This is a genomic window from Pseudomonas sp. HLS-6 TE3448 (assembly GCF_053629555.1).
The window spans coordinates 3,600,223-3,657,893 of record NZ_JBRJIO010000001.1; the positions used below are offsets into that span (position 1 = coordinate 3,600,223).

Below are 57,671 nucleotides of genomic sequence, written 5' to 3' on the forward strand. Positions count from 1 at the left end.
GTATCACCGAACTGGACCCCATGACCTCGCACCTGTTGTTCGAGCGTTTTCTTTCCCGTGAGCGTAACGAGCCTCCGGACATTGATGTCGATTTCGAGCACGAGCGCCGCGAAGAGGTGCTGCAGTACGTGTTTCGTCGTTATGGGCGTCATCGCGCAGCGCTCACGGCCGTGGCCAGCACCTACCATGCCGCCGGTGCTGTGCGGGATATTGCCCGGGTGCTGGGGTTGCCGCCCGATCAGATCAACGCATTGGCTGATTGCTGTGGCCGTTGGAGTGACCGTGTGCCGTCGGCCGAGCACCTGCGTGAAGCGGGTTTCGACCCTGAAAGCCCGTTGTTGCACCGGGTACTGGCACTGACGGGAACCTTGATCGGCTTTCCCCGGCACTTGTCCCAGCACCCGGGCGGTTTTGTCATTTCCGAGCAGCCATTGGACAGCCTGGTGCCGGTGGAGAACGCGGCCATGGAAGACCGTACGGTGATCCAGTGGGACAAGGACGACCTCGACCTGGTCGGGTTGCTCAAGGTCGATATCCTGGCCTTGGGCATGCTCAGCGCCTTGCGTCGGTGTTTTGACCTGCTTGAGCGCCATCGTGGGCGTCGGTTGAGCATCGCCACGGTGCCTCCCGAGGATGCAGCGACGTATGCCATGATCGGTCGGGCCGATACCATCGGCGTGTTCCAGATCGAGTCGCGGGCGCAGATGGCCATGTTGCCGAGGCTCAAGCCGAAGACGTTCTATGATCTGGTCATTGAAGTGGCGATTGTTCGCCCCGGGCCGATTCAAGGCGATATGGTCCACCCCTACCTGCGTCGCCGCAACAACGAAGAACCTGTCGATTTCCCTTCGCCTGCGCTGGCGAAGGTGTTTGAACGCACCCTTGGCGTGCCGCTGTTCCAGGAGCAGGTCATGGAGCTGGCCATCGTTGCGGCAGGCTACAGCCCGGGCGAGGCCGATCAACTGCGTCGCTCGATGGCGGCCTGGAAACGTCATGGCGGGCTGGAGCCACACCGTGAGCGCTTGACCCGCGGCATGCTCGACAATGGTTATACCGAGGCCTTTGCTGCGCGGATCTTTGAACAGATCAAGGGTTTTGGCAGTTACGGATTTCCCGAGTCCCATGCGGCCAGCTTCGCCTTGCTGACCTACGCCAGTTGCTGGCTCAAGTGCCATGAGCCCGCAATCTATGCCTGCGCGTTGATCAACAGTTGGCCGATGGGCTTCTACAGCCCGGACCAGATTCTTCAGGATGCGCGGCGACATGGCATCGAGATTCGCCCGGTGGATGTGTGCCACAGCAACTGGGATTGCAGCCTGGAGCCGGGCACCGATGATGCCTTGGCGATTCGTCTGGGGCTGCGTCAGGTGCGAGGCTTTCGTGAGGAAGATGGCCGGCGTATTGAGCAGGCGCGCGCCGTGAAGGCATGGGCCGATGTCAGCGACCTGAGCCAGCGGGCCGGTCTGGATGCGCGCGCGCGTGAGTTGTTGGCCGATGCCGGAGCCTTGCAGGGGTTGGTCGGGCACCGTTACCAGGCGCGCTGGGAAGTGGCGGCGGTGCAGGCCCAGTTGCCATTGTTCGCCGGGCTGGCGGCGCCTTCAGACGAGGCGGTGGCCTTGCCCGCGCCAACCTTGGGTGAGGACCTGTTCGCCGACTACACCAGCACCGGCACGACCTTGGGGCCGCATCCATTGGCCTTGCTGCGGCGTCGCCTCGAAGGCCTGGGTTGTCGCAGTTCGCAGCGGCTGGTCGAGTTGGCTCATGCTGACAGGGTCAGCGTCGCTGGTATTGTCATCGGACGACAACGACCGCAGACCGCCAGTGGGGTGACTTTCGTCACCCTGGAGGACGAGTTCGGCATGATCAATGTGGTGGTCTGGCGTGCGCTGGCCGAGCGTCAGCGCCGAATATTGGTGGGGGCACGGCTGTTACGGGTGGTGGGTCGGCTGGAGTGCGAGGGTGGGGTGCGCCATGTGATTGCCCGACGCCTTGAAGACCTCAGCCCGCTGTTGAGCGGGCTGGACGTGCGCAGCCGGGACTTCCATTGATGTGTCAGCGCGTCGCCCAGCGCCGCTTGCGGGTCGATGCCTGCGCAGGGAACGGTAGAGGGTCTATTATTCTTTAAAACCAATTAATCAATGAAAAAAACAAAATTAACAAATGAGTCAGGAGGGGTGAAGATGGGCCAGACGCTCCTCCGACACCTGAGGTCGGTTCTACAACTACAAAAGGCGGATCAGCATGGCCGGACTGGACAAGCGCGTAGCAACCTATGAAGAGGCCCTCGAAGGCCTGACCGACAACATGACGGTACTGGCCGGCGGTTTCGGCCTGTGCGGCATCCCGGAAAACCTTATCGCTGAAATCAAGCGCCGTGGCGTCAAGGGCCTGACCGTTGTCTCCAACAACTGCGGTGTCGATGGCTTTGGCCTGGGTGTGCTGCTGGAGCAGCACCAGATCCGCAAGATGGTCGCTTCCTACGTTGGTGAAAACGCCGAATTCGAACGCCAGTTGCTCAGCGGCGAACTGGAAGTGGAACTGACCCCGCAAGGCACCCTGGCGGAAAAAATGCGCGCTGGCGGTGCGGGTATCCCGGCGTTCTATACCGCCACCGGTTACGGCACCCCGGTTGCCGAAGGCAAGGAAGTGCGCGAGTTCAATGGGCGCAAGTACATCATGGAAGAAGCCATTACCGGCGACTTCGCCATCGTCAAGGGCTGGAAGGCCGATCACTACGGCAACGTGATTTACCGCAACACCGCACAGAACTTCAACCCGCTGGCCGCTACGGCCGGGAAGATCACCGTGGTCGAAGTCGAAGAAATCGTCGAGCCAGGTGTCCTGCTGCCCAGCGAGATCCATACCCCAGGTATCTATGTCGACCGGGTAATCGTCGGCACCTTCGAGAAGCGCATCGAGAAGCGCACCGTCAAAGCCTGACCCGCCCCCGCACAGAACAACAAAGAGATCCTGACCATGGCACTTACCCGCGAACAAATGGCCCAGCGCGTCGCCCGCGAACTCAAGGACGGCTACTACGTGAACCTGGGCATCGGTATTCCGACCCTGGTGGCCAACTATGTCCCGGCCGATATGGACGTGATGCTGCAATCGGAAAACGGCCTGCTCGGCATGGGTGAATTCCCGACCGAAGCACAACTGGATGCCGACATGATCAACGCCGGCAAGCAGACCGTAACGGCGCGCCGCGGCGCTTCGATTTTCAACTCTGCCGAGTCCTTCGCCATGATCCGTGGCGGCCACGTCGACCTGACCGTACTGGGCGCTTTCGAGGTGGACGTGGAGGGCAACATCGCCTCCTGGATGATCCCGGGCAAACTGGTCAAGGGCATGGGCGGGGCGATGGACCTGGTGGCCGGTGCCGACAACATCATTGTCACCATGACCCACGCCTCCAAGGATGGCGAGTCCAAATTGCTGTCGCGCTGCAGCCTGCCGCTGACCGGTGCGGGCTGCATCCGCAAGGTACTCACCGACCTGGCTTACCTGGAGATCGAGAACGGTGCGTTCATCCTGCGCGAGACCGCTCCGGGCGTCAGCGTCGAGGAAATCATCGAGAAAACGGCCGGCAAGCTGATCGTCGCGGACGATGTGAAGGAAATGACCTTCTAAGCAGTCGTTTTTATCTTGACCGTACCGGGCCTGTCGCCCGCAAGACGGGTTCCTGCAAAGAGCGGAGCCTGCCTTGCGGGCGGGCATTGTCAGATCAGTTGATCCAGCAACGCCTGCAACTGCATACGGCCAGTTTCATTCAGCCCGAACACCGGGCGACGCGGCTCGCCCACGGGCAGGCCGGTTAGCGCCAGGCCGGCCTTGATGGTTGCCGGCAAGCCACCCTTGAGAATGAAGTCGAGCAATGGCAACTGTTGGTAGAACAGTGCTTTTGCGCGCTCCAGATCGTTGGCTTGTACTGCCTGATAAAGGGCCAGGTTAAGTGCCGGAATCAGGTTGGCGGCGGCAGTACACCAGCCTGTCGCGCCTGCCACGAATGCTTCCAGCGCCAGTGGGTTGCAGCCGTTGTAGAACGGCACCTGGCCTTCGCCGAGCACCTGCAGTTTGTGCATGCGCTGGATATCGCCAGTGCTCTCTTTGACCATGGTCACGTTCTCCACCGTCTTGACGATGCGCAGAATCAGCTCCACCGACATGTCGGTGCCGCTGGTGGCCGGGTTGTTGTAGAGCATGATCGGCACACCAATGCTGTCGCCAATGGCCTGGTAGTGCTGGAGAATCTCCGCTTCACTGAGTTTCCAGTACGCGGTCGGCAACACCATGACCGCATCGGCGCCCAGGCGTTCGGCCAGTCGCGCACGGCGTATGGCGCCGGCAGTGGTCAGGTCGGAAACACTGACGACCGTGGGGACGCGGCCGGCGATGTGCGCCAGGCTGAACTCCGCCACCTGATCCCATTCGTGATCACTGAGGTAGGCGCCTTCGCCAGTGCTACCCAAGGGCGCGATAGCGTGAGCGCCGCCTTCGACCAGACGATCGATAGAACGGCCCAGCGCGGGCAGATCAAGGCCTTCGCCGTCTGCGGTGAAGGGCGTGATGGTATAGCCGATGATGCCGTGAATTGCGGTGGACATGGACGAGGCTCCGATAAGAATGTGATCAGTTCAGGCAGTCGGCGTGCTGGCGCAGGCTTTGCCGGGCATAGTAGTTGAAGGCGGCAACGTGGCGCTTGGGGCGGGCGATCCAGTCATGGGCTTCACGACCCAGGGCCGGCTCGATCGGTTTGATCTGCCCTGCGGCCATGGCCAGTAACTGCAGCTTGGCGGCACGTTCGATCAGCTGTGCTATCACGCAGGCCTCTTCAACACTGGCCCCTGTCGCCAATTGGCCGTGATGCGAGAGCAACAGCGCCCGCTTGTCACCCAGTGCGGCGCTGATGATTTCGCCTTCTTCGTTGCCCACCGGTACCCCGGGCCAGGCCTCCAGGAACGCGCAGTCTTCGTACAGCGGGCAGAGGTCCATATGGGAGACCTGCAGGGGAACTTCCAGCATCGACAAGGCCGCGACATGGGTCGGGTGGGTGTGAATGATGCAATTGACGTCCGGGCGAGCACGGTACACCCAGCTATGGAAGCGGTTGGCCGGGTTGGGCATACCATCGCCTTCGAGCACTTCAAGGTCCTCATTGACCAGCAACAGGTTGCTGGCCGTGATCTCATCGAAACCCAGGCCCAACTGTTGGGTGTAATAGGTCCCGGGCTGCGGGCCACGTGCAGTGATTTGCCCGGCCAGACCGGAGTCGTGGCCATGTTCAAAGAGAATCCGGCAGGTGAGGGCCAGCTTTTCTCGGGTAGTCCACGTATTATCGGCAAGCGAGCCTTGCATGTGCGCAAGGGCCTGCTTGATCAATTGATCCTTGGGCAGTGTTAATGTCTTGGCCATGGAGATGTCCTGTGCAGTAGTCATGGGTGTCAGGGAGGTATGTCGCCGGGTTGCTGGGAGGTGGCGCGGCGACACGCATATGACACAAAGGATGCTATATGACACAATGTGTCATTGGCAAGGCAAAATCGCACACGCCTGTGGGGATCTACGGCTTCGCATGTCTATCCGATTGAAATTATTGAGAAAAAAATTGGGGATAACGCTGGAGGCGCTGGCTGAAAAAGCCGGTATGACCAAGAGCTACTTGTCCAAGGTCGAGCGTGGCCTGAACACCCCTTCGATTGCCGCTGCCTTGAAACTGGCCAGTGCGTTGAACGTCAAGGTTGAGGAGTTGTTTGTCGCCGACACGCCAACGCAAGAGCGTTATAGCCTGGTGCGCAGCCACCAGCGCCAGTTGCTGCCAGGTGCCCGCGAGGTCTCCGGCTATGCCGTGCTTGCCAGCCAGATCAGCCATCGCAGCCTGTTGCCGTTCATGCTCAGCCCGCCAAGCGAGTTCAGCGATTCAACGTTCAAGGAGCATGAGGGCGAAGAATTCCTGTTTGTCCATGAAGGCCAGGTAGAAGTTGACTTCATGAACGAGCGGGTCATTCTAGAGCGCGGTGATGCGCTGTATTTCAACGCACAGACACCGCATCGATTGCGCTCGCTGGGGCCACAACCCGCGCAGTTGCTGGTGGTGGTGCATGAGATGAACGGTTAGACGAGCCTTCAGGACCTGAGCCAGCCATGAGCATTCATTCACAATTCTGGCGTGACCCGGCCTTGCCCTTCATTGAGGCCCGCAGCGTGGAAGACGGACGCAAGGTCTGTTATGCGCGACATTCCCACGCCGGCTTTTCCATCGGTGCCGTCACGGCGGGGCGCAGCACCTACCTGAACGGTGATCACTGGCACGAGATCAGCGCAGGCACGGTGGTCATGATGAACCCGGGTACGGTGCATGCCTGCAACCCGATTGCCGATCAGCCCTGGTCCTACCTCATGCTGTATGTCGATACCCCCTGGCTTGAGCGATTGGGATTTCAGCCATTGGCGGCGACCCATACCACGTCGGTACAGGTGTACAGCGAACTCTTGAGGCTGTATGCGTGGCTGGTTGATCCAGCACGCAGCCCCCAGGAGAAGGCCGCGGCAGCAGAGGCATTCTTTGTTCAGCTGCTGGATCAATTGGGGCCCGTTTGGGTCGAGCCAGCGCAGGGCAACCAGCGTCTGGAACGTGCCGCCGACTATATTCGCCAGCACTGCACCGAGCCGCTGAAACTGGAGGACATCTGTCAGGCCGCCGGGCTATCGGCGTCTTACCTGATTCGGGCCTTCAAGCAGCACTACGGCCTGACGCCTCACGGCTACTTGCTTGACCATCGCATCCAGTATGCCCGGGCGCAGTTGCGTCGGGGGCGGCTGATTGCCGAGGTGGCCGCCGACGCCGGATTTGCCGATCAGGCCCACCTGCAGCGGGCTTTCAAGCAGCACCTGGCCGCCACGCCCGGGCACTACCGTTCAGCCGAGTAACAGGTAGATCGCGCTGGCCACTAACAATAGCGCCAGGCTGCGATTGAACAGGCGCATGCGTCGAGGGTTGTTCAGGTAGTGGCTGATGACACTACCGGCCCAGGCCCAACTGGCGACAGACAGATAACAGATCACGAAATACAACCCGGTGAACTGCCACAGCAGGCCCACCTCGCCTTCGCCGACGTACGCGCCAATACCGGCAACGCTCGCCAGCCAGGCCTTGGGGTTCAGCCATTGCAGTGTTGCCCCGTAGAGCATGGAGGGCGGCTCTTCACGGTTCCCTGCGCCAAGCTCGCCATTGTCGCTGCTCAGCTTCCAGGCCATGTAGAACAGAAACAGCACACCCCCCGCCTGCAGCAGGCGGGCCAGGCCGGGCCAGTGGCGCAACAGCTCGTGAAGGCCAAGCCCGACCAGCACCAACAGTAGGCAAAAGCCTAGCGTCGCCCCCGTGACATGCGCCAGGCTGGCGCGCAAACCATGCCGGGCTCCGGCACCTAGGGCGACGATATTGACCGGGCCGGGAGAAATCGAAGCGGCCAGCGCAAAGGCGGCCATGGATAAAATCAGGCTCATAGTGACCTTCTGGGTTAAGGGGAACGGTCACATAGCCTAAGCAGCAGGGGAGGCAGGGTATTGAAGAAAATCACCCTAGAGAGGCGTCATGGAGGAGGGCGTTACAGCTTTTGTAATAGTTTCCCGCTATATCAAGAGCACCTGACGCTTGTAGGATCGATGTCCCTTATTGATATCAAGGTTGATATGACTTCGTTCTCGGAGCCCCCCAGTAGCTGGCCGTCCTGGCCTTTCTCTCGTCCCTGTGACGCCTTGCTTGCGAGTACCTCCCCATGGAATGGCTAGCCGATCCCACGGCCTGGCTGGGCCTTGCCACGCTGATTGTCCTGGAACTGGTACTGGGCATCGACAACCTGGTATTCATCGCCATCCTTGCCGACAAACTGCCGCCGCATCAGCGTGATCGCGCGCGGGTGATTGGTTTGAGCCTGGCGCTGATCATGCGCTTGGGCCTGCTGGCCAGTATTTCCTGGATGGTGACCCTGACCGCGCCGCTGTTCGAGATTCTCGACAAGTCGTTCTCCGGGCGAGACCTGATCATGCTGTTTGGTGGTGTGTTCCTGTTGTTCAAGGCCACCATGGAGCTGCATGAGCGCCTTGAGGGGCATGTTGCCCAGACAGGCGGAACGGTTCGTCACGCGGCTTTCTGGCCCATCGTGGCGCAGATTGTGGTGCTCGACGCCGTGTTCTCGCTGGATGCCGTGATTACTGCGGTGGGTATGGTCGAGCACTTGTCGATCATGATGATCGCGGTGGTGTTCTCCATCGGCATCATGATTGTCGCCAGCAAGCCGCTGACTCGCTTCGTCAATGCCCACCCGACCGTGATCATGCTCTGCCTGGGCTTTTTGATGATGATCGGCTTCAGCCTGACGGCCGAAGGCCTGGGTTTCCACATACCCAAAGGTTACCTGTATGCCGCGATTGGTTTCTCGATTCTGATCGAAGTGTTCAACCAACTGGCCCGTGTGCGCCGCAAGCGCAGCCTGCAGCAGCACCGACCACTGCGTGAGCGCACCGCCCATGCCGTGCTGCGTCTGCTCGGCGGGCGCCGGCTTGAGGCAGACGAAGTCGGCGAGGAGATCGCCGATCTGGTCGAGGGTGGAACCGAACAGGTGCTATTCGATCGCCGCGAGCGTGTGATGATCAGTGGCGTGCTGAACCTCGCCGAGCGCCCGATCAAGACCGTGATGACGGCTCGGGCCGAGGTCGATGTCATTGACCTGGCACAATCGGCAGAGGCGATTCGCACGGCACTGATGCATTCGTCCTATTCGCGTTTGCCTTTGATCCGTGATGGGAACGTCGAAGAGCCGTTGGGTTTTGTGCACAAGAAAGAACTGCTCAAAGAGCTGCTGGCCGGCAATGAGCCAGACCTGGAGCGCCTGGCGCGCACACCGTTGCATGTGCTGGAAAGCTTCAGCGTGCTCAATGCCCTTGAGCAAATGCGCAACCAGTCGACTCACATCGCCTTTGTGGTGAACGAGTTCGGCGATTTCACTGGTGTGCTGACCATGACCGACATTCTTGAGTCGATTGCCGGCGAGTTGCCGGATGCCACTGAGGTCGAGGGGCCGGACATCGTCGAAGGCCCAGAGGGGTACCTGGTCAACGGCGCCTTGAACCTGAGCCAGATTCAGGCCCGTACCGGCTTTGTAGCCAAGGCCACCGAGGATTACCAGACCCTTGCGGGCCTGGTCATGAGCCTGCTTGACCGGTTGCCGATGGTCGGCGACAAGCTGAACTGGAACGGCTGGCAGCTCACGGTGGTGGCGGTGGCCGAGCGCAGGGTGCGGCAGGTGCGCCTTACGCCAGGCGGCGACGCTGACGCAGCAGGTGCTTGATGCCCTCAAGCACCAGCACCACCACAGCCAGCCAGATCGGGATATAGGTCAGCCATTGGTCGGCGTCGATGCTTTCACCCAGCATCAGCGCTACCGCGACGAGCAATACCGGCTCGACATAGCTAAGCAGGCCGAACAGGCTGAACGCTAACAGCCGGCTGGCCAGTACGTAGCAAATCAGGGCCAGCGCGCTGATCACGCCGAGCAGCGGGATCAGCGCGTAAAGCCCCGGATGCTCAACCAGATCGGCCGCCGACAGTGGTCCCTGTACAATGAAATAGAGTGCCGCTGGCAGCAGCAGGCACATGTCGGTCCACAGCCCGCCCAGGTGATCGGTGCGCAGTTTGCGCCGCAGTACGAAATACACAGGGTAGCCGCCGGCCACCAGCAGGGTCTCCCAGGCGAAGCTGCCATGTTGGTAGAGCGCGTGGGCAACACCGGCCATGGCGCAAAGCACGGCCAGTTTTTGCAGGCGTGACAGACGTTCGCCATAGACCATGCGCCCGGTCAGCACCATGCTCAGCGGCAGCAGGAAGTAGCCCAGGGAGACTTCCAGGCTACGACCGTGTAGCGGTGCCCAGAGAAACAGCCAGAGCTGCACGCCCATCAGTGCCGACGTGGCGCACAAACCCAGCAGTAACATCGGCTTCTGACGGATTCTGGCGAGTAACCCGATGACCAGTGACCAGTCCCTGGAAATCAGCATGAACAGGGTAACGCAGGGCATTGTCAGCAGTACGCGCCAGCCGAAGATCTCCTCACCGTCCAGCGGGCTGAGCAGCGAGGTGTAGAAATACATCACGGCAAACAGGAACGAAGCCATGACGGATGAAACGATACCTTTGGACAAGGGTGCCTCTAACTAACGCAAGTGACAGAACGGTTGACCTGCAATGATCTCAGGGGCAGGAGGGCTGGGCAACCGCAGGCTCCTTTTTCTGGTGGGCCAAGGCGTCGATGAAACCGTTCAGCGGCAAGGGCTTGCCGAACAGGTAGCCTTGCTGGAAGTCCACTTGGCGTTGGGCCAGGTAATCCCGTTGCGCCTGTGTTTCTACGCCTTCGGCAACGACGCCCATGTCCAGCTTGTTGGAGAGCTCGATGATGCTGTCGAGAATGTGCAGTGACAAGGCATCCACACCGATCATGCCGACAAAACTCTTGTCGATCTTCAGGTAATCCACTTTGAACTGGCGCAGGTAGGTCAGGCTCGACTGACCCGTGCCGAAGTCATCCAGGGCAATCATCACCCCCAATTCGTGCAGCTTGGCGAACAGGTTGAACGTGCAGTCGGTGGGGGTTATCAGCGTACGCTCGGTCAGCTCCAGGGTCAGCCGAATGCGCCCAGTTGGAAAGGCCGCCAGCAGCTTCTGGCAGTCATCGTAGAGCGCCAGGTCCTGGCAGTGGGCTGCGCTGATATTGATACCGATATGAAAACCTTCCTCGAAGTTGTCCGCATGGGGTGCCAGTTGTTCAGCGACCTGCTGCATCAGGCGACGGGTCATTGGGATGATCTGGCCACTGTGCTCGGCGTAGGGAATGAACAGGTCAGGACGTACCAGGCCGTCACGCGGGTGCATCCAGCGCATCAGCACTTCGACGCCGGCCCAACGATAGTCACCCTGGCGTACGACGGGTTGAAAGTACGGCACGAATTCATCTGCCTCGAGTGCCCGTTGCAGTTCAGCCCGAGGCGAATTGGCGCGCTTCAGTTGCCAGTTGCAGGCTACTCCGGCAATGATGCCGAGGAAGACCAGCAGGCCGAACAAGGGGCCGTACTGGCGTTGCATCAGGCGCCATACCTCGCCCTCCGGGTAACCGCTATGGACCGTGAAGCTGAAATGCGAGGACTTCAGGGCTGTCGGGACCACGGCAAAGTCTGGCACGGGGTCGTTGCGCACCCGGCCGTCAGTTCCCATCCAGTGCGTGCCCACCTTTACACGCAGGTCGGAATCCGGGTCGATCAGGCGCAACAGGTGTATCAAGTGATCGCCATCGACGGTTGTGATTGCTCCCTTGCTGCCTTCACTGAGGCGGTAGACCAGCAGCGGGTGCCCCGGGGAGACGGAGTTGCCATCCATCAGCCAGAGGCTGCCGTCGGTATAGTCGCCAGGGTTGACTGCTTCGCGGTAGCTGCCGAACAGTGAGCTGCAGTAAAGGGCATCGTCGTAGAACAGGTTGGTCGAACGAACGAAGGTGCCTCGCGTGACCTGTTCACGCAAGGGCAGCTTGACCTGCTCGCAAGGTTGGCCCGCCAGCGGCAGCAGGTTGCGTGCGGCCTGGGCGATGTTGTCCAGCACCCGGTCGAACTGTTCGATGGCGTGCTCTGCGTTGAGCTGTGCTCTGGCGTGCAGCTCTCGCTGTGCCTGCCAGTTCAGCAGAAGCACGCCGCAAATTACCGGAATGAAACCCACCAGCCAGGGCAGCAGGACGCGTCCAGTGGAGCGGCTGCGGCGTTTTCGCGAAAGGGGCATGGTTGACTACCTGTCATGGCAAAGGGTCCTTCGTTGGCAAGCATAGCGCTTGCCCCGCCCGCCTGTGATAGCGGGTGTGGCAGTAGTCTATTATGGCTACAGTGTACTCACCATCCTGATAGGGCACCGGCGTTGTCCGAGAGTGTGCCCTGCAACCCCCATGGCCGTGCAAGCAGTGGCGTGAACTAAAGTGCGGACAAATGTTTTTACGCCATGTAGAATCAGGTTACGCATACAATAATAAGGTTCTCCGCCTCCGGGGAATCAAACCCGCCGAGAATGGGTCCATATGAAGTGTCATGGGTTCAAACTGATCTTTGGTGACTACCTCGCACGCAGTGTGAGGGGCATCTCCTGCGCGCCACCCCGTCTGCTCGACATCGATAGCAATTGAACCTGTTTTTACCGTATTGATGAGGACACGAGCATGGCTGATATCTTTGACAACCCGATGGGCCTGATGGGCTTCGAATTCATCGAGTTTGCTGCACCGACCCCCGGGGTTCTGGAGCCGATCTTTCAGATCATGGGCTTCACCAAAGTGGCGACCCACCGCTCCAAGGACGTCCATCTGTACCGCCAGGGCGGTATCAACCTGATCCTCAACAACGAACCCAAGAGCATTGCCTCGTACTTTGCTGCCGAGCACGGTCCGTCGGTGTGCGGTATGGCGTTTCGCGTGCGTAATGCCCACGAGTCGTATGCCCGTGCACTGGAACTGGGTGCGCAGCCGGTGGAAATCGAAACCGGGCCAATGGAGCTGCGCTTGCCAGCGATCAAGGGGATTGGCGGCGCGCCACTCTACCTGATCGACCGCTTCGAGGAAGGTAGTTCGATCTACGACATCGACTTCAACTTCATTGAGGGTGTCGACCGTCACCCGGAGGGTGCGGGCCTCAAGATCATCGATCACCTGACGCACAACGTCTATCGCGGTCGTATGGCCTATTGGGCGGCGTTCTACGAGAAGCTGTTCAACTTCCGCGAGATCCGCTACTTCGATATCAAGGGCGAGTACACCGGCCTGACCTCCAAGGCCATGACCGCACCGGATGGCATGATCCGCATTCCGTTGAACGAAGAATCGTCCAAAGGTGCCGGGCAGATCGAAGAGTTCCTGATGCAGTTCAACGGTGAAGGCATTCAGCATGTGGCCTTCCTCACCGATGATCTGCTCAAGAGCTGGGATGCGCTGAAGAAACTGGGCATGCGCTTCATGACCGCCCCGCCGGAGACCTACTACGAAATGCTGGAAGGCCGCTTGCCTGGCCATGGCGAGCCGGTAGAAGAGCTGAAGGCGCGGGGCATTCTGCTCGACGGCTCCTCGCAGCCTGACGACAAACGCCTGCTGTTGCAGATTTTCTCGGAGACGCTGATGGGGCCGGTGTTCTTCGAATTCATTCAGCGCAAGGGTGACGACGGTTTCGGTGAAGGTAACTTCAAGGCACTGTTCGAGTCGATTGAACGTGATCAGGTACGCCGTGGTGTATTGGCTACCGACTGATTACCGATAGCGTGATACACAAGAGGCCAGCGTTCGTACGCTGGCCTCTTTGTTTTTCAGGTGATGACGCCTGCTCGTGCTGCCCTAAAGCTTGCGGTTGCGTCGGGAAAACAGGCTCCAGTACACAAAGGCGGAGGTAATGATGCCGACCAGTAGTAGCGAGGGCGCACTGGCAAGCATGTTGCTGCGCACTTCCTGCCAGGTGCTACCGTCCGCAAAGCCGCTGTGTACGATAAAGCCGTGTTTGTGGGACACGACGTGAAGGTACTGTTCGTTGATGTTGGTGTGGCTTAAATCTTCGACAATGTCCGTCGCTGACAAGTATTCCGTACCGAATTGAACGACCACGGTCGCGGGCTCCTTGATGGCACTGATCATTTGCTGCAAAAGCAAGCCGTTGGTCAGCGCCAGTACTCCGAACGGGTATTCCTGAAGGCGGTAGTACAGAACAGGGGAGTCGGGTGTTACCTGGTTACCGGCGGCCAGCAACAGTTTCTGGTTATGGAAAGTGCCTGGGTCGACGATGATTTCGCTCTCTCCATGTTGAGTGCTGCAGTAGGCGCGGTTTTCTCTCAGCAGCACCAATGAGCGCAGATTCGGCTCGGAGACGACTTCCACGCGCAGTTTTGGCATTGCTTTATCACAGGCCAGCTCTGCAAGACTGAGCACTTTACTGCTGGTAGTGTGCAGCGTTTCGATAACGGTCTCGATTCGATCAAGCGCTTCATGAGCGGCTTTTTCAGCCGCCTCCAAATGCTTTCGGTCTACTTGCAGGGCAATGATCAGCAGGCCGCTGGCCACAGGGGTCAAACCGATCAACATGATCGTCAGGAATTCGAGCAGGACACGGCCTGCGCGTTTTTTATGGATAGCCACGGTTCACCTCTGGACGCTGAGTGAAAGCCAGGGCTCGTATGCCCCGCAGAGGGGCGTTGCGAGCTTTTCGACTGTGTCGTCAGCATAAAGGGTGTTGTGGGGCGCTCCTGTAGTCCCTGAAAACGATCCGCCGTGGTATCGGTCAACAGCGAAGGTCAGGCGTATCGGTCAGGCACGCGGCAGTGTTGCCAGTACCCGCTGCGCTACTGCCGCAGCAGATGCCGGATTTTGCCCGGTAATCAGCCTGCCGTCCTTTGAGTCAACGGCGACAAAGGACGCCCAGGGCTCTTCAGCTTTCTGATAAAGCCCGCCGCGTGCGATCAACTCGGTTTCCGTTAAAAACGGAACGGTTTTGTCCAACTCTGCCAGTTGTTCTTCAATATTGGAGAAACCCGTGACCTCACGGTCCTTGACCAACAAGGTGTGATCGCTGAGCTTGATGTTCAGCAAGCCAACGGCGCCATGGCACACGGCCGAAACAATACCGCCGTTGTCAAAAATCGTTCCAGCAATGCCTTGCAATGCCGTGTTTTCCGGGAAGTCCCATATCACGCCATGACCACCGGTGTAATAGATGGCATTGTAGTCCTGCACCTTGACCTGCTTTGGGTTCAGGGTCGTGCCCAGCCTGTTCATGAAGGCCTTGTCTTCATACCAGGCCCAATCGATATCGGCAGCCATGCTCAGGCTATGTGGGTCGATGGGGACATAGCCACCCGCAGGGCTGACATAGTCAACTACCAGGCCCGCCTGTTGAACCGTATCGACAAAATGCACCGCTTCGCCCAGCCACAACCCTGTGGCGCGTTTGAGTGAGGGGTATTTGGCAGTATTGGTCAACACCACCAGGATTTTCTTGCTCATTACGGTCCTCCTTAGACGATCGGTGTTTTGGCGTACACCGGCAGCTCAATCTCGGACTTTTGAGCATAGCTGTCGGCTTGAAAGGTGCCATGACGACTGTTGTGTTGATGGCCTTGTGCTAGTGTTCATTTATCCAAATGCCATTGAGTCAGCCTTATGAGCACTAACCACTCGTCATTCATGCAGGCGGCTATCGATGAGGCCCGCGCCGGTCTCGCCGAGGGCGGCATTCCGATTGGCTCGGTGATCGTCTATCAGGGCCGTATTATCGGGCGCGGCCACAATCGTCGTGTGCAGTCGGGCAGTGCAATCCTGCATGGCGAAATGGACGCCTTCGAGAATGCCGGTCGCCAGCCTGCCAGCGTTTATGGGCAAGCCACCCTTTACACCACATTGTCACCCTGCTCGATGTGTAGTGGGGCGATTCTGCTCTACGGTATCAAGGAGGTGATCATCGGTGAGAACAGTACGTTCATGGGGGAGGAGGCCCTGCTCAAGTCGCGGGGCGTGCATTTGCAAGTGTTGCAGGATCCCGACTGCATCAAGCTGATGAACGATTTTATCGCCGATAATCCGAAGTTGTGGAACGAAGATATCGGTCTATAAGTTTCAGTTGCAGCATTTCAGGACATGGAGTCGACAATGCGCATGAAGCACCTTGCTTCGCCGCTCATGCCACCGAGCGAAATGGGTGAAAAAGTCAGGCAGTTCCCTTGGGAAGACACGCCGCTGGGGCCTATCCTGAGCTGGCCCGCGACCTTGCGCATTGCGGTGGACATGCTGCTGGTGTCAAAGGTGCCGACGTGCCTGGTATGGGGCGCGCAACTTTCCACGATCTACAACGACGCCTTCAACGAGATGCTGGGCAAGCGCCAGGTATTGGGCTGCAGTTTTGATGACGTGCTGGGTGAGAGTTGGGAGAAGGTCGGCCCGATCCTGTTCAAGGCGCTTTCGGGTGAAGCGACGCTGATCGAAAACCTTCCGTTGATCATCAACCGTAATGGGGCGTCAGAACCCAGTTACTTCACCTTCAGTTGCACGCCTGTACGGGATGAGAGTGGCGCCATTGTCGGGGTGCTCGACAAGGTGATCGAAACCACGGCCCATGTTCAGTCCGAGCAGCAATGGCGCATGCTGGCGTTTGCCCATGAACAGCAAGTGCGGGCGCGCACCGCCGACCTTGAGCATCTCTGGCAGTTGTCAGGTGGCATGGCGCAGGATGTGAAAAACCTGCTGGGTGGTATTTGCTCCAGCCTGGCATTACTCGAACAACGTTTGGCGCAGGGGCACCTGGAGCGTCTGGACACCTGTATTGAAAGCGCCAGGGTGGCGGCAAACCAGGCCGTTGCACTGGCAGATCGGTTACTTGCCTTTTCTTGTTTCCAGGCGCTTGCCCCTCAACCTGTCAATGTCACTCAACTGATTGATGGCATGGCAGCGGTGTTAAGCCAATCCCTCGGCTCGCAGATCACCCTGCAGATGCACCTGGAGCTGTTGCCCTGGACGGTGCTGGTGGATGTCGAGCAACTGCAGCGCGCGTTGCAGAGCCTCTGCTTGAATGCCTGTGATGCCTTGCCGAACGGCGGCAGGGTGATCGTCAGCACCGGCAATGTGCGCTATGACGCGTGCGAGCAGGGCCATGACGGCCTGCTGCCTGGCGATTACACCTACGTGCAGGTAGAGGATAACGGTTGTGGCATGGGGCCTGAGGCTGTGGTGCGAGCCTTCGAGCCATTTTTTACGGGCAAGCCTGCAGGGCAGGGGCATGGACTGGGGTTGACGATGATCTACGGTTTTGTCCGGCAGTCGGGGGGACGAGCCTTGATCGAGTCCGAACCAGGCAAGGGCACTCGGGTAAGACTGCTGTTGCCTCGGCACTTGACTCAGGATTGAGCGTTGCGCAATCGCCGCAGCGCTCAGAGGCCTTGTTGTACCAATGGATCGTCTGGGTTCTGCTGTTCCAGTTGGGCCAACAGAATCTGTACATTCTGCAACTGGCCTGTTTCCTTCCAGTAGTTGATCAGCAAGACCCTGGCCTTGCGGTTGGCCGGCTGTCGGGCAAGGATGGTTTCCAGCTGTTTCTGTGCTGCATCGGTCTGGTCGAGGTCGTGCAGGCTGGTGGCCAGGGTATAGCGGTAATCGTTGTTGGCCGGTTCAAGCTCAAGGGCTCGGGCAAACGCCAGCAGTGCATATTCGTCCTGATGATGACGCAGCAGCCAGAGGCCCAGCTCATGTTGCAGGAAGGCAGACTCGGGGTGGCGTTGCAGGGCCTTGGCCAGCACCTCGCGAGAAGCGTCAGTATGGCCTTGGCGCTCAAGCAGGCGCACCTGGGTTGCCAGTGCCTGCAAGTCATCGGGCGCCAGGCTCAATGCGCGTTGCAGTGCGATGCCTGCCTGGTCGAAGCGTTGTTCGTGGATGTACAGCCGTGCCAGATGCACTTGAGCGGAGGGGTCGTCGACACTTTGCAGTACGTGTTGATACTGTTCCAGTACATCCTGCAACGGGCCAAAGTACAGGCCGATTTCATCAGGGCTGAGCCCCAGCAGGGCGTCGGCAGCGGCAAAACGTACGCTTTGATCCTTTTCATCGAGCAACGGCCCCAGCAACAGGCTGCGCTGCGCTGCCGGAACCAAGGCGGCAATGCTGGTGATTGCGGCGCGGCGTACCTGCGGGTCTTCATGCTGCAGGTCTTTGCTGGCCAGCTTCAACGCCAAGGGAGAAGGGTAGTTTGGCAATTCGGCATGCAAGCTGGCTCGGCGGATGGGCGACAAGTCGTTGCGGGCCAGTTGCTGGTAGAGCACGCGTGCGGCGCCTGGAAGGCCGTCATGGGCCTGGGCCAAGGCGTTAGCGTAGCTGTTTGTGAGCGCTGGGGAAGGCTCAGGGCTGTCGTCGCGCCAAAAGTAATTGCCCAGCCCGAGAACAATGAGCAGGGCCAGACTGATCAGCGTGTAAGTTTGACGCTTGGGCATGCTGAATCCGCGTGTACGGCTGGAGCCAAAAGGGCAGCTTGTGGCAGTGCGCTGTTGGAGTCAAATCGGTTGTCGGCGTGACGCCTGGGTGGCGGCCAATTCAAAGCCGGATAAAAAAGCCCCGCAAGCCAGGAGCTGCGGGGCAAAGGGTTGGTTTGCAACCAACCAAAGGAGCCGTTGCGTCAGTGCGCCGAGGCGACGGTTTCGGCTTGCCAGCCTCCACCCAGTGCCTTGTAGATGGCGACGACACCGCTATAGAGTTCAACTTCCGCTTGGGCCTGGGCATCTTCGGCGCTGAGCCGTTCACGCTCGGCATCCAGTAGCACCAGGTAGTCCACCGTGCCTTCGCGGTAGCGAATGGATGCCAGCTCGGCCGCCTTGCGACTGGCCTCACTTTGGCGTAGCAGGGCAAGCAGGCGCTGCTGGCGCTTGCTGTAGTCGCTGAAGGCATTTTCCGACTCTTCCAGGGCGAGCAACACCTGCTGCTCGTAGCTGGCCAAGGCGCCTTCGGCTTCAGCATTGGCCCCGCGCAAGCGGGCTTTGACGCTGCCCAGGTCGAAGGCTGCCCAGGTAATGCTCGGGCCCAAGGCCCATGCCTGTGCCGCCGAGGAGCCCAGTTGGGAGCCGCGTGCGGCCGTGAAACCGAGAAAACCGCTCAGGCTGACCCGTGGGAACAGGTCTGCGGTTGCCACCCCGACATTCGCGGTCGCCGCCGCCAACTGGCGTTCGGCACTGCGTACGTCCGGGCGGCGCTTGAGCAGCTCGGCAGGATCACCGATCGGCAGCGCCTTGGCGATGGCGGGCAGTTGCGCCGGGGACAGGTCGACGCTCAAGGTGTCCGGACGCTGACCCAGCAGGGTGGCGATACGGTTACGTGCCCGTACCTGTTCTGCCTGCAATTGCGGCACCGTAGCTTCTACTGCGGCCAGACGCGCATCGGCACGCACCACATCCAGCTCATTGCCGACGCCGGCCTCGTTCAGGGTCTGCGTAATGGCCCTGGAGTCCTGCTGGGTTTTCAGGTTGGCCACGGCGATCTTTTCACGCAGCTGGGCGCCGCGCAGTTGGCCGTAGGCATCGACCAGCTCGGCGATCAGGCTGACCTGTAGCTGCTGCAAGTCGGCTTCGGCAGCGTCCTGTTGCGCCTCACTGGCTTCCAGTTGCCGCTGGATGCGGCCAAACAGATCGAGCTCCCAGGCCATATCCAGGCCCAGGTCATAGCGCTCGCTGTTGACCCGATGGTCGCTCTGGCCTGGAATCTGGCCTTTACCCAGATCACTGCTGGCGCGGCTGGTCACGGTTGGCAGGGCATCGTTGCTGACGTCATCGCGGATCGCCCGCGCGGACTTCAGACGGGCGAACGCCACGCGCAGCTCACGGTTATCGGCCAGCGACTGAGCCACCAACTGGTTCAGCACCGGGTCATCGAACTGGCGCCACCAGGCTGCCTCAAAACGGTTGCGGTCGAAGGCTTTGGGCGCCCCCGGCTGGTCCGCTGCACTAAGGTGTGCCGCTGCGGTATCGGGTGCGCGGTAGTCTGGCCCGACCGCACAGGCGGCAAGGGCCAGCACCAGCAGGCTGGGCATCAACAGTTTAACGTGGCTCATGCGTGCTGCTCCCGCTGTGCAACCCGGGCCGCCTTGCGGGCCTGGCTGCGTTCGACATAACGACGGATCAAGACAAAGAACACCGGGGTCAGCAACAGGCCGAAGAACGTTACCCCGATCATCCCGGAGAACACCGCGACACCCATGGCATGACGCATTTCAGCACCGGCACCGGAAGAGAACACCAGTGGCACGACACCCATGATGAAGGCGATCGAGGTCATCAGGATGGGCCGCAGACGCAGGCGGCAGGCTTCCAGTACCGCTGCCAGCGGGTCTAGGCCTTCTGCCTGTTTGTCCTTGGCGAACTCGACGATCAGAATCGCGTTCTTGCAGGCCAGGCCCACCAACACGATCAGGCCGATCTGGGTGAAGATGTTGTTGTCGCCACCGGACAGGATCACCCCGGTAATGGCCGACAGCAGCGTCATGGGCACGATCAGGATCACGGCCAGTGGCAAGCTCCAGCTTTCGTACTGGGCTGCCAGCACCAGAAAGGCCAGCAGCACACAGAGCGGGAACACGAACAGCGCGGTGTTGCCGGCAAGGATCTGCTGGTAGGTCAGTTCGGTCCATTCGAAGGTCATGCCGTTGGGCAGTTCTTCCTTGAGCAGCTTCTCCATGGCTTTCTCGGCTTGCCCGGAGCTGTAGCCTGGTGCTGCGGCACCGTTGATTTCGGCCGTGATAAAGCCGTTGTAGTGCATCACCCGGTCGGGGCCGGCGGTGTCGCTGACCTTGATGAAGGTTGCCAGCGGGATCATCTCGCCTTGGTTGTTGCGCACCTTCAACTGGCCGATCTGCTCGGCATCAAGGCGGAACTGCTGTTCAGCCTGGACGTTAACCTGATAGGTGCGGCCAAAACGGTTGAAGTCGTTGGTGTACAGCGAACCCAGGTAAATCTGCAGGGTGTCGAAGATGTCGTTGATCGCCACGCCATGGGTCTTGGCTTTTTCGCGGTCGATAGCGGCATCGACCTGTGGCACGTTGACCTGGTAGCTGGTGAACAGCCCCGCCAGCTCCGGCACGCCACGGCTCTTGGCGATAATGTTCTGGGTTTCCTTGTACAGCGCTTCATACCCCAGGTTGCCACGGTCCTCGATCTGCAGGCGGAAGCCGCCGATGGTACCCAGGCCCTGTACTGGCGGTGGGGGGAAGATCGCGATGTAGGCGTCCTGGATGTCCGCGAACTGGGCATTCAATGCGGCAGCGATGGCGCCGGCCGACTGGCTGGGGTCCTTGCGCTCATCGAAGGGCTTGAGCGGAGTGAACACGATGCCGCTGTTCGGGCTGTTGGTGAAGCCGTTGATCGACAGGCCCGGGAAGGCGACCGAATCGGCAACGCCAGGCTGCTTGAGGGCAATCTCGCTCATCTTCTTGATCACCGCTTCCGTACGGTCAAGGCTGGCCGCATCGGGCAACTGGGCGAAGGCCACCAGGTACTGCTTGTCCTGAGCCGGGACGAAACCAGTCGGCGTCGAGGTAAAGCCCAGCCAGGTCATGACCATCAGCCCGCCGTAGACGAACAGGGCAATGCCGCTGCTGCGGATAACCCGTCCCACGGTGCCCACGTAGCTGTGGCTGGCGCGTTCGAAGAAACGGTTGAACGGGGCGAACAACCAGCCGCCCAACAGGCGCTCAAGGGCCTTGGAGAAACGGTCCTTGGGTGCATGGTGGTCTTTGAGCAGCACCGCTGCCAAGGCTGGCGACAGGGTCAGCGAGTTGAAGGCCGAGATCACGGTGGAAATGGCGATGGTCAGGGCAAACTGCTTGTAGAACTGCCCGGTGAGGCCGGAAATGAACGCCGCCGGTACGAACACCGCGCACAGCACCAGTGCCGTGGCGATGATGGGGCCGGTCACTTCGCCCATGGCGCGCTTGGTGGCTTCCAGCGGGGTGAGGCCAAGGCCAATGTTGCGTTCGACGTTCTCCACCACGACGATGGCGTCGTCCACCACGATCCCGATGGCCAGCACCAGGCCGAACAGCGACAGCGCGTTGAGCGAGAAGCCGAACAGGTGCATGACCGCAAAGGTACCGATCAGCGAAACCGGCACTGCCACCAGCGGAATGATCGAGGCGCGCCAGGTCTGCAGGAACAGGATGACTACCAGTACCACCAGGATCAGCGCTTCAAACAAGGTATGGACGACCGCTTCGATGGAGCCACGGACGAACACGGTCGGGTCATAGACGATGCTGTAGTCCATGCCTTCAGGGAAGTTCTGCTTCAGCTCGTTCATCTTGGCCCGCACTTCATCGGAGATCTCGATGGCGTTCGAACCTGGACGCTGGAAGATCGGGATGGCGACGGCGGGTTGGTTGTTCAACAGCGAGCGTAGCGCGTACTGGCTTGAACCGAGCTCGACCCGGGCGATGTCTTTCAGGCGAGTGATTTCGCCGTCGGCACCGGAACGGATGATGATGTTCTCGAACTCTTCTTCGCTGACCAGACGGCCTTGGGTGTTGACCGATAGCTGGAAGCTGGTGGTGCCCGGTGCGGGTGGCGCACCCAGTTGCCCTGCGGCAACCTGGCGGTTTTGTTCACGGATTGCGGCCACCACATCGCTGGCGGTCAGGTTGCGCGATGCGGTCTTGTTCGGGTCGAGCCAGACCCGTAGCGAATAGTCGCCCATACCGAACAACTGTACGTCGCCGACACCGCCCAGGCGCGCCAGCTCGTCCTTGATGTTGAGGATCGCGTAGTTGGACAGGTAGAGCATGTCGTAGCGGTTATCCGGCGAGGTCAAGTGCACGACCATAGTCAGGTCGGGCGAGGCCTTGTCGACGGTGATGCCGATTCGCGTCACTTCTTCGGGCAGTTTCGGCTGGGTTCGGGTCACGCGGTTCTGCACCTGCACTTGCGCGTTGTCCAGGTCGGTGCCCAGGGCGAAAGTGATGGTCAGCGTCAGCTTGCCGTCGGCAGTGGACTGCGAGGACATGTACAGCATGTTCTCCACGCCGGTGATGGCCTGCTCCAACGGTGCGGCGACGGTTTCACCAATGACCTTGGGGTTGGCGCCCGGGAAGTTGGCGCGCACTACCACCGTCGGTGGTACCACTTCCGGGTACTCGCTGATCGGCAGTTGGAACAGCGAAATGCTGCCAGCGATCAAGATCAGCAGTGACAGCACTGCGGCGAAGATCGGCCGAGTGATAAAAAACTTGGAAAAATTCATCGGTGGTGTCCCTTAACCGCGTGGTGCCTGGTTACTGGCGAGCTTGACCGTGGTGTTGCCCATCGGTTTGCCCTGGGTGCTGGCTTCAAGTGCCTGACGTTGCCGGGCGAGGGCGGCCAAGGTCGCTTCGCTGGCCATCGGTGTGTCCTGCGGGGTGACTGGCGAGCCAGGGCGAACCCGCTGCAGGCCCTTGACCACGATGCGCTCGTCCTTGTTCAGGCCGCTACGAACGATGCGCAGGCCTTCCAGCTTCGGTCCCAGTTCGACCGCGCGATAATCGGCCTTGTTGTCCTTGTCCATCACCAGTACGAACTTCTTGCCCAGGTCGGTACCGACGGCTTCGTCGTTGATCAATACCGCAGAGTAAGTGGCACTGCCGACCAGCTTCAGGCGTGCATACAGCCCAGGGGTGAATTGCCCGTCGCGGTTGTCGAACACGGCTCGGCCACGGATGGTGCCGGTCTTGGGGTTGACCTGGTTGTCGACGAAGTTCATCTGCCCCAGGTGTGGGTTGCCCTGTTCGTTGGACAGGCCGAGGTACACCGGGGTGCTCTGGCCACGCTGACCATCGCGGGCCAATTGGCTGTACTTGAGGTAGACCCGCTCGTCGGCATCGAAGTAGGCATACACCTTGTCGGTGGAGACCACACTGGTCAGCGGCGTGACATCGGCGCTGACAATGTTGCCTGCGGTGTACTGGGCGCGGCTGACGCGACCGCTGATGGGCGCGGTGACGCGGGTGAAGCTCAGGTTCAGCCGGGCCAGGTCCAGTTGTGCCTGAATCGCCGCGACGCCGGCGCGCGCTTCGGCAGCGGCGCTGGTGCGCGACTCGGCCAGCTCGGCGGAAATCGCATTGCTGCTGCGCAGGCGCTCGCCACGTTCGGCTTCGTTGGCGCTGCGGGTGGCGGTGGCACGGGCTTGCTGCAGTTGTGCCTCAAGGCGGCGGACTTCGGCCTGGAACGGGCGCGGGTCGATCTGGAACAGCAGGTCGCCTTTCTTCACCTGAGCGCCTTCGGTAAAGGCCACCTGATCGATCTGCCCGGAGACACGAGGCCGAACCTCTACGGTTTCCGGCGCTTCCAGCCGGCCGGTGAACTCGTCCCATTCATTGACAGGCTGCTCCAGCACCTTGGCCACACTGACCGTGGGCGCGCTGGGTGTCTGTACGGCTTCAGGGGTACGGCCGCAGGCACTCATGACCAGAAGTGCCAGGGCGGCGAGGGGATAACGCAAGGGTTTGAGTGACTGCTCCATGGAGAGAATCCGCCAATTATTGAAAGTGGGCGAATTCTGCGTGCTAGAGCGGTCGACAACGAATCGAACGAGGCGAAGGTAACTATCACTGGGAATGATGGATGGTGTTGGATCTCTATCATCAGTATCAGCGATAGGCATCGCCTGGCCCGTCCAGGGCCATTGGGCATCAGGCCTGCTGGCGAGTCGCTGCCAGAACGATCTCGCGGATGCACACGCCTTGGGGCTGGCCATAGGCGTAGTCGATGGCATTGGCGACGTCGTCGGCCGAGAGCACCACGCCACCCATGTCCTGTTTCCAGGCGTGGTAACCGGTCTTTATGGTTTCGTCGGTGGTGTGGCTGAGCAGTTCTGTTTCTACCGCGCCTGGCTCAATGGTGATGACCCGGACGTTGTGGGGGGCCAGCTCTTCACGCAGGTTTTCCGAAAGACCTGTGACGGCGAACTTGGTGCCGACGTAGGCCACGTGGTTGGAGAAGGTTTTGCGCCCGGCGACAGAGCTGACGTTGATGATGGTGCCGTGTTTACGCTCTACCATGCCGCGGGCTACCGCGAGGATGCCGTTGAGCAGGCCGCGTACGTTGATGTCCAGCATCTGGTCCCATTCCGATGGGTCCTGTCGGGTGATATCGCCCAGCAGCATGACTCCGGCATTGTTGATGATGGCATCCACCGGGCCGAACTGATGCTCGGCCTGGGCGACCGCGTCGAGCAACGCGGCGCGGTGGGTTACATCCACTGATACCGCCAGTGTGTCAGGCAGGTTCAGTGCCAGCATGGGCTCCAGGCGACGAGCCAGCAGTAACAGCGGGTGTCCGCGACGGGAGAGCAGTCGGGCGGTGGCTTGGCCAATACCGGAACTGGCGCCAGTGATGACAATGAGAGGCTTGCGGGTAGTCGTCATGAAAGGTGCTCCTGGAATCGGAATATTTGATGGCTCGAGGTGAGCAAAACTATAGGGTTCTCTTGAAAGCCTGAAAAATGGATTATTCTTCTTCCTGCCATCGGTTTTTGTTATGGGTTAGCAATGGACTACCGCCAGCTTCGCGCTTTTATCGCCGTTTTTGAGGCGCGCAACATCACGGTTGCTGCGCAGCGTATCCACCTCAGCCAGCCGGCACTTTCCGCGAGCATCAAGCTGTTGGAAGAAGCCTTGGGTACCCCATTGTTTGTGCGCCAGGCGCGTGGGGTGGAGGTCACCGAAGATGCTCGCGCGCTTTACCCGCAGGCCAGACGCATGGTGGCGGATGTCGACAGTCTGGCCCGACAATTTCGAGAAAAGCGTCACCGTGTGCTGCTGCAGGTCGGCGTGGAGCAGGACATTGCCCAGTGTTACGTTCAGGCGCTGATTCGCGGTGCGAGTCAAGTCGTTCCCGGCGTGTTACTGGGGCTGTTGGAGGGCTGTGAAGGGGATGCGCGGCTGGCGAGCGAGGAACTGCGCTGTGAAGACGAATTGTTCTTGCCGTTGTGGAGCGAGCCTTATGTACTGGCGCTGCCTATGGACTACAGCCTGGCAGAGGGTGAGTCGACCGTCGACCCTGCACCGGAGCAGGCAGCCTGGATCACATGCCCAGGCCATGCCAGTCACCAGCGCTTGCTGCCCTTGTATGGTGCGGGCGCCATCACGCCTGAAGCCCAGGCCGGCTCCTTCAGGCTGGCACTGGCCTTGGTCGCTGCCGGTCAGGGCATCGCGGTGGTACCCAAGTCCTTGGCCGACGAGCAGCCTGAAGTTCTCGTACGGTCATTGCCCATGCTTGATCTCAAGCGCCGCATTGGCCTGTGCTATTCGGCCCAGGCGCTGGACAACCCGGCGTTGGTGCAACTGCGTGATGCCATGCGTTGACCCCCGGCGTGAATCTGTAATTCGACCGTGCTGTCGACCTTGAGCTTGCAAAATCAAGGAGGAGGCAATCTTCGGCAGCGGCCAGCGGTGATGACGACGTACTGCTTGCCCGTCTTTGGCGATACGTAGGTCATCGGGCCACTTTGGCTGCCCATCGGCATGCCTACCGATTTCGGCTGGGTCAGCGAGTAAGGCTCGTTCGGGATGTTGGCCGCCTTGACCGGAACTTCTTCAACCTTGGTTAGCGGCTGGCCAGTGTTGCGGTCCAGCACATAGATCTGGCTGGCTTTGGTGCCGATCACAACGGCGGGGACTTTGCCGCCGTCAGCCTTGGTGAAATCGATCAGGCTTGGTTGCATCGGCAGGTCGAATGCCCAGCGCATATCAGGGGCGCCGAGGACAGCTGGTAATAGGCTTTAGGCACATTGCCCAGACCGACCTTCAGTTCAACCTGGCCATTTTTGCGAAGCCTTGGCAGTACTCGCCGGTGTCGGGGTCCAGTGCAATGAGGTTGTTGTGCGGGGTGCAGATGAATACCCTGTCGCCAACCTGCAACGGCGTCATTTGGTCTTCGGCGCCATTGCCATCACTGATGGCCATGGCGCCAATGTGGTAGGTCCAGGCTGGCGCCAGCTTCGAAACGTTGTCACGGTTGATCTGGTCCAGCACTACGAAGCGACCACCCCAGACCTTGCCCTCCAGCAATTTAGATAATATGTTAATAAAAATAAATCCTGGAGGCGCCATGTTCCTGTCATCAAGCGAGCAGATCGGATTCGAACGCTGGTGCCAGTCCCTACGCAGCATCTGCGGCAATTTCAGCACGCTGCCTTCTAGCCTTACCCGGCATTTCATCGGCGAAATCCACAGCCAGGCGATTGGGGCGCTGGATACGGCGCATATCCGTACTAATGCCCGTTTGATCAGTCGTGAGCGTATCGGTATCGACAGTGATGACAGTCACTGCTTCCTCATCTATCAGCGCAGCGGCCGCCAGCGGATCCGTCAGGCCGGGGTGGAGGTGGAGTTGGGGCCGGAGGACATTGCACTGGTGGACTCGGCGAGGCTGTTCGAAATCGAGCCGCTGGGGTTGGTGGAGAACGTCTCGGTGCATCTGCCCCGGGACATCGTCACCTGCAAGTTCAAGGGCGATAACCTGTTCGGCAAACTGTCACGCAATAACGTTTCCAGTCGCATGGTGCGTTCGCTGGTGCAGTCGATCGGCATGCTTGGCGACGGTGCCGCCAATGGTGACGATGGACAGGCGATCCAGAGTGCGCTGGTCAGCCTGGTGCTGCCGGCGATGTCCGGCCAGGCGCAAGGGCAGGAGCATCCGCTGGAAAGCAGTAATCTGTATTTGACTGCGCTGCGCCTGGTGGATGAGTCTTTACATGATGTCGATCTGGGCCCGGCCTATCTCGCCGATCAGTTGCACACGTCTGTGCGCAGCCTTTATCGCCTGTTTGAAGAGCACGGTGAAAGCGTGTCGCGCTACATACTCCGAACCCGCCTGAGTAAAGTGGCCCATGACCTGTGCAGCCCGCCATTGCGCAGTCAGTCAATCACCCAGATTGCCTTCAAGTGGGGCTTTGTCGATGTTGCCCATTTCAGCCGGGCGTTCAAGCGTCAGTTCGAAGTCTCGCCCCGTGATTACCGGGCGCATGCGTTCCAGAAGTAAGCCCAGTCGGTACTGGCAGAAAATGCCAACTGAATTGGCGGCCACAGTCAAGCGCAGCCCTCCCGCAAAACTTCTAATACCTCTACGTAGCGCAAGCCCTGCTATTGCGTGACCCGCGGGGGCGGTCTGCCCTGTGGATTCATAAAAACAATAAATGTGTCGTTGGAGTCAGAAACACATGAAAACCCTCTTTCTGCTGGCGGGTCTCCCATTGCTGCTTTCCTCCCTGCATGCCTCGGCTGTGGAAAGCACGCACCCTGCCCAGGTCGATACGAAACGCCTTGTGAACGCCAATCTCGAACCCGGCAACTGGATGAGCCACGGTCGTACCTATGATGAACAGCGCTACAGTCCGCTTAGTGGTGTCAATGACAAGAACGTCAGCCAGCTGGGCGTTGCCTGGACCACTCGTCTGGATATCGACAGCGGTACTGAAGCGACGCCCTTGGTGGTTGACGGGGTGATGTATACCACCGGTGCCTTCAGCATCGTCTATGCGATGAATGCGGCCACCGGTGAGCTTCTGTGGAAGTACGATCCGAAAGTGCCGCCAGCCAACCTCAGCCAGGGCTGCTGCGGCCCGGTCAACCGCGGTGTCGCGGTGTGGAACGGTAAAGTCTACGTCGGCAGCTTCGACGGCCGTCTGATCGCTCTCGACGCGGCTACGGGTCAGGAAGTCTGGTCGGTGGACACCATTCTCGATCGCTCCAAGAGCTACTCCATCACCGGTGCGCCGCGCATCGTCAAAGGCAAGGTGTTGATTGGCAACGGCGGCGCCGAGTTTGGCGTGCGTGGTTATGTCACCGCCTACGACGCCGAGACTGGCAAGGAAGCCTGGCGCTTCTACACCGTACCGGGCGATCCGAAGCTGCCGCCGGAAAACCCGGCGATGGCCATGGCCCTCAAAACCTGGACCGGCGACAGTTGGGTAAAGTGGGGCGGCGGCGGCACGGCTTGGGACTCCATGGCCTATGACCCGGAGCTGGACCTTCTGTACATTGGCACCGGCAACGGCTCGCCGTGGAACTACCAGTTCCGCAGCGAGGGCAAGGGCGACAACCTGTTCGTCTCGTCGATCCTGGCCCTGCGCCCGGACACCGGCGAGTACGTCTGGCACTATCAGGTCACGCCGCAGGACCGTTGGGACTACACCGCAACCCAGCACATGATTCTCGCCGACATCAAGGTTGATGGCCAGGTGCGTAAGGTGTTGATGCAGGCGCCGAAGAACGGCTTCTTCTATGTGCTAGACCGCACCAACGGCAAGCTGATCTCGGCGAAGAACTACGTGCCGGTGAACTGGGCCAGTGAGATTGACCTGAAGACGGGTCGTCCGGTGCTGACCGGCGCCGCGGACTACTCCAAGGAGCCGAAAGTCGTACAACCGAGCTTCCTCGGTGGACACAACTGGCACCCAATGTCCTATAACCCCAACACCGGTTATGTGTACATTCCTGCCCAGCACACCCTGGCCGAGCTGAAGGCGGCCAAGGAGCCGGTGTTCTTCCCGAACAAGTCGGTAGTGAACTTCGGTCTGGACGTGCCCGACCTGCCGGAAGACCCGAAGATCCTCAACCAGATCCGCGACGCCTGGACCGGCGAGTTGATCGCGTGGGACCCGGTCAAGCAGGCGCCGGCCTGGAAGCAGGCGTACATCAGTGCAGGCAACGGCGGCACCCTGAGCACCGGCGGCAACCTGGTGTTCCAAGGCACCGCCGATGGAAGGGTTGTGGCTTACAGCGCCGACAAGGGCGAGAAACTCTGGGAGCACCGCGCCAACTCCGGCGTGATGGCTGGCCCCATTACCTACACCGTTGGCAACGACCAGTACGTGGCGTTCTCCGTGGGCTGGGGCGGTATTTTGCCGTTGCTGACTGGGCCGCTGACTAACAAGGGCAAGGTGCAGCCAGAGTCGCGGATCATCGCCTTCAAGCTGGGCGCCAAGGGTGAACTGCCGCCGCCGCGTCAGGCACCTGTGTTCCCCAACGTCGACCTGAAACTGACCGCCACGCCGGAGCAATTGGTCCAGGCCCGCGCTATGTTCAACGGCCTGTGCGCCGGCTGCCATGGCCTCAACGCCATCAGCGGTGGTGTGGTCCCGGACCTGCGCTACCTGACCAAGGACAAACATGCGGCTTTCCCGGCGTTCGTCAGCGGCGCGCTGATCTATCGCGGCATGCCGAACTTCTCCGACATCCTCAAGCGCGAGGACATGGAGCTGATCCGTCAGTACCTGATCAAGCGCACCCATGACCTCGAGGCCGACCTGAAGGCCACTGCCGCGCACTAAGTCTCACCGCCGACCCAACCAAAGCCTTGGTGGCCCCTGAAAAGGGGCTGCCCGGGGCGCTTCACGCCAACAAAAACAACAACGAGAGTTCACCATGAAGATCATCAGTCCCTCGACCCTGGCGACCGGCCTGGCTGTGTTTGGTATTTCCCTGTCCGCGCTGGCCGACGTAAAGCCCGATCCGGGTGACTATACGGCGCTGCCCAAGGGCACCGACGTGGTCGTGCTTTACCAGCAGAACCCGCGCGGCGACAAGGTCTACTCCGGCGGCAAGAAGGTCGCCGACGACCTCGACCTGGACATGACCGTCGGCGTTCTGCGTCTGATCCACTTCACCGACTTTTTCGGCACCGGGTATACCTGGGACCCACAGATCGTTATCCCCTTCGGCCAGCAGGATATCGGCGCCAGCCATAGCAAGACGTCAGGGCTGGGCGACATCACCTTCGGCGGCACCTTGTGGACCATCGGCGATCTGGAACACAACGAGCACCTTGGCTGGTCGGTGTTCTTCACGGCGCCTACCGGCAGTGACAAGAACGAAGGTTTTGCCCTCAGCAACAACCGCTGGGCCGTGGACTTCCAGGTGGGCTACATCAAGGGCCTGACTGACAAAATCAGTTGGGATGTGATCGCCGAAGCTGAGTTCTATGACGATCAGCGCTCTACCGACGCGAAAAAGGACACGCTGCTGCAGCTGCACAATCACCTGCGCTACAACTTCACGCCTGACACCTATGCCGCCATCAGCTACAGGCACAACTGGGGCGCACGGGAAACCCTCGACGGCGAGACCCTGGCCACCAGCCACAACAACGGCACTGTCGGTTTCACCATGGCGACCATGGTCAACAAGCAATTGCAGTTGATGGGGCAGGTGATGCACGACACCTCGGTGCGTGAGGGGGTGAAAATCGATAATTCGCTGCAGTTTCGGTTGGCGTATTTCTATTGATCCGACTCGCTGGGGTAACGGGCCGCACGGCGGCCCCAACTTCCTGCCTTCGAGTGACCAACCTTCGTACCCTGCGCTTCTAAGTCCTGCTTAATAGCCGTGTGCCTGTGAGCTTGCGCATGGTCTGCCTTAAACAGCGCCCAACCCAAGAGAGGGCGCCCCGGTACGTTGGAAAATGTCCAGCGCTGCCAAGTGGAACAACCCATGAAAAATAACCAGCGGCACCGTGCCGCACATCGCCGTAATGCATTCGGCGCACTTTTACTGACCACCACCGGCGCTCTGGCGGACTCATCCGTCGAAGTCGAACCGGTAGTCGTCACGGCTACCCGCACTGGTGACCCGTGGGCGCAGACCGCGCTGTCGGCCAGCGTCGTAGATGCCGCTGACAGCCCTGGCGAGCAGGCGTTGAGCCTCGGCAATATGCTTTCCAGCGTGCCCGGTGTCGTCGTGCAGAGCCGCTACAACGCTGCCCAGGGCCTGCGGCCGACGATCCGCGGTTTCGGCTCGCGCTCCAGTTTCGGCGTGCGCGGCATCCGCGTGCTGGTGGACGGCGTGCCCCTGACCATGCCCGACGGCCAGACTGAACTCGACGGCGTCGATATCGGCCTGGTGGAGCGTATGGAAGTCATCCGTGGCCCGGCCGCGGTGCTCTATGGCAACGGCGCCGGTGGCGTACTGGCGATCAACACCCGCGAGCCGGGCGACCATCCGAGCGTATCCGGCAACTTCGGTTTTGGCAGCTCCGGCTATCGTTGGCGGAGCGTCGAAGCCAGCGGCACCGAAGGCAACTTCGGCACCTTGGTGGCGGTCAGCTCGACCCAGATGGATGGCTATCGTGATCACGCTACCAGCGAAGCCAACAATCTCACAGGCAAACTGCGCTGGTGGGGTGAGACCGGCCGTTTGGCGCTGACCTTGCACGCCCTCGACAATCGATCAGAAGACCCCGGTGGGTTGACGCTCGATCAGGTTCGTACTGATCGTCATCAGGCGCGTCCGCAAAGCCTGAGCTTCGACGCTGACGAGCGCATCACCCAGCAGCGTCTGTCGCTGGTTTGGGACGGCCAGTCGGTGGGCGAGGATACGTATCAGGTACGCAGCTACGTTGGTCAGCGCGACTTCACCAACCACCTACCGTTGGCGGCCAACGGGCAGACGAGCTACGAGCGACTGTTCGATGGTGTCGGCGCGCACTACAGCCATGTCGCAGACTGGTTCGGCCTGAGCCATACGCTGACGTTCGGTGCGGACCTGGAGTCCCTGCGCGACGACCGTGATCGCAACAACAACCTCATCGGAGGCGAAAAAGGTGCCTTGACCCAACGTCAGCGTGAAGAGGCCCAGAGCCTTGGACTGTTCATTGAAAACCAGACCGCGCTGGGTGAAAACTGGATGCTCAGCCTTGGCTTGCGCCATGACGAAGTGCGTCTGAGCATCGCCGACCACTTCTTCAGTGATGGCCGCGATGACTCCGGTGATCGGGTCTTGCGCGACCTTAACTACAGCGCAGGCCTCAGCTATCGCCTGGACGAGCACCACACCCTTTACACGCGCGTTGCGACCTCCTTCGAAACCCCGACGGTCAGCGAACTGGCGAACCCCACGGGAGGCGGTTTCAACAGTAGCCTGGAGCCGGCTCACGCCCTCAACCAGGAAATCGGCCTGAAGGGCGAAACCGCGCACTGGCGTTACGAAGCGGTGGCCTACCGCATCGACACACGCGATGAGCTGGTGCCTTATGTCGATGGCCGTACCTTCTACCGCAATGCCGGCTCCACTCGCCGCGACGGCCTGGAGCTGAGCGCGCGCTGGCAGCCCGACGAGCACTGGCAACTGACCACCGCCTACAGCCTCAATGACTATAGCTACCGCAGTTTCGAGAATTACGATGGCAAGCGCCTGCCGGGCATCCCCGTGACGAGCCTGTTTGGTGAGCTGAGCTATAGCCGGGACAACTGGTATGCACGCATCAACACCTCGGCCTACGACCGCCAGTACGCGGACAGCGCCAACACCGCACGGGTGGGTGGCTATGCGGTGGTTAACCTGCGAGCCGGCATGTCGCTCAAGGGCAGGGCGAAAAATCTGGAGCCTTATGTGGGGCTGGATAACCTCACGGACCGGCGTTACTACGACAACTTGCGGATCAATGACAATGCTGGTCGTTACTACGAACCTGCTCCAGGGCGGACGTTCTATGCGGGGCTGAAGGTGCAGTTCTGAATGGTGGGGGCAGTGCTCAGCTTGCGGTACACGAACGCGTACCGCTGATTTAGAAACTGATCTCAAGGACTGTCCGGGTCCTTAACCGAGTCCGGTTCTTCGAATGCGGAGCGCACGGCTTCCACAACACGTTCTGCCCGGTGAGCGTCGTCCAGTTGCGGATACGCTTTTTTCAGCTTGCCAGAAACCTGCCAGCCGTTCTCCTTGAGAGAACGAATGATCCGGCTCGCATCCTGATCCGGCATTTCCAGCACCTCTTTCAGCCGTTCCTGAGCACGCTGGAAAATAACCAGCACACGGGCCTCGTCTGCCATTTCGGTACGGACCGTATGCGCAACGACCTTAGCCGTGTAAAGAACGTGTTCGGTCAAATCTGGATAGCGCCATGCGAATTGCGCGTCGTTGTAGTCATCGAAGACAAGGTTGCTTTGTGTGCCATCTTTGTAGACGACGAGTTCGCCAAATCGATAGGATGCTGCGTATCGTTGCATGAGTGGCCGCGAAAACACCTCCAGCGTACGGTCGTAGCGTGCCCGGAAATCGATCGAGCTCGTGATGGTGGCCGACACTGGCAGGATCACGCCATCTGGCACCACTTTATCGCGGATCAGTGTGTCATTGATCAGGAAGCGATGGATCCGGCCATTGCCGTCCCGCATGGGGTGGATGTATACAAAAGCGAAAGCGATAGCCGCTGCTCGAGCCAGCGGCTCGGCGCCCCGCGTTGCCAGTTCGAATGCTTTCAGGCCTTCGAGCAGTTGCGGCAGCACCTCAAATTGCGGCGCAATGTAGTGCACGATGTCCTCGCGCATGGTCGCTTGCCCGACGAAGACCGGCGAGTGCCGAAGGCCAAGTCCGAGGGCGTCATGCCCCAAAATACCGGCTTGCAACCTGTGCAGGCTGTCGTTGCTCAGCGGATCCTCGATATGGCCACAGTACTTGGCGATCACGTGGGCAAACCGCTGGATCCTGTCGGCCTTGTCTGCCTCTTTCTCGATCAGAAAACTCGCACGCGACTCCTTGAATGTCAGCCAACTGGCTGTGCGCATGAGGATGTCTGCGCCAAAGGTCTGGTTCAGCTCGCGCAGTGCCGCATCCAGGTCAAATTGCAGTGCTTCCTGTACGGATTCGGTACGGCGGACCAAGGGGCAGAACTCCGGCACGCCGGGCAGATTATCGTTGATGCGCCAGCGCCGTATCCGCAGTGGCTCAACGCGGGTCAGGTACTGCAGTGGCGAAATGGCATCGACATAGCCGCCATTGTTGATATCTGGTACATCCAGCCGTTGTCCGGTCAGCCACTCGTACAGGAATCCGGTGCGGCGGGCATATTGGCCAAAGGGCGCTTGTCGGCACCAGGCTTCGATGGGCTCTGGGCCAACAGCCGCAAACAACCGGGCGAAAAACTCGAGGTGAATTTCTTCATACTTGAGCCCAAACTCGAAATGCCCCGCGAAGTCGTCCGTCGGCTGGTAGCTGGCCGGATACTTGCCCTCGATATGTCCGTTGCTCTCGCGACTCATCCGTCTTGTACCGATCACCGATTCGACGCGTAGGGGTTGTGCAAGTGCGATACCGTAGCGATCGGCGAGTGCCTTGAAACCTACTTGCATTGTCGAATCCCCTAATGAGAGCTGAAAAATGATAGCCAGAAGGAAATGGTGCGTGAAAACAGTAATTTGGTGGGCGCGAAAACGCTAACGATCACTTAGATTTGATAACGAATCTACTAGTTTTGCTGAAAACGATAACACGCTAGAGGCCCATTACAACCAGGCGTAAAGTCGGCGCTACGGATCTTTGATCCATGGCGGCAAGCCGGCCTCCTCGACGCTGGACGAGTCCTGGCAGGACACTGCCCACTGATGCTCGATCAGGGTGATAGCCGGCAGACATCGAATTTTCTTGCTCAGACCTCGAGCGGTGCGCGTTGCGCCAGCCGACCGGCGTGGGTCGGCGCCGGGGCCGCGCCGGGATGGCGTGCCTTGGCGGTTTCACGGCGCAGAATTGGGAGGACCTCGCTACCGAACAGCTCGAGCATTTCCAGCACTTCAGGCAGTGGGATACCGGCATGGTCGAAGAGGAACAGCTGGCGCTGGTAATCGCCGAACTGCTCGCGGAAGGTCAGGGTCTTGTCGATGATTTCCTGAGGGCTGCCGACTGACAAAGGGGTATCGCGCATGAACTCTTCCAGCGAAGGGCCATGGCCGTACACCGGCGCGTTGTCGAAGAACGGGCGGAAACGCTCGCGGGCGACTTGCGACTGGCGGTTGACGTAGATGTGCCCGCCAAGCCCGACGATGGCCTCCTGAGGAGTGCCATGGCCGTAGTAGGCGTAGCGAGAGCGATAGAAGGTGACCAGGCGCTGGAAGTGACCCTTGGGCCAGAGGATATGGCTGGCAAAGAAACCGTCCCCGTAGCGCGCCGCCTGTTCGGCGATCTCTGGGGTGCGGATCGAGCCATGCCAGACGAACGGTGGCAGGCCGTCCAGTGGACGCGGAATCGAGGTAAAACCACGCAGTGGCGTGCGGAAGCGCCCCTCCCAGTCGATGTTCTCCTCCCGCCAGAGCTGGTGCAACAGGTCGTAGTTGTCCAGTGCCAGGGGCAGCCCCTGCATGATGTCCTTGCCGAACCAAGGGTAGACCGGCGCGGTGTTGCCGCGCCCGAGCATCAGGTCCATGCGCCCACCCGACAGATGCTGCAGCACGGCATATTCCTCGGCCAGGCGTACCGGGTCGTTGGTGGTGATCAGCGTGGTCGAGGTGGAAAGAATCAGGCGGGAGGTCTGTGCGGCAATGAATGCCAGCAGCGTCGTGGGCGACGAGGTCACGAACGGTGGGTTGTGGTGTTCGCCGGTTGCGAACACGTCCAGGCCGATTTCCTCGGCTTTGAGGGCGATGCGCACCATGGCCTGCAGTCGCTCGGCTTCGCTCGGGGTACGTCCAGTGGTCGGGTCGCGGGTCACGTCGCCGACGCTGTAGATTCCGAATTGCATCCTTGCCTCCAGTAGTCGAGATTTTTTTCGATTGTACGCATGTACGCGAACTGTTCAACTCCTTTTCCCCGGCGTATTATCGTCCTGTCGCCGGCGCTTTGGCCGCGACGTCCATGGATAAGCAGACAAGGAGACCCTTCATGCCAGAAGTCATCGTCTATGCAACCGCCGGCCGTTCCGAGCAGCAGAAGAAGAAATTGCTGCGTTCGGTCACCGAGGCCGTTGCCAGCAGCTTCGAAATTGCCCGCGAGCACGTGGTGGTGCAGATCGTCGAGGCACAGCCTGGCGACAAGGCCAAGGGCGGGATCCCTTTCGACGAGCGTTGATGCCCACCTGGGGGACGGTGTGCGGCACCGTGTCTTTCTATGCATTGCCTTACAGATATCTGGGCAGTGCCCTGTGCGAGCTGATGTTTAACGGTGTTTTCAACCCGTTTTCTGTGAATGGCGTTTACATGCGGCCTTTTACAGAAAGACTGTACGAAGGGCTTGCAACAGTACGACTGTATGCGTACATTGGCCTCGTTCGATGTCGACACGGACCCCAGGATTTATCCCACCCAGCAAGGAGCTGAACATGAAGACATTGATGCAGTGGCGTGACCTGCCTGCCGAGGCGGAGGAATGGATGGCGCGTATCGAGGCGGTACGGCCGCTGATCCTGCGGCATAGCGACTACGCCGAAGAACACGGTGAAACCCATCCCGAAGTCATGGCCGAGCTGTTCAAGCTGGGCTTTTCCCGTCTGTGCGTGAGCAAGGCCTTTGGTGGCCAGCAACTGGATATCCGCGTCATTTCGCAGATCGTACAGCGCCTGGCCGCGCTGGATGCCTCGGTCTCGTGGCAGGTCATGGTGCAGGTCGCCATGGGGCGCCTGGCCGACTACCTGCCTGAGCAGGCCGCGCAGGAAATCTACAGTTCCTGCCACGGCTTCGTGGTGGGCGCGATCCATTCGGGCGGCGAAGCCATCGCGGTCGAGGATGGCTACCGTGTGAGCGGCAAGTGGGGCTTTGCCAGCGGCTCGGCGCACGCTGACTGGCTGGTGTGCACTGCGACGCTCAAGCAGGAAGTCGCCGACGGTTCGCAACCCCAGGTGCGCATGTTCTTCGTGCCGCGCAACGAGTGCCGCATCATCAAGACCTGGGATGTGCTGGGCATGCGCGGCACTGGCAGCAACCACTTTGAGTGCAGCAATGTTTGGGTTCCAGCCCATTACTGCGTCGACACCGAGGCGCTGAAGAAAGCGCCGGCACCGCGTGATTCCCTGGCTTACAAGGTGGGCTACTACGACTTCGGCACCATCGCCGCGATGGGAACTGTGCTGGGCGTTGCCAAGGGCGCGCTGGAGTATTTTCGCGACGAGCGCACCGTGCCGGCCGACGAAGGCGTGGCCGCCCTGACCTGCGAGAAGACCGGCATCGTGCTGGCGCAACTGCACACCGCCCAGCTGTTGCTTGAGGATGCCATCAGCCACGCCCAACAGGCCGATGGCGATGGCCTGAACGTGCGGGTCGGGTTGGCTGGGTCGATGCTCAACGAGCATGCCGTCAACGCGGTCAACCAGCTCCATGGCCTGACCGGCTCCAAGGGGGTCTACAAGGCGTGTGCGCTGGAGCGCAGCCTGCGCGACATCCATGTCGGTTCCAAGCATTTTGTCCTGTCGCCGTTGAACCTGTTCGGCCTGGGCAAGCTGTATCTGGGCAAGGCGCAGACCAGCAAGATCTATTGATCGGGCGGCATCGGTCGTCCATCCGTGACAGTCAGTTCGTGCGGCTCCCGGTCAACCCGGTCGGGCCAGGGCTGATGCAGGTTGGAGTTTTTTAAATGTTGAATTTCCAGGCGGTCGCCGTCAGAGGCGACAGGGGGTAAGTCATGCGGGCGAAACACTATCTAGGGAAGGTAACGGCGTCGGTGGTCACGCTTGTTGTGCTGGGCGGCTTGACGCTGCGTTACATGGCTCACGGAGAGGAACCGGCGCCCGCCCCTGCACTGGTACCCGCGGCACTGGCTCTGGTCCGGCAAGTGCCGTACACCTATTACCAGGTCGCCATCGGCCAGATCGAGGCTCGCCAGCAGGTGCTGCTGTCGGCCGAGGTCAGTGGGCAGGTGGTGGCGCTGGCCTTCGACTCGGGCGACCGGGTCAAGGCGGGCAATGTGGTGGTCAGGCTCAACACTTCGCCGGAGGAGGGTGAGCTCACCCGCCTGCGTGGCGAGTTCGAGGCCGCCAAGACCCATTACGCACGGCTGCAGGCGCTGGCGCGCAATGGTGCCGAGAGCCAGCGGGCGCTGGACAGCGCACGGGCGCAGTTCGATGCGGCCAAGGGCAACCTGGAGAACATCCAGGCGCAGATCGCGCAGAAGACCATCCGGGCACCATTCTCCGGCGAGCTGGGCATCCGCCAGGTTCACCTGGGCGACTACGTCCAGGCTGGCCGACCGTTGGCCACGCTCACCGACCTCAACGGGCTGCGGGTCAACTTCACCGTGTCCGAGCGTGACAGTGCCAGCATCGTCAAGGGGCAGGCCGTGGAAGTGGCGGTCGATGCCTGGGGCGGCATGACGTTCGAAGGCGTGGTCAGCGCCATCGATCCGCAGGTCAACAATTCCCATGTGATTCGTGTCCAGGCGCTGCTCAAGGACCATCAGGACAAGCTGCGCCCGGGCATGTACGCCAAGGTGAAGGTGCAACTGCCGGGCAAAGACGAGCTGGTCGTGCCGGAGACCGCGATCACCTACAACGCCTATGGCGAGAGCGTCTTCGTCACCTACGAGGAAAATGGCCAGAAGAAGGTGCGGCGCAAGAACATCAGCATCGGCGAGCGTCGCGATGGCTTGGCGGTGGTGCTCAAGGGGTTGCAGGCCGGTGAAGAGGTGGTGACGTCCGGGCAGATCAAACTGCAGGACGGCGTTGCCATTGAGCCCGTGACCGACACGGTGCGACTGAACGTCCAGCGCTGAGGAGCGATCATGCATTTCACTGATATTTTCCTGCGCCGCCCGGTGCTGGCGCTGGTGGTCAGCACGTTGATCCTGCTGTTCGGGATCATGGCTTTCAGCAAGCTTCCGGTGCGTCAGTACCCGATGCTGGAAACCTCTACCATCACTATCACTACCCAGTACCCCGGCGCCTCGTCGGAACTGATGCAAGGCTTCGTGACGCAACCGATCAGCCAGGCCGTGGCCTCGGTCGAAGGCATCGACTACCTGTCGTCCACCTCTACCCAGGGAAAGAGCCTGGTGACCGTGCGCATGCAGCTCAACAGCAACTCGATCAATGCTCTGACTGAGGTGATGGCCAAGGTCAACCAGATCCGTTACAAGCTGCCCGAAGAAGCTTATGACCCGGTGATCGAGCGCACCTCGGGCGGCTTCACCAGTGTCGCCTACGTGGCGTTTTCCAGCGAGCAGCTGTCGATGCCCGAAGTGGCCGACTACATCTCGCGAGTGGTCGAGCCGATGTTCTCGGGGATCGATGGTGTCGCCAAGATCAACGTGCTGGGCGGGCAGACCCTGTCCATGCGCCTGTGGCTTGACCCGGACTTGCTGGCCGGCTACGGCATCACGGGCCAGGACGTGGCGGATGCGATCAAGGAAAACAACTTCCAGGCCGCGCCCGGCCAGGTCAAGGGCCTGTATGTGGTCAGCAACCTGCGGGTCAACACCGACCTGAGCAGCGTCGACGACTTCAAGGACATGGTCCTGCGCAACGACAACGGCAACATCATCCGGGTGCGCGACGTCGGTACCGTGGAGCTGAACGCCGCGTCGTTCGACACCAGCGGTGCGATGAGCGCGGTCCCGGCGATGTTCCTGGGCCTCGACGCGGCTCCCACCGGCAACCCACTGACCATCGTCAACGCGGTCAAGGCACTGATCCCCGAAATCGAGAAGACCCTGCCGCCAGGCGTCAAGGTGCAGATCCCGTTCGAGGTGGCGCATTTCATCCAGTCGTCCATCGACGAGGTGACCCATACCCTGGTCGAGGCACTGTTGATCGTGGTCCTGGTCATCTACCTGTGCCTGGGCACCTTCCGCACCGTGCTGATTCCCCTGGTGACCATTCCGCTGTCGATGCTGGGTGCAGCGGTGCTGATGCAGATGTTCGGTTTCAGCCTGAATCTGCTGACCTTGCTGGCGATGGTGTTGGCGATCGGCTTGGTGGTGGATGACGCCATCGTGGTGGTGGAGAACGTTCACCGTCACATCGAAGAAGGCAAGACACCGTTCGAGGCGGCCTTGCTCGGCGCCCGTGAGGTGGCCGGCCCGGTGGTGGCGATGACCTTCACCTTGGCGGCGGTGTATGCGCCTATCGGTCTGATGGGGGGGCTGACCGGGACGCTGTTCAAGGAGTTCGCGCTGACCCTGGCCGGCTCGGTGGTGGTATCAGGCATCGTCGCCCTCACGCTGTCGCCGATCATGAGCACCCGCCTGCTCGATGCCAAGTCGAGCGAAGGCTACATGGCGCGCAGGGCCGAGGCTTTCTTCAGTTGGCTGGCCGAGCGTTATGGCAAGTTGCTGGGCATGTCGTTGTCCATGCGCTGGATCAGCCTGGCCATCGCCCTGGTGATCTTCTTCAGCCTGCCAGTGCTGTACAAGTCGGCGCAGAGCGAACTGGCCCCGCTGGAAGATCAGAACATCCTGCTGACCGCGATCAAGGCGCCGCAGCATGCCAACATCAATTATGTCGAGGCGTTTTCCCAGAAGCTCCACGAGGTGTTCCAGGAATTCCCCGAAGGCTACAGTGACTGGGTGGCCAACGGTACCGACGGCTTGTCCAATAGTGTCGGCGGCATCAACCTGGTGGATTGGGACAAGCGCGAGCGCAGTGCCAATCAGATCCAGCCACTGCTACAGCAACGGGTGAGCCAGATCGAAGGCACCAGCATCTTCGTCTTCCAGATGCCGCCGCTGCCAGGTTCCACAGGTGGCCTGCCGGTACAGATGGTGGTGCGCAGCGACCAGGACTACCAATTACTGTTCGACGTAATGGACAAGCTCAAGGCCAGTGCTCGCAGTAGCGGCCTGTTCGCTGTGGTCGACAGCGACCTTGACTTCAACAACCCGGTGGTCGAGGTTCAGGTCGACAGGGCCAAGGCCAATGCCATGGGTATCCGCATGAGCGACATCGGCAGGACGCTCAACAGCCTGATCGGCGAGAAGTACGTCAACCGGTTCGCCTACCATGGCCGTTCCTACGATGTGATTCCCCAGTCGGTGCCCCAGGACCGCCTGACCCCCGAGGCGCTCAATCGCTACTACGTCAAGGACCAGCATGGCAACCTGGTGCCGCTGTCGACCCTGGCTACCATCCAGGTCAAAGTCGAGCCGAACCTGCGTCCGCAGTTCAACCAGCAGAATGCCGCGACCTTCCAGGCCATCCCGATGCCAGGCGTGACCCTGGGCGACGCCGTGGCCTTCCTGAGCGAGCAGGCCAGGCAGTTCCCGGCTGGCTACACCTACGACTGGCAGTCCGATACCCGGCAATATGTGCAGGAGGGCAACACCTTGGTGCTGACCTTCGCCTTCGCCCTGGTCATCATCTACCTGGTGCTGGCAGTCCAGTACGAAAGCTTCATCGACCCGTTCATCATCCTGATCAGTGTGCCATTGTCGATCTGCGGGGCGCTGCTGCCGCTGGCGCTGGGCTACACCTCGCTGAACATCTACACGCAGATCGGCCTGATCACGCTCATAGGGCTGATCAGCAAGCACGGTATCCTGATGGTAGCGTTCGCCAACGAACTGCAGATGCAGCACGGCATGGGCAAGCTGGAGGCGATCCGGCATGCGGCCGAGGTGCGCCTGCGGCCAATCCTGATGACCACTGCGGCCATGGTGGTGGGGCTCGCACCGTTGATCTTCGCCACCGGCGCGGGTGCCAACAGCCGCTTCGGCTTGGGCCTTGTGATTGTCGTCGGCATGTTGATCGGCACCTTGTTCACGCTTTTCATCCTGCCGACGGTCTACAGCCTGTTGAGCACTGGCAGGCAGCCAAAGGTGCTGCCCGTCGCGGAGCACGACGGCCAGGTCATCGATGCCGCGGCGCGGGGATAATCCAATGTTGAAAATGACACGATGTGCACGGCCGCTGTCGCTGGCGGCCCTGGTGGTAATGGGTGGTTGCGTGAACTACGCCGGCATCGACCATCGTCAGACCCTGCTGACCCCCGAGGGAGCGCCTTCGGCGTCCCTGGCCGACGCGCGGCTGCCAGCCGCGCCTTGGCCGACCGACAATTGGTGGCAGCAGTATGCCGATGCCCAGCTCGACCGTCTGGTGGCCAAGGCCTGGGCGAGCAACCCCGGATTGCAGGAAGTGCGGGCGAGGGCGGACAAGGCCAACGCCTACCAGGAATACTACGACGCCGACCGTGCTCCACAGGTCGATGCCGCAGGTGGTGTGTCCCGCTCGCGGCTGTCGCGCAGCGAGGACTTCGCCGGACAGGGCAATCGCTATGTCAGTGTGCGCAGCCTGGGCGTGACCTTCGACTACGACCTTGACTTGTGGGGCGGTAAGCGCAGTGCCTGGGAGGCTTCGGTCAACCAGGCCCGGGCCGCGGAGGTCGAGCTGCAGTCGGCGCGCTTGCTGCTGGCCGCCAACGTGGTCAAGGCCTACAACCAGCTGACCTATGCCTGGGACGTGGTCGACCTGAGCGAGCGTGATCTCAAGCGTTTGCGCAACCTGCAGAGCCTGACCGGTGACCGCTTCCATAACGGTTTGGACAACAAGTCCCAACTGCAGCGGGTCGATGGCCTGGTGGCGCGCGCCGAGGCGAGCCTGCTGGGGGCGCGCAGCGATGTGGAAATTGCCCGCCTGCAGCTATCGGCCCTGCTCGGCGCGGGCGTTGACGGTGCCCGCGACATCGTCCGGCCCAAGCCGCTGAAAAGCACCGAGGCGGCGCTGCCGGAGAGCCTGCCTGCCGAACTGCTTGGGCGGCGTCCAGACATCGTCGCGGCCCGCTGGCGGGTTGAGGCCGAGTCTCGCACGGTGGCCTCGGTGAAGACCCGTTTCTATCCCAACATCAACCTGCGTGCCGCAGGCGGTATCCATGCCATGTCTGGCGACAGTTTCAACGACACCGTCAGCCGGTTCTGGAACATCACGCCAACCGTGACCGTGCCGTTGTTCGATGCCGGTCGCCTGCGTGCCGACCTCAAACAGAGCAACGCCGACCTGGACCTGGCGATCGCCCGCTACAACGCCACGTTGAACACGGCGTTGCACCAGGTCGCGACGTCGGTGACCGAATTGCAGGCCGTCAACCGGCAGATCGGCCTGCAGCGTACTGCGCGCGATACGGCCCAGTCGTCCTTCGACCTGGCTGTAGAGCGGTTTGAAGTCGGGGAAAACAACTTCCTCGATTCGCTCAATATCGAGGAGCAATTGATTGAGGACGAACTGCGTCTTGCCCTGTTGAGCAGCAAGCAGATTGACTCGGCAGTGGGCCTGGTGACGGCACTGGGCGGTGGTTACCAGCCCGAGTCAGTGAACGTTCAGTAGATGCCCGTCTTCCGGCGCCAGGGTTGCATTCTGGCGCCGGCTTTACACCTTGAAACAATCCCTTTATCCGCCCCGCATGGTTTTCAACCCTTTGTTTTGCAAGGCCCAATGGGTTGCGCCTCAAGGGCATCCGGTAGCACGTTTGCCGTGTCTGGCTCACGGAGCGCTGCAAAACTGGTGTATAGTCCTACATTGCTCGTACTAACAAACAGTCGCGATTCCAGATGCAGACAGCCATAGGCTGACGGCCCGAGGTCAATGGGAGATTGCTTTCCCCCAAGGGCGCGACATGGAATCGTACCTGTTCAATACGAGGAAACCGCTGTGCCGACGCGCTTCCATGCTTCAGTACGCGGTGATCCTTGTAAGGTTATTGAGGTATCGCATGTACACTGCCAACCACCCCAGCATTGAACAGATCCGCCTGGAAAACGTCCTGACAGCACTTGGCAATCCGTTGCGCCTGACCGTGCTGAAGGTACTTTCCGATGGTGAGGAACACCCTTGTGGGCGCATTCTCAAGGGGGCATCGAAATCGACCATGACCCACCATTGGCGTGTCCTGCGTGACAGCGGTGTGATCTGGCAACGCCCTTATGGTCGCGAGAACCTGCTGTCGATTCGCCGCGAAGACCTGGAGAGCCGTTTCCCCGGGCTGTTGAGCTCTCTGCTCGAAGCCGTTGCGAATGACCCGCAGACCGTGCAGGTCATTCGCGACAACGAAGCACGTTTGGAGGAAGGCTGAGTCGCCTTCCTTCCTGGGCGCGCCCCTGGCTCAGATCGCCAGCTTGAGCGGCGCGCCTGTTTCCTGCAGCCGTTTCCAGAATCCAGGCACGAAGCATTCTGCAATCAGCAGCGGTTGGCCATCGCGCGTGAAGCGCGAACGGCGGGCCAGCAGGCCTACGCAAGGCTGGCCCAGTGACTGGGCCAGGCGCAGCAGTGGCGAATCGCCCTGCGGGCGCTGGCACTCGAAAGCACCTCGATGGATCGCTGTCGAGGTGTACAGCATGCTGCCCAGGGGTTGGTTGCCATAGCCCGCCAGCTCCGGCCAGGCCGGCAGGTCATTGTGCATGGGGGTCAGGCTGCGTGCGCAGACCATGACCTGGCCATCGACCTTCAATGCCACTTCGCGGATCCAGACCGGCAGGCCCGGGGCGATGCCCAGGGCCCGTGCTTCACCCTGTCCGGGAAGCGCGACCCGTTGCCCGGCCACTTCCAGGCCGAACTGACCCAGCGCCTTCAGGCGCAGGGTCAGTGAGCCGGGGGCGAACAGCCAGTGATGCTGATCGTCGCAGAGGCCAGGCAGCGGCAGTGAAGTCCAGAAATCGTCCATAGCGCGTGTTCTCCGGAAAACTCAGGCGGCTGGCTGGCTGGCCACGGCGATCCGGTGATACGCCCGGTCGAAATAGATCAGACCTTCCGGGTACTGGGCACTGTCGATATTCAGTACCTGGCAGTAGAAGATGCTGTGGCTGCCCACGCTGTGGATTTCGCTGATCCGGCAGTCGAAGCACACCAGTGCCTCGTCCATCGTCGGTGCGCCACTGTGGCCGGTGGACCACTTGGTGGCGAGGAAACGCTGCTCCATGTCCAGGTGTTTATTGGCGAAAATACCCGACAGATGCTGATGGTCGCCGCGCAGCACGTTTACGCATAGCACGCCGTTTTCTTCGAAGCTGCTGCGCTGGCGTGACTGGCTGTTCATGCACACCAGAAGGGTAGGTGGAGTGTCGGTGACACTGCAGACCGCCGAGGCCGTGAAACCGTGCCTGCCGCTGGGGCCGTCGGTGCTGATGATCGAGACGGCGCCGCCTAGTCGGGCCATGGCATTTCTGTAAGTGGCAACATCCATTGCTGAAACGCTCCATTATTGATTGAGTGTGGCAGTCCTTAGCGAAAAACCTTTAGCTATCATGCATGTACGCCATTGTCGATACTTTGTAAGCCAGGGTTGACGGACCCCTCTGGCGGACGCATATCATTGATTGTACGGATGTATTAGTACAATACAAATATTTTTGTAGCGCAGTCTATCTATTGCCTGTGAAACCCGCGTGGTATGAGGCGCGTGAGCCACAGGTGGACGTGAATGACGCTTTAAAATCTCGGGCTGTGACTGCCCTGGTCGCGGTCCACCCGCTGTGAGAAGGGAGAAGTAGATATGAGTGGTCGTGGAAGACCCCGGGAATTTGACCGACACCAGGCGCTGGTCAAAGCCATGCTGTTGTTTTGGGACAAGGGCTACGATGGGGCGTCGCTGAATGAGCTGATGGCCGCGATGAACATCAAGTCCCCCAGCCTCTATGCCGCCTTCGGCTCCAAGGAAGACCTGTTTCTGGAAGCGCTGGAGCTCTACTGGTCGACAGTTGGCGAGGAGATCTGGAGCGAGTTGTACAAATACGAGCGGGCACAGGACTCGATCCACGCCGTCCTGCTGGCAACCGCGAGAAGCCTGACCCGTGAGGACCGACCGCATGGTTGCTTTGTTACCCAGACCGATCTCAAGTCACCGTTGCCCAACCTCAGGGTCGGACTCAAGGTGCTGCGCTGCAAGCCGTTCGAGATGCTGAAGAACCGCTTGCGTCTTGGTCAGGCCAGTCGGGAAATCAGTGAGCACGTCGATTGCGAGAGCGTGGCCAATTATTATGGTGTGGTCCAGCGCGGGATGGCGATGGTCGCACGCGATGGCTCGCCACGGGACACGTTGGAAAAAGTGGCAGGCCATGCCATGGGCACTTGGGACACCATCGTTCCGCATCACCTGGCGCACTGACGCCCACTCTCTAGCTGGCCTTTGGCCAGCTCTTGTGTTTATCCTCCCTCGACTCAGCCACTAGAGTGGCCGCCCTCGTCTTTGTCACGCCTGTGCATTTATGTGCAGGCTGCACGTTAAATTCTGCTTTTTTTCATACAATCGAAACATTTTTATGTGTTCTGGCCCCGCTTAAATTTTCTAACGACCAGCACAGAAAACGTGTTGCCTCGGCAATTTGTATGTACTAGGATGTGCGAACAGTACTAATTGACTAGTACATTATTTCCTTCGCAAGGCCGCTCAATTTCCCCCTGCTCAGCAGGGCGAGCCCCACCAAGGACTGGCAAGCAGGACGCTGGTAGAAGCACCGCTCAGGCGGCAGCAACGACAGTGTCCGAACACGCAAGGGAGTGTGTGATGCAGACAACATGGCTTGTCGAAATAGGAACGCGCGTCTCGCCCGACAGCTGTATCGGCGAAGCGACCTGGGTTCGCGCTGGCAACCAGTTGGAAGGGGTGACCCTCGGTCAAGGTTGCTTCGTCGGCTTCAACTGCCATCTCGAGCACCTGGAAGTGGCCGATCGCGGCATGCTGGCCACCGGTGTCGTCGCCCGTGGTACCCGTGAGCGTCCGATCAGTATCGGGCGGGGCGCCTGGGTCGGCGCCCGGGCCACCCTTGCGCCTGGTGTGCGTATTGGGGCCGGTGCGGTTGTGGCCGCTGGCGCTCTGGTCAACGAGGACGTCGAACAGGATTGCATCGTCGTAGGTCGCCCCGCACGGATCATTGCTCGTCGGCAGATCCGTGAGGATGGCTGGCCGGATCCTGCACCTGTGCTGCAGAAAGTGCTCAAGCGCCAGCGAGAAGGGTTGCCGTCTTTCCTCGACCCTGAATCCTGCGCGATGGACCGTGTGCGCCAGCTCAATCCGCAACTGGCCGCCTGGCGGATCGGGGAGGGTGCGCTGATCGATGCCGAGCTTCGCGGCGGCCCCTTGGTGCAGGTCGGTGCGGACTGCGTGCTGATCGGGCGCAGTACCCGACTTGGCGGAATGCACGAGCTTGGCGGCATCACCCTTGGCGAGCAGGTCGTGCTCGGGCGCGGGGTGGTCATCGAAGGCGCTGGCGGTGTCAGCATCGGCGCGCACAGCTGTCTCGGCGACCATGTCACCCTGGTTTCCTCGTCCCATGATCACGGTTTTCGGTCGCTGCCCTGGAAGGCTGCGCCGATCCGCATTGGCAAGCGTTGCCACATCGGTGCCGGCGCGCTGATCGTCGGTCCCGTTGCTCTGGGCGACGACGTGAGGGTCGAACCCTACGCCGTCGTCATCCGCGATGTACCCGCAAAATCCGTAGTCAAAGGCATCATTCAACTCAAGGAGGAAGTCGCATGATTCTGTTCGCCCCCGCTCCAACGGGATCTGGTCACAACATGCGTGTGCTGTCGATCGGTCGTGCTCTGCGCGAGCGCAATCCTGGTATCGAACTAACGGTGGCCCTGGCCTCGCTGCAGGATGTGTTCACCCCGATGTTCGAAAGCTCCGGCATCGATGTGATTGATGTGGCCGGGCAACTGATGGACTATTCAAAAAAGAGCAATCTGTCGCGCCAGCTCGACTGGGGCAGCTACATTGCCGGCTATATTTCCAACACCTTCCTGTCCAGCGAGCGCATGCTTGCTTACCTGGCGATCATCGAGGAACACAAGCCTCGCGTGGTGATCTCCGACTTCAACATGGCAGCCTGCCTCGCGGCGATTTTCAGTCGCACGCCCCTGGTGTTCGTCACCGAGCGGTATGACTTCACCCTCTGTCAATTGACCGACCAGGACCTGAGCGAAGGTGGTTTCGAGCTCAATACCGAAGACCTCAAGCGTGCGCGCAAGGCCCTGCACAAGCAGTTCTCGTGGATGATCGAACAAAGTCAGCTGGTGCTGACCGACAAACCGTACATCCCGGAGATGGACAACGGTACGCCGGTGGCCAGCGCACTGAAGGAAGGCAAGGCACACTTCGTCGGGCCAATGATCCGCGACTTCAGCCAGACCAACGCCTCTACCGTGCGGGCTGACCTCGGCCTGGGCGACGGACCTTTCATTGTCGCCTCCATCAGTGGTACCACCATGTTCGCCGAGAGCAAGCAGAGCCTGCTCAATGCTTACCTGGAGGCGTTCGAGAAGCTGCGCACCGAGCGTCCCGAACTGAAGATGGTACTGCTCGGGCGCCAGGACATCACGCCACGGGAGGGTGTCATCAGCGTGCCTTACTACCCGGACTGGATGGGCCTGCTGCGCGAGGCCAGCTTGTTGGTGTCGGCGCCAGGTTGGATCACTGTCACCGAGATCGCGGCATTGAACATTCCGACCCTGTTCGTGCTGCCGTCGAAATCCGAGTACCACGAAGCCGAAGCGCTCGAGCGCCTGGCACGCCTTGGCTTCCCGACCTATCTCGGTTGCCAGGCCGCGACCATCGCCGAGTTGATCGATGCCGAACTGGACAAGGACACAGGTACCCCCAGCTACTTCGGCGCGCACCAGCGTGTGGCCTCGCCTGACGGGCTCGGCGCCCAGCGTGCGGCCAGCCGGATCCTCAGCCTGGCGCAGTAAGCGTGAACATCCACAGTACTTTCAGGGAGGGTGCCATGCACAGCACCTCATTTACCTTCTTGACCGACGCCTTGATGGACCGGGAAGTGGGTGGCTTTCTCGCCATCACCGATGCGGCTGGCGCGTTGCGCATCAGCAGTGACAAACGTCTGGAAGATCAGGTGGCAGCAACCTTGTTCTTCACCCATCATGGCGACGAACAGCAGGCCGAGTTCGCCTTGGCCGGGCTGCTGGCGCTGCACGACGGCGAGCAGGAGGGGTTTACCGAGCTGGCCGACCGGCACTGGAACGCGCACGGGTCCGGTCGCTGTCGGACCCTGGCGCTGCAGTTCGACGCCCTGCGCGCGTTGCTCGAGTTCCGCCGCCAGCGGCGTGACGATGCCCGACTGCAGGGGGTGACCAAAGGTGTTCTGCAGCGCTTGGAGCAGGTGTACGACAGTCGCCTGTTCGGCGGCGTGCTCAGCAGCGACTGGACGACAGTCGTCGACGGTCCTATGCCGTTGGAGCTGGACATCGCCGCGCTGAACCTTCTGTGCAGCCTGTGCACCTGCAAGGGCGACAACCCCTTGCCCGCGCACCTGCAGCAGCATGTGTGGAAGCTCGAGGACGAAGTGCGTGCCGAGCTCGACGGGCTGGGCGCCGGCCCGCTGCGCCAGACCGCCAGCCGTGCCCGTGCCGTATCGGCACTGGTGCGCTGGGCCCGGGCCAACAGCCACCAGGAAATGCTGCAACTGGCGCGCAAGCTGCTCGACGACACCCTCGAGCGCCTGCATGACAGCGCCTACGGCGGTTACTGGGACCGTCTGCGCTACGACCAGCGCGTCGGCGCCGACTGGCTGACTTCGTTCAAGCGCAATGAGTCGCCGTTCCCGATCAAGACCAGCTTGGACGTGGCCTTGCTGCTCGAGGCGCTGGAGCTGGCGCACCCGGGCGAGACCAGCGTGCGTCGCGAGCAACTGCTCAAGGCGTTGGCCGACTTCCATGACAGCCGCCATGGTGGGTTCTTCCTCGGCAAGGGGTATTTCTGGTCGACGCCGGTCGATCCGACCGTGCCGTTCATTCGCCAGTTCTGGGCGCCGCCCCGACAGCTGGGTGTGTTCCACATTGGCAATCTTTCATACCTGCCGCTGCATATCAAAAGCCTTGAAGGGCAGTTGGCCTGCCTGGGCGCACTGCGGGCGCATGGCGCAGTCCTGCCGCAAGCATCGGCGCCGACGAAGGTCGACGCCAGCATCCTGCGTGTCGTGAACAACCGCGGCCGGCTGGAACAGCCTCACCTTGGACAATCGCCAGCGCTGGATGTCGATCTGCCGGCCTATTTCGCCTGGCTTAGCCAGGCGCGTTCATCCCTGACTGTGCCATATGGCCTGACCGCGGAAATGGCGCCCCAGGGTTTTCGCGCCGACCGTTGCTGGCAAGTGTTCTCAGCGCTGCATGTGATCTCAGACCTGTATGCCCTCAAGGCGGACATCGACGACACGGCCAGCCTGGTTGCCTGCATCCAGGGTTCGCAGAACGTCGATGGCGGGTTTTCCGAGCAGCCTGGCCAGCTCAGCGATGTTTTCGCCACTTACTGCGCAGTGATTTCCCTGCGCCTGCTGGGTAGCGAACCGCGTGCGGTGCAAGCCTGCGTGGCCTACCTGCACCAATGTCAGCAGGCCGATGGCGGCTTTGGCAACGTACCGGGCTACCAGTCGGACATCTGGCACAGCAATCTGGCAGCGCTGTCGCTGCATGTGCTGGGGGCGCAGGCGAGCGAGCCGCAGGCGCTGCTGGATTTCATCCTGGCGTGCCGTCACGCCGACGGTGGCTTCGCCAACCGTCCGGGCAACCCGCCGGATACCTTCTCCACCTACCGGGCCCTGTCGCTGCTGCATGCGCTGGACCGCGAGCTGGTCGACCCTTCCGCCACCGTGTCCTGGCTGCAAGGGCTGCAACAACCGCAAGGGGCGTTCCTCTATCGCCCGGGCAAGGCGGTCAGCCTGGTCGGCAGTTACATGGCCGTTGCTGCCCTGTACCTGCTCGATGCCCACCCGCGCGACGTGCTGGGCGTCCAAGCCTGGATCGCCCAGCACCAGAAGCAGGACGGCGGTTTTGGCCCGCTGAACACTACGTCGGCGACCACCGACGAAAGCTTCACCTGCATCCAGTCGCTGCTGATCCTCAAAGGGGCGCTCAGCAAGTACTGGGTCGCCCTGGTCAACTGAACCCGCTGAACGGACGCGTCACATTCATTACAGGAGTACTTGCGTGAATATCTTGATTACCGGCGGTGCGGGCTTCATCGGCTCGGCTGTGGTCCGTCATCTGATCGAACAGACCGATTGCCAGGTGGCCAACGTCGATGCCCTGACCTATGCCGGCAACCTCGAGTCGCTGACGAGCGTCTGCGATTCCAAACGCTATCGCTTCTACCAGGCCGACATTTGTGACAAGACCCGGTTGAAGCAGATTTTCAGCGAGTTCCAGCCTCAGGCGGTGATGCACCTGGCGGCTGAATCCCACGTCGACCGCTCCATCGAGGGGCCGGATGCGTTCGTGCGAACCAACGTGCTGGGGACCGCGACCCTGCTGGAAGTCGCTCGGGCCTATTGGAACGGCCTGGAGCCAGAGGCCCGCGCAGCGTTTCGCTTCCACCATGTTTCCACTGACGAAGTGTTCGGCGATCTGGAAGGGACCGACGACTACTTCACCGAGGACACGCCCTATGCGCCCAGCTCGCCATATTCGGCGAGCAAAGCCGGCAGCGATCACCTGGTCCGTGCCTGGGGGCGCACCTATGGCCTGCCGGTGCTGGTGACCAACTGCTCGAACAACTATGGCCCCTGCCATTTCCCGGAGAAGCTCATCCCGCATGTCATCCTCAACGCGCTGCATGGCAAGCCGCTTCCGGTCTACGGCAACGGGTCACAGGTCCGCGACTGGCTGCATGTCGAGGACCATGCCCGTGCCCTTTACACTGTACTGACCCGTGGCGCGGTGGGGCAGACCTACAACATCGGTGGCCACAACGAGCGACGCAACCTCGAGGTGGTACAGGGCATTTGCGCCCTGCTCGAGGAGTTGCAGCCGAACAAGCCGGAAGGCGTGAGGGCCTACAGCGACCTGATCGAGTTCGTCAGCGATCGTCCGGGGCATGACCAGCGTTACGCGATCGACGCTGGCAAGATCGCCGACGAGCTGGGTTGGACTCCGCAGGAAACCTTCGAGACCGGCCTGCGCAAGACCGTGCAGTGGTACCTGGACAACCGCGGCTGGTGGCAGCGCGTGCTCAACGGCGCCTACCGCCTGGAACGCCTGGGTAACGCCGCCTGATCCTTACACCTTCATTCATGTTTCAAGGGAGCTGTTTCATGAACAAGACCAAGTACAAAGGCATCCTGCTGGCCGGTGGTTCGGGCACCCGCCTGCACCCGATCACCCTGGGGGTGTCCAAGCAATCCCTGCCGATCTACGACAAGCCGATGATCTACTATCCACTGTCGGTCCTGATGCTGGCAGGTATCAGTGAAATCCTGGTGATCTCCACGCCGACCGACCTGCCGGGCTTCCAGCGCATGCTGGGCGATGGTAGCCAGTTTGGCATCAAGCTCAGCTATGCCGAGCAACACAGCCCGGACGGGCTGGCCCAGGCGTTCATCATCGGCAAGGAGTTCGTTGGCGACGACAACGTCTGCCTGGTGCTGGGAGACAACATCTTCTACGGCACCCAGTTCAGCGAGACGCTGCGGCAGGTCACCAGCCGCGTCAGCGGCGCCACGGTGTTCGGCTACTATGTGGCCGAGCCGCAGCACTTCGGAGTGGTTGAATTCGATGCGCAAGGCAAGGCGGTCAGCATCGAGGAAAAGCCCAAGGCGCCGAAGTCCAACTACGCGGTGACCGGCCTGTACTTCTACGACAACCAGGTGCTTGATATCGCCGCCCAGGTGAAGCCGTCGGCCCGTGGCGAGCTGGAGATCACCGATATCAACAACGCCTATCTGGAACGCGGCACACTGAACGTCAACGTCCTGGGGCGCGGCTTCGCCTGGCTCGACACGGGAACCCATGACTCGCTGCTCGAGGCTGGCAACTTCGTTCAGGCCATAGAGAGCCGTCAGGGCCTGAAGGTCGCCTGCCTGGAGGAGATCGCGTTCCAGAACGGTTGGATCAACCAGGCCCAGTTGCTCGCGCGCGCCTCGGCGCTGAAGAAGACCAGCTACGGGCAATACTTGGCGTCCATTGCCGCGGCGGCCGATGACGGTGTGGTTAAGGCGTTGATCGCCTGATACCGCTCGTCCACGCTGACGGGGCGCCGCGAATGAGAGACCACAACAGGATGGGCGCCCCTATGCATGTCAGTTCCTGATGGACGCGCTAGGCGGCCATCAGTAGCGTTTTGATTGCTCCTGCAGTAGCCTCTGGCCACGGTTGCATAAGGCACCGTTGGCCAGGGTGCCAGCTTCTGCGAAAGGGATTATTCCGCGTGTCTGCTTCTTCTGTTCCTGATCCACGCGATAGCGTGGGCGCTACCTCCTGGCTGTCCACCTGGACCGCTCCGGCTCAACCTGTCTGGGGGGCCGAATTGCCATTTCCCACCCAGCTTCCCGCACTGATCGGTCCATGTACCGTGCGCCAACCCATGCGTATCAGCAAAGGGGGCAAGGCAGTGCGCCTGCTGTTCTCCAACGAGTATGGCTACGCGCCACTGCGCCTTGGATGTTGCCGGCTGGCTTTGCGTGAGCAAGGTCAGGCCCGCGTCTGGAGCGATGTCACCTTCGCTGGTCGGCCCCAGGCGACCCTGGCCCCCGGCCAGCGTCTGCGTAGCGATCCCCTCATGATGGACATCCCGGATCTTGCCGACCTGGAGGTGGCCCTGCATTTGCCCGAGGCTTTCGAGATCGGAACGTTTCACTGGGATGCGCGCCAGACGGGCAGCCTTGAGCCTGGCGATCGCATGGGCAACGACAGTGCATTGCCCGACGCCCAGCCGTTGAATGTTCGGGTATTGGTTCATGCCATCGAGGTCCAGGCCGAAGGCGCGGCCCTGGTGGCAATCGGTGATTCGCTGGTCAATGGCCATGGCCTGGAAAAGAACACCCATGGCTGCTGGGCGGACCTGTTGGCCCGCCACCTGGCGCCATGGGGAATTGCCTTGGTCAATGCCGGGCAATCGGGTGGCCGCCTGCTGTGTGACAAGATCGGCATCAGCGTGCTAAATCGGTTCGAGCGGGATGCGTTGCAGCAGCCCGGCGTTGCGCTGGCGATCCTCCAGGTAGGCTTGAACGACCTCGGCTGGGCCGACTCCGTGGTCGATCCTGGGGCGCCGCTGCCGAGCTACGAAGCTCTGACCGCCGGTTATGCCTCGTTGGTCGAGGCTGCCCATGAGCGGGGCGTCCAGGTATTGGGCATGACGCTCACCCCGTTCGAAGGGGCATTCGCCGGCACGCCCTTCATGGCGTTTTATCAACCGGCGAAGGAGTGCCTGCGCCAGCGTCTGAATCGCTGGATCCGCGAGGCCGGTTGCTTCGACGCCGTGTTGGATATCGACGCACTGCTGCGTGATCCGCAGGAACCGCAACGGTTGTCGGCCTTGCATGATTCGGGCGACCATTTGCATCCCGGGCCTGAAGGCAGCCAGGCGATCGTGCAGTGGTTGCTGGAGCAGCCGATACTGGCTGGTCTCATGGCGCGGCAGACGAGCCAGCATGGTGAATTTGAACGGGCGGATGCAGAGCACTGACCTATGAATAAAGCCCCACAGGTTTGTCGCAAGCGTCAAAGGCTATCCGGATCCCCGAAGAATATTTGAAAATTCATGTAAATCAAAAGGTTATGAACGGGAAATTGGATTTGTACCCACAGATGTACCCCTTTCAACAGCCGCTACGAGTGGATTCCAGTGGACGCGACGAGGAGGGATCGGTTTCGAACGTGCAATCCCACACCCACTTGCGCAATTTATGCTTTGGGCTCGTCCCAGTCGCTATGCGTTGCAGCAGTCAGCGCATCCCAGTCATCCGGAGGGTTGCCGCGGCCCAGCATCTTCTCGAATACGGCGTAGGGATCGGATTTGCTGCCTGCGGAGCGCAGAGTATTTTCGTCGTTGACCCATGCATAGACGATGACCTTGGACCTTGAGTCATAGCGAAAGAACAGCCGAAAGCGCCTGCCGATTTTTGCACGGCGCCAATGTCGGTAGGCGGTGCCCAGCGTATTACCTTGGCGGAACTCATCACGGCCCGGATCGGCAGGCACAGCCTCCAGGATCAGATGGCTCAATGCCCGAAACAGCTTCACGTTGGCGTTGCTCTCAAAACCTTGCGGGTCGTTCTGCTCGGCCCGGGCGGCGGCTTCTTGCAATTTGCGTAGCTGTAAAGTCACACCTTCATGGAACAACAGTGTCCAGCCATGTCGCAGCATCAGATCGCGACCTCACCATCGATATCTTCGTCCAGGTTTACGGAGTGGTTTGCGTTGGCGAGCATGGTTTGCGCCAAGTCTTCCGGTAGGGTGGTGAGGTTGCGTCCGCTTCGGATATCAGCCTCCAGCAAACCTAGGAACGCACCGATGGCAGGGTCTTCGTGGGTGGTTTCTACGCGGCTGACCACGATTTCGCCCCCGCGTACGTCGAATGCGATCTTGCCACCAGTGTCTATGCCCAAAAGCTGGCGAACGGATTTGGGCAGTGTGACCTGCCCCTTCGAGGTTAGCGTTGCGATTTCGTGGATGGCAGGCATGTGCGTTCTCCCGGATGTATTGATTGAAGGGTAAGGAATAATCCTTACGAGGTCAATCCTGGTTTTCTGCTGATCAAACATAGGCGGGGGAGGACGCTCAATAGCGGCGCAAGGTGAGTTACACCGCTTCCAGGGACACGATCGCGTGAGCCTCCCACCGGTGTGTGAATACTGGTACACGGAGGTTTGGAATGGCTCTATTAGGGCACAGAGAACCCCTTCAGTGGCTCAAGTTTGTTCTAGGCCTATCAGCTTTTCCTGCGGTAACGCCTTACCCGCCTTACGGACGAGCTGATAAACCCTGACAAGCTCAGGGTCAGTCAAGCTGTCGAGAAAGGCCAGCTTACCTGCGACCTGCTTCTGGTACCGATGCTCGGTATTGATCTCGTCCATGAGTGCCTGTAAGCACTCGTCTGAAGGCGCCAGATACCGAGAGAAACCGGGGAGGGTGGCAGCAATGCAAATGCCCTCAGGATCATAATCAGTGAAGGCTACTACTGGCAGCTTTAGCTCTGCCAACAACGCCTGGCTGCTATCCGTTTTGTAGCTTCCTGGCGCACCTCGAAATACCACCAGCGGATTGCCAGGCACCTGCTGGAGAAAGGGTGTCTCATGAGTAAGCTCAAAGTTTTCCCAGTTCTCGATAAGCAATACGCTGTCGTGCGCGCAGTGCTCAACCACCCAATTGCGATCGAGATCCAAGCTTGAACCTGGAGGGATGTGAATTGGAGTTGGGCCTAGCAATAAAGGCCGACCGGGTAGGGCCTTCACTGCTACACGCTTACCACGCAGGCGTTTGGTGGTGAACTTCTCATCACCGCCTTTCTTCAGCGCGCCATGGCGTGACTCTCCCTCCCACGCATCAAGCGATTGGTTTGGGTCGACTTTGGCCTCGTTCTGAAGGTAGGTCGCAATCTTCGCCTTGTGGCTTGGACTGAATCGCCAAACAGATCCGACGCGGTGGCCGACGCTGTAATCCTCACAGAATTCGTTCAGCATCTTGCTTGGGCGAAAGTCTTGCTCCTCTGACTGGAAGATAGACAGGAGCTTCTTGGTGAGGGCTAGCGTTGGCATAGCAGCACATCCTTGATGATCACGTTTCCGCTGAGCGTATCGTCCTCATTCTTGGCAACGTGGTTTATGGACAGCCGCCTGATGATCCTGGCGTTGGCGTTGATCTGTTTCTCGACAAGCGTGAGGAAGCACATCATGCAGGACTCCTGATCCAGTACCTTGGTTTCCTCGGCCTGTATGAAGTAGCCAGCAGCCGAAATCGGGGTGGGGGATTTAGCAGCCTCATTGAGAAGGCGCTGACTGATCACTACAACTGGCGAGCCTTTGATGAGCGCAGCTTTCGGTGGCGCCTCATCGACCGGTGTGCCGGGCTTTCTGGTTTTGACGGGGACAGCCACCGCCTTTTCAATGCTCTTGGCAATATCGACCAATGAGTCTCTGATGTTTTGGGCGCCCAAGTCAGGCACCAGCTGAATCTTCAGAGGCTCGTGATGGTAAGCCCACTCCGGAATCTCAGGATATTCATCTGGGGATCGCACCTCGTACTCAGGATGTTTCTGAAGATAGAGCTGCAGCGCACGAATGCGACGCGCGCGAGGGGCGACTGTCCTGATTTTGTAGAGATAGGTCTTAAGCACATGGATGATGTCGACTGTCCTGGAGCGCCACTCTGAAAGCTTGTCCAAAATGTGGCTCTGATACAGAACCTCTAGGGTCTCGCGCTCCGGTGGCGTCAACTCGTCAAGGATTGCCTCGCCATCGAACATACTCAGGGCCTTGAGGATCCGCTCAAGCTGGTTGAGATAGTGCTCGGTCTGCTTTTCCTTCTCCTTATAGGTCGTAACGTTGCCGAAATTGTTCTCGGCCGCCGTGCGAACATGGAGGAGGAAGTCATTCATGGCCTCCGCCATCTCGTACAGGGTCGCATCGATATCGCCCTGAATGAGTAATGAGTCTTCGATGCGATTCTGTAGGCAGGCGTCGGTGTAGTCGTCCATCAGCGTGATGAGACGTGCCATCTGCTCACC

At 60.6% G+C, this 57,671-nt stretch carries 47 protein-coding genes and 1 pseudogene (2 of these 48 only partly in view); 27 read left to right on the forward strand and 21 right to left on the reverse strand.

Going from position 1 to position 57,671, the window contains the following annotated elements; translation table 11 throughout:
- From AB7M23_RS16645 to AB7M23_RS16655, 3 genes are all read left to right on the forward strand, one after another.
- Positions 1-2,048, forward strand: the 3' portion of a protein-coding gene (locus tag AB7M23_RS16645) for an error-prone DNA polymerase (RefSeq protein WP_454241379.1). The gene continues 1,051 nt to the left of window position 1, outside the view; the window shows 2,048 of its 3,099 coding nt (coding positions 1,052-3,099); its start codon lies off the left edge, out of view; the stop codon is at positions 2,046-2,048.
- 193 nt (positions 2,049-2,241) lie between these two features.
- A complete protein-coding gene (locus AB7M23_RS16650) occupies positions 2,242-2,940 on the forward strand; it encodes a CoA transferase subunit A (RefSeq protein WP_065757881.1) in 699 nt (232 codons plus the stop codon).
- A 36-nt stretch (positions 2,941-2,976) separates the two neighbouring features.
- On the forward strand, positions 2,977-3,633 hold the full coding sequence (locus AB7M23_RS16655) for a CoA transferase subunit B (RefSeq protein ID WP_065757882.1): 657 nt from the start codon (positions 2,977-2,979) through the stop codon (positions 3,631-3,633).
- An 89-nt stretch (positions 3,634-3,722) separates the two neighbouring features.
- Here the strand turns inward: AB7M23_RS16655 and AB7M23_RS16660 are convergent, their stop codons facing one another.
- Both AB7M23_RS16660 and AB7M23_RS16665 read right to left on the reverse strand, forming a co-directional pair.
- Positions 3,723-4,607, reverse strand: a complete 885-nt coding sequence (locus AB7M23_RS16660; protein WP_330522720.1) for a dihydrodipicolinate synthase family protein — start codon at positions 4,605-4,607, stop codon at positions 3,723-3,725.
- Between the two features lie 25 nt (positions 4,608-4,632).
- On the reverse strand, positions 4,633-5,415 hold the full coding sequence (locus tag AB7M23_RS16665) for an aldolase (protein WP_065757884.1): 783 nt from the start codon (positions 5,413-5,415) through the stop codon (positions 4,633-4,635).
- A 160-nt stretch (positions 5,416-5,575) separates the two neighbouring features.
- On the opposite strand from AB7M23_RS16665, the gene AB7M23_RS16670 reads away from it, so the two are divergent.
- Positions 5,576-6,118, forward strand: coding sequence for a helix-turn-helix domain-containing protein (locus tag AB7M23_RS16670; protein ID WP_454241380.1), 543 nt, complete (start codon positions 5,576-5,578; stop codon positions 6,116-6,118).
- Positions 6,119-6,144: 26 nt separating this feature from the next.
- Positions 6,145-6,930 carry an AraC family transcriptional regulator gene (locus tag AB7M23_RS16675; protein ID WP_102052137.1) on the forward strand — a complete coding sequence of 262 codons (786 nt, stop codon included), beginning with the start codon at positions 6,145-6,147 and terminating at the stop codon, positions 6,928-6,930.
- Here AB7M23_RS16675 and AB7M23_RS16680 read toward each other — a convergent pair.
- Entirely contained in the window at positions 6,919-7,506 is a 588-nt protein-coding gene (locus tag AB7M23_RS16680) for a LysE family translocator (RefSeq protein ID WP_330522719.1), read from the reverse strand. The genes AB7M23_RS16675 and AB7M23_RS16680 overlap by 12 nt on opposite strands.
- Positions 7,507-7,778: 272 nt before the next feature.
- Between AB7M23_RS16680 and AB7M23_RS16685 the strand changes: the two genes are divergently transcribed.
- On the forward strand, positions 7,779-9,350 hold the full coding sequence (locus AB7M23_RS16685; RefSeq protein ID WP_454241381.1) for a TerC family protein: 1,572 nt from the start codon (positions 7,779-7,781) through the stop codon (positions 9,348-9,350).
- Here the strand turns inward: AB7M23_RS16685 and rarD are convergent.
- Positions 9,313-10,200 (reverse strand): EamA family transporter RarD, encoded by an 888-nt coding sequence (gene rarD, locus AB7M23_RS16690; RefSeq protein ID WP_102052139.1) that lies wholly within the window; start codon positions 10,198-10,200, stop codon positions 9,313-9,315. The two genes, AB7M23_RS16685 and rarD, sit on opposite strands and share 38 nt — an antisense overlap.
- A 49-nt stretch (positions 10,201-10,249) precedes the next feature.
- Positions 10,250-11,821: an EAL domain-containing protein gene (locus AB7M23_RS16695; protein WP_454241382.1), complete on the reverse strand. Its 1,572-nt coding sequence runs from the start codon at positions 11,819-11,821 to the stop codon at positions 10,250-10,252.
- A gap of 427 nt (positions 11,822-12,248) precedes the next feature.
- On the opposite strand from AB7M23_RS16695, the gene hppD reads away from it, so the two are divergent.
- Positions 12,249-13,325: a 4-hydroxyphenylpyruvate dioxygenase gene (gene hppD / locus AB7M23_RS16700; protein WP_454241383.1), complete on the forward strand. Its 1,077-nt coding sequence runs from the start codon at positions 12,249-12,251 to the stop codon at positions 13,323-13,325.
- An 84-nt stretch (positions 13,326-13,409) separates the two neighbouring features.
- Here the strand turns inward: hppD and AB7M23_RS16705 are convergent, their stop codons facing one another.
- A complete protein-coding gene (locus AB7M23_RS16705; protein WP_454241384.1) occupies positions 13,410-14,201 on the reverse strand; it encodes a CSS-motif domain-containing protein in 792 nt (263 codons plus the stop codon).
- Between the two features lie 168 nt (positions 14,202-14,369).
- On the reverse strand, positions 14,370-15,065 hold the full coding sequence (locus AB7M23_RS16710) for a type 1 glutamine amidotransferase domain-containing protein (RefSeq protein WP_099774530.1): 696 nt from the start codon (positions 15,063-15,065) through the stop codon (positions 14,370-14,372).
- Between the two features lie 156 nt (positions 15,066-15,221).
- Between AB7M23_RS16710 and AB7M23_RS16715 the strand changes: the two genes are divergently transcribed.
- Together AB7M23_RS16715 and AB7M23_RS16720 are read left to right on the forward strand one after the other, a co-directional pair.
- Positions 15,222-15,671 (forward strand): nucleoside deaminase, encoded by a 450-nt coding sequence (locus AB7M23_RS16715; RefSeq protein ID WP_454241385.1) that lies wholly within the window; start codon positions 15,222-15,224, stop codon positions 15,669-15,671.
- Positions 15,672-15,707: 36 nt separating this feature from the next.
- Positions 15,708-16,958 carry a two-component system sensor histidine kinase NtrB gene (locus AB7M23_RS16720; RefSeq protein ID WP_454241386.1) on the forward strand — a complete coding sequence of 417 codons (1,251 nt, stop codon included), beginning with the start codon at positions 15,708-15,710 and terminating at the stop codon, positions 16,956-16,958.
- 23 nt (positions 16,959-16,981) lie between these two features.
- On the opposite strand, the gene AB7M23_RS16725 is transcribed toward AB7M23_RS16720, so the two are convergent.
- From AB7M23_RS16725 to AB7M23_RS16745, 5 genes are all read right to left on the reverse strand, one after another.
- Positions 16,982-18,034 carry a hypothetical protein gene (locus tag AB7M23_RS16725; RefSeq protein ID WP_454241387.1) on the reverse strand — a complete coding sequence of 351 codons (1,053 nt, stop codon included), beginning with the start codon at positions 18,032-18,034 and terminating at the stop codon, positions 16,982-16,984.
- Between the two features lie 182 nt (positions 18,035-18,216).
- Positions 18,217-19,641, reverse strand: coding sequence for an efflux transporter outer membrane subunit (locus AB7M23_RS16730; RefSeq protein WP_454241388.1), 1,425 nt, complete (start codon positions 19,639-19,641; stop codon positions 18,217-18,219).
- Complete coding sequence (locus tag AB7M23_RS16735; protein WP_330522711.1) at positions 19,638-22,817, reverse strand: efflux RND transporter permease subunit; 3,180 nt, start codon at positions 22,815-22,817, stop codon at positions 19,638-19,640. The genes AB7M23_RS16730 and AB7M23_RS16735 overlap by 4 nt, the downstream gene beginning before the upstream one ends.
- Positions 22,818-22,829: 12 nt before the next feature.
- Complete coding sequence (gene mexE, locus AB7M23_RS16740; RefSeq protein ID WP_454241389.1) at positions 22,830-24,071, reverse strand: multidrug efflux RND transporter periplasmic adaptor subunit MexE; 1,242 nt, start codon at positions 24,069-24,071, stop codon at positions 22,830-22,832.
- A 169-nt stretch (positions 24,072-24,240) separates the two neighbouring features.
- Positions 24,241-24,975 (reverse strand): SDR family oxidoreductase, encoded by a 735-nt coding sequence (locus AB7M23_RS16745; RefSeq protein ID WP_454241390.1) that lies wholly within the window; start codon positions 24,973-24,975, stop codon positions 24,241-24,243.
- Positions 24,976-25,098: 123 nt separating this feature from the next.
- Between AB7M23_RS16745 and AB7M23_RS16750 the strand changes: the two genes are divergently transcribed.
- A complete protein-coding gene (locus AB7M23_RS16750; RefSeq protein WP_454241391.1) occupies positions 25,099-25,914 on the forward strand; it encodes a LysR family transcriptional regulator in 816 nt (271 codons plus the stop codon).
- A gap of 140 nt (positions 25,915-26,054) precedes the next feature.
- Here the strand turns inward: AB7M23_RS16750 and AB7M23_RS16755 are convergent.
- Positions 26,055-26,598, reverse strand: a pseudogene (locus tag AB7M23_RS16755) (hypothetical protein); the annotation flags it as partial.
- A gap of 61 nt (positions 26,599-26,659) precedes the next feature.
- Here AB7M23_RS16755 and feaR point away from each other — a divergent pair.
- From feaR to AB7M23_RS16775, 4 genes are all read left to right on the forward strand, one after another.
- Entirely contained in the window at positions 26,660-27,592 is a 933-nt protein-coding gene (gene feaR, locus AB7M23_RS16760; RefSeq protein ID WP_454241392.1) for a transcriptional regulator FeaR, read from the forward strand.
- Between the two features lie 178 nt (positions 27,593-27,770).
- Positions 27,771-29,882 (forward strand): PQQ-dependent dehydrogenase, methanol/ethanol family, encoded by a 2,112-nt coding sequence (locus AB7M23_RS16765; RefSeq protein WP_454241393.1) that lies wholly within the window; start codon positions 27,771-27,773, stop codon positions 29,880-29,882.
- Between the two features lie 94 nt (positions 29,883-29,976).
- A complete protein-coding gene (locus tag AB7M23_RS16770; protein ID WP_065758969.1) occupies positions 29,977-30,837 on the forward strand; it encodes a transporter in 861 nt (286 codons plus the stop codon).
- A gap of 204 nt (positions 30,838-31,041) precedes the next feature.
- Positions 31,042-33,063: a TonB-dependent receptor family protein gene (locus tag AB7M23_RS16775; RefSeq protein ID WP_454241394.1), complete on the forward strand. Its 2,022-nt coding sequence runs from the start codon at positions 31,042-31,044 to the stop codon at positions 33,061-33,063.
- A 62-nt stretch (positions 33,064-33,125) separates the two neighbouring features.
- On the opposite strand, the gene AB7M23_RS16780 is transcribed toward AB7M23_RS16775, so the two are convergent.
- On the reverse strand, positions 33,126-34,676 hold the full coding sequence (locus AB7M23_RS16780; RefSeq protein WP_454241395.1) for a Fic family protein: 1,551 nt from the start codon (positions 34,674-34,676) through the stop codon (positions 33,126-33,128).
- Positions 34,677-34,972: 296 nt separating this feature from the next.
- Complete coding sequence (locus tag AB7M23_RS16785; RefSeq protein ID WP_454241396.1) at positions 34,973-36,058, reverse strand: CE1758 family FMN-dependent luciferase-like monooxygenase; 1,086 nt, start codon at positions 36,056-36,058, stop codon at positions 34,973-34,975.
- A gap of 140 nt (positions 36,059-36,198) precedes the next feature.
- Between AB7M23_RS16785 and AB7M23_RS16790 the strand changes: the two genes are divergently transcribed.
- The 6 genes from AB7M23_RS16790 to AB7M23_RS16815 all read left to right on the forward strand — a co-directional run bounded on the left by AB7M23_RS16790 (position 36,199) and on the right by AB7M23_RS16815 (position 44,300).
- On the forward strand, positions 36,199-36,384 hold the full coding sequence (locus tag AB7M23_RS16790) for a tautomerase family protein (RefSeq protein WP_065758973.1): 186 nt from the start codon (positions 36,199-36,201) through the stop codon (positions 36,382-36,384).
- Positions 36,385-36,634: 250 nt separating this feature from the next.
- On the forward strand, positions 36,635-37,786 hold the full coding sequence (locus AB7M23_RS16795) for an acyl-CoA dehydrogenase family protein (RefSeq protein WP_454241397.1): 1,152 nt from the start codon (positions 36,635-36,637) through the stop codon (positions 37,784-37,786).
- Between the two features lie 143 nt (positions 37,787-37,929).
- Positions 37,930-39,015 carry an efflux RND transporter periplasmic adaptor subunit gene (locus AB7M23_RS16800; RefSeq protein WP_454241398.1) on the forward strand — a complete coding sequence of 362 codons (1,086 nt, stop codon included), beginning with the start codon at positions 37,930-37,932 and terminating at the stop codon, positions 39,013-39,015.
- Between the two features lie 9 nt (positions 39,016-39,024).
- Positions 39,025-42,111, forward strand: coding sequence for a MexW/MexI family multidrug efflux RND transporter permease subunit (locus AB7M23_RS16805; protein ID WP_454241399.1), 3,087 nt, complete (start codon positions 39,025-39,027; stop codon positions 42,109-42,111).
- Between the two features lie 4 nt (positions 42,112-42,115).
- On the forward strand, positions 42,116-43,555 hold the full coding sequence (locus AB7M23_RS16810; RefSeq protein ID WP_454241400.1) for an efflux transporter outer membrane subunit: 1,440 nt from the start codon (positions 42,116-42,118) through the stop codon (positions 43,553-43,555).
- A 385-nt stretch (positions 43,556-43,940) separates the two neighbouring features.
- Complete coding sequence (locus AB7M23_RS16815) at positions 43,941-44,300, forward strand: ArsR/SmtB family transcription factor (protein ID WP_065758978.1); 360 nt, start codon at positions 43,941-43,943, stop codon at positions 44,298-44,300.
- A 30-nt stretch (positions 44,301-44,330) separates the two neighbouring features.
- On the opposite strand, the gene AB7M23_RS16820 is transcribed toward AB7M23_RS16815, so the two are convergent.
- Positions 44,331-44,888, reverse strand: coding sequence for a chorismate--pyruvate lyase family protein (locus tag AB7M23_RS16820; RefSeq protein WP_065758979.1), 558 nt, complete (start codon positions 44,886-44,888; stop codon positions 44,331-44,333).
- Between the two features lie 21 nt (positions 44,889-44,909).
- Positions 44,910-45,407: a flavin reductase gene (locus AB7M23_RS16825; protein ID WP_454241401.1), complete on the reverse strand. Its 498-nt coding sequence runs from the start codon at positions 45,405-45,407 to the stop codon at positions 44,910-44,912.
- Between the two features lie 309 nt (positions 45,408-45,716).
- On the opposite strand from AB7M23_RS16825, the gene AB7M23_RS16830 reads away from it, so the two are divergent.
- The 7 genes from AB7M23_RS16830 to AB7M23_RS16860 all read left to right on the forward strand — a co-directional run bounded on the left by AB7M23_RS16830 (position 45,717) and on the right by AB7M23_RS16860 (position 54,632).
- Positions 45,717-46,328, forward strand: a complete 612-nt coding sequence (locus tag AB7M23_RS16830) for a TetR/AcrR family transcriptional regulator (RefSeq protein ID WP_065758981.1) — start codon at positions 45,717-45,719, stop codon at positions 46,326-46,328.
- A 399-nt stretch (positions 46,329-46,727) separates the two neighbouring features.
- Positions 46,728-47,699: an acyltransferase gene (locus AB7M23_RS16835; RefSeq protein WP_065758982.1), complete on the forward strand. Its 972-nt coding sequence runs from the start codon at positions 46,728-46,730 to the stop codon at positions 47,697-47,699.
- Entirely contained in the window at positions 47,696-48,910 is a 1,215-nt protein-coding gene (locus tag AB7M23_RS16840) for a hypothetical protein (protein ID WP_454241402.1), read from the forward strand. The genes AB7M23_RS16835 and AB7M23_RS16840 overlap by 4 nt, the downstream gene beginning before the upstream one ends.
- A 35-nt stretch (positions 48,911-48,945) precedes the next feature.
- Positions 48,946-51,117, forward strand: a complete 2,172-nt coding sequence (locus tag AB7M23_RS16845) for a prenyltransferase/squalene oxidase repeat-containing protein (protein ID WP_454241403.1) — start codon at positions 48,946-48,948, stop codon at positions 51,115-51,117.
- Between the two features lie 43 nt (positions 51,118-51,160).
- Entirely contained in the window at positions 51,161-52,225 is a 1,065-nt protein-coding gene (gene rfbB, locus AB7M23_RS16850; protein WP_454241404.1) for a dTDP-glucose 4,6-dehydratase, read from the forward strand.
- A gap of 38 nt (positions 52,226-52,263) precedes the next feature.
- Positions 52,264-53,178 (forward strand): glucose-1-phosphate thymidylyltransferase RfbA, encoded by a 915-nt coding sequence (gene rfbA, locus AB7M23_RS16855; RefSeq protein ID WP_454241405.1) that lies wholly within the window; start codon positions 52,264-52,266, stop codon positions 53,176-53,178.
- 353 nt (positions 53,179-53,531) lie between these two features.
- The gene (locus AB7M23_RS16860; RefSeq protein ID WP_454241406.1) at positions 53,532-54,632 is read left to right on the forward strand and encodes an SGNH/GDSL hydrolase family protein; all 1,101 of its coding nucleotides are present in this window, start codon (positions 53,532-53,534) and stop codon (positions 54,630-54,632) included.
- A gap of 218 nt (positions 54,633-54,850) precedes the next feature.
- Here AB7M23_RS16860 and AB7M23_RS16865 read toward each other — a convergent pair whose 3' ends face one another.
- From AB7M23_RS16865 to AB7M23_RS16880, 4 genes are all read right to left on the reverse strand, one after another.
- Positions 54,851-55,312 (reverse strand): type II toxin-antitoxin system YhaV family toxin, encoded by a 462-nt coding sequence (locus tag AB7M23_RS16865; RefSeq protein WP_454241407.1) that lies wholly within the window; start codon positions 55,310-55,312, stop codon positions 54,851-54,853.
- Positions 55,312-55,629 carry a type II toxin-antitoxin system PrlF family antitoxin gene (locus AB7M23_RS16870; protein ID WP_434519247.1) on the reverse strand — a complete coding sequence of 106 codons (318 nt, stop codon included), beginning with the start codon at positions 55,627-55,629 and terminating at the stop codon, positions 55,312-55,314. Before AB7M23_RS16870 ends, AB7M23_RS16865 begins: the two co-directional genes overlap by 1 nt.
- A gap of 228 nt (positions 55,630-55,857) precedes the next feature.
- Positions 55,858-56,703, reverse strand: a complete 846-nt coding sequence (locus AB7M23_RS16875; protein WP_454241408.1) for a DUF7281 domain-containing protein — start codon at positions 56,701-56,703, stop codon at positions 55,858-55,860.
- A protein-coding gene (locus AB7M23_RS16880; protein ID WP_454241409.1) for a hypothetical protein crosses the window boundary here: on the reverse strand, positions 56,691-57,671 show its 3' portion. 258 nt of this gene lie beyond the right edge of the window; the window shows 981 of its 1,239 coding nt (coding positions 259-1,239); the start codon falls outside the window, past its right edge; the stop codon is at positions 56,691-56,693. Before AB7M23_RS16880 ends, AB7M23_RS16875 begins: the two co-directional genes overlap by 13 nt.

What these genes read in the sequence shown, in the direction of transcription:
- AB7M23_RS16650 (WP_065757881.1), top strand. Translation starts at nt 2,242, where the DNA reads ATGGCCGGACTGGACAAGCGCGTAGCAACCTATGAAGAGGCCCTCGAA.
- AB7M23_RS16655 (WP_065757882.1), top strand. Translation starts at nt 2,977, where the DNA reads ATGGCACTTACCCGCGAACAAATGGCCCAGCGCGTCGCCCGCGAACTC.
- AB7M23_RS16660 (WP_330522720.1), bottom strand. Translation starts at nt 4,607, where the DNA reads ATGTCCACCGCAATTCACGGCATCATCGGCTATACCATCACGCCCTTC.
- AB7M23_RS16665 (WP_065757884.1), bottom strand. Translation starts at nt 5,415, where the DNA reads ATGGCCAAGACATTAACACTGCCCAAGGATCAATTGATCAAGCAGGCC.
- AB7M23_RS16670 (WP_454241380.1), top strand. Translation starts at nt 5,576, where the DNA reads ATGTCTATCCGATTGAAATTATTGAGAAAAAAATTGGGGATAACGCTG.
- AB7M23_RS16675 (WP_102052137.1), top strand. Translation starts at nt 6,145, where the DNA reads ATGAGCATTCATTCACAATTCTGGCGTGACCCGGCCTTGCCCTTCATT.
- AB7M23_RS16680 (WP_330522719.1), bottom strand. Translation starts at nt 7,506, where the DNA reads ATGAGCCTGATTTTATCCATGGCCGCCTTTGCGCTGGCCGCTTCGATT.
- AB7M23_RS16685 (WP_454241381.1), top strand. Translation starts at nt 7,779, where the DNA reads ATGGAATGGCTAGCCGATCCCACGGCCTGGCTGGGCCTTGCCACGCTG.
- AB7M23_RS16695 (WP_454241382.1), bottom strand. Translation starts at nt 11,821, where the DNA reads ATGCCCCTTTCGCGAAAACGCCGCAGCCGCTCCACTGGACGCGTCCTG.
- hppD (WP_454241383.1), top strand. Translation starts at nt 12,249, where the DNA reads ATGGCTGATATCTTTGACAACCCGATGGGCCTGATGGGCTTCGAATTC.
- AB7M23_RS16710 (WP_099774530.1), bottom strand. Translation starts at nt 15,065, where the DNA reads ATGAGCAAGAAAATCCTGGTGGTGTTGACCAATACTGCCAAATACCCC.
- AB7M23_RS16715 (WP_454241385.1), top strand. Translation starts at nt 15,222, where the DNA reads ATGAGCACTAACCACTCGTCATTCATGCAGGCGGCTATCGATGAGGCC.
- AB7M23_RS16720 (WP_454241386.1), top strand. Translation starts at nt 15,708, where the DNA reads ATGCGCATGAAGCACCTTGCTTCGCCGCTCATGCCACCGAGCGAAATG.
- AB7M23_RS16725 (WP_454241387.1), bottom strand. Translation starts at nt 18,034, where the DNA reads ATGCCCAAGCGTCAAACTTACACGCTGATCAGTCTGGCCCTGCTCATT.
- AB7M23_RS16730 (WP_454241388.1), bottom strand. Translation starts at nt 19,641, where the DNA reads ATGAGCCACGTTAAACTGTTGATGCCCAGCCTGCTGGTGCTGGCCCTT.
- AB7M23_RS16735 (WP_330522711.1), bottom strand. Translation starts at nt 22,817, where the DNA reads ATGAATTTTTCCAAGTTTTTTATCACTCGGCCGATCTTCGCCGCAGTG.
- mexE (WP_454241389.1), bottom strand. Translation starts at nt 24,071, where the DNA reads ATGGAGCAGTCACTCAAACCCTTGCGTTATCCCCTCGCCGCCCTGGCA.
- AB7M23_RS16745 (WP_454241390.1), bottom strand. Translation starts at nt 24,975, where the DNA reads ATGACGACTACCCGCAAGCCTCTCATTGTCATCACTGGCGCCAGTTCC.
- AB7M23_RS16750 (WP_454241391.1), top strand. Translation starts at nt 25,099, where the DNA reads ATGGACTACCGCCAGCTTCGCGCTTTTATCGCCGTTTTTGAGGCGCGC.
- feaR (WP_454241392.1), top strand. Translation starts at nt 26,660, where the DNA reads ATGTTCCTGTCATCAAGCGAGCAGATCGGATTCGAACGCTGGTGCCAG.
- AB7M23_RS16765 (WP_454241393.1), top strand. Translation starts at nt 27,771, where the DNA reads ATGAAAACCCTCTTTCTGCTGGCGGGTCTCCCATTGCTGCTTTCCTCC.
- AB7M23_RS16770 (WP_065758969.1), top strand. Translation starts at nt 29,977, where the DNA reads ATGAAGATCATCAGTCCCTCGACCCTGGCGACCGGCCTGGCTGTGTTT.
- AB7M23_RS16775 (WP_454241394.1), top strand. Translation starts at nt 31,042, where the DNA reads ATGAAAAATAACCAGCGGCACCGTGCCGCACATCGCCGTAATGCATTC.
- AB7M23_RS16780 (WP_454241395.1), bottom strand. Translation starts at nt 34,676, where the DNA reads ATGCAAGTAGGTTTCAAGGCACTCGCCGATCGCTACGGTATCGCACTT.
- AB7M23_RS16785 (WP_454241396.1), bottom strand. Translation starts at nt 36,058, where the DNA reads ATGCAATTCGGAATCTACAGCGTCGGCGACGTGACCCGCGACCCGACC.
- AB7M23_RS16790 (WP_065758973.1), top strand. Translation starts at nt 36,199, where the DNA reads ATGCCAGAAGTCATCGTCTATGCAACCGCCGGCCGTTCCGAGCAGCAG.
- AB7M23_RS16795 (WP_454241397.1), top strand. Translation starts at nt 36,635, where the DNA reads ATGAAGACATTGATGCAGTGGCGTGACCTGCCTGCCGAGGCGGAGGAA.
- AB7M23_RS16800 (WP_454241398.1), top strand. Translation starts at nt 37,930, where the DNA reads ATGCGGGCGAAACACTATCTAGGGAAGGTAACGGCGTCGGTGGTCACG.
- AB7M23_RS16805 (WP_454241399.1), top strand. Translation starts at nt 39,025, where the DNA reads ATGCATTTCACTGATATTTTCCTGCGCCGCCCGGTGCTGGCGCTGGTG.
- AB7M23_RS16810 (WP_454241400.1), top strand. Translation starts at nt 42,116, where the DNA reads ATGTTGAAAATGACACGATGTGCACGGCCGCTGTCGCTGGCGGCCCTG.
- AB7M23_RS16815 (WP_065758978.1), top strand. Translation starts at nt 43,941, where the DNA reads ATGTACACTGCCAACCACCCCAGCATTGAACAGATCCGCCTGGAAAAC.
- AB7M23_RS16820 (WP_065758979.1), bottom strand. Translation starts at nt 44,888, where the DNA reads ATGGACGATTTCTGGACTTCACTGCCGCTGCCTGGCCTCTGCGACGAT.
- AB7M23_RS16825 (WP_454241401.1), bottom strand. Translation starts at nt 45,407, where the DNA reads ATGGATGTTGCCACTTACAGAAATGCCATGGCCCGACTAGGCGGCGCC.
- AB7M23_RS16830 (WP_065758981.1), top strand. Translation starts at nt 45,717, where the DNA reads ATGAGTGGTCGTGGAAGACCCCGGGAATTTGACCGACACCAGGCGCTG.
- AB7M23_RS16835 (WP_065758982.1), top strand. Translation starts at nt 46,728, where the DNA reads ATGCAGACAACATGGCTTGTCGAAATAGGAACGCGCGTCTCGCCCGAC.
- AB7M23_RS16840 (WP_454241402.1), top strand. Translation starts at nt 47,696, where the DNA reads ATGATTCTGTTCGCCCCCGCTCCAACGGGATCTGGTCACAACATGCGT.
- AB7M23_RS16845 (WP_454241403.1), top strand. Translation starts at nt 48,946, where the DNA reads ATGCACAGCACCTCATTTACCTTCTTGACCGACGCCTTGATGGACCGG.
- rfbA (WP_454241405.1), top strand. Translation starts at nt 52,264, where the DNA reads ATGAACAAGACCAAGTACAAAGGCATCCTGCTGGCCGGTGGTTCGGGC.
- AB7M23_RS16860 (WP_454241406.1), top strand. Translation starts at nt 53,532, where the DNA reads ATGCGTATCAGCAAAGGGGGCAAGGCAGTGCGCCTGCTGTTCTCCAAC.
- AB7M23_RS16865 (WP_454241407.1), bottom strand. Translation starts at nt 55,312, where the DNA reads ATGCTGCGACATGGCTGGACACTGTTGTTCCATGAAGGTGTGACTTTA.
- AB7M23_RS16870 (WP_434519247.1), bottom strand. Translation starts at nt 55,629, where the DNA reads ATGCCTGCCATCCACGAAATCGCAACGCTAACCTCGAAGGGGCAGGTC.
- AB7M23_RS16875 (WP_454241408.1), bottom strand. Translation starts at nt 56,703, where the DNA reads ATGCCAACGCTAGCCCTCACCAAGAAGCTCCTGTCTATCTTCCAGTCA.